Source organism: Chitinophaga sp. 9-1-y (assembly GCF_059511905.2).
This window is the reverse complement of record NZ_CM197955.1, coordinates 5,648,716-5,706,386: the sequence shown is the minus strand read 5'-3', so window position 1 is coordinate 5,706,386 and position 57,671 is coordinate 5,648,716. Positions and strand designations below refer to the sequence as shown.

Here is a 57,671-nt window from a genome sequence, read left to right as displayed (position 1 = left end):
TACTAATCTCCTGGGCGTGAAAGCGGTGATCGCCGAGAGCTATGAACGTATACACCGTAGTAACCTGGTGGGAATGGGCGTGTTGCCGTTACAGTATATGGAGGGTGAAAATGCCGCCACACTGCAACTGTCGGGTACGGAATCCTTTACTATTACCGGGGTATCTGCCGCACTTGTGCCGGGGAAAATATTAAACGTAACGGCGGTTCGCGCTTCTGGTGAAACGGTTACTTTCAGCGTAAAATGCAAATTGAATTCAGCGATAGAAATTGAATATTACCGGCATGGTGGTATTCTGCAATATGTGTTGAGAGCCTTCCTGGAAAAGGCTTAGCGATTTTTTGTCTGGTTCAGGATTAGACTGATTAAACTGATTTTGATTTTTTGATTTTGATGATTACCATGTTTGTTTTCATCTTACAAAATTGAAATCAAAAAATAAAAATCAGTTTAATCAGTCTAATCTTGTTCAAAGACAAAATTCGCTACGATTTACTCCTTGAAAATTCCAGTATTTTTTTGCGGTTGCCTACCAGCCAGACAACATCTTCCCATTCAAACACTGTTTCTGAAGCAGGGTTCAGTATTTTCTCTCCACCACGGGCAATTCCTACTACCAGGGCTTTTGTTTTTTCCCGGATACCGGAATCCCGGATGGACTGGCCTTTGAGGCCGTTGTGTTCATCTACCACCATGCTGGTTAAGCCGATGTTTTCATCTGCCACATCATCACTTCTTTCAATATTCAGGGTATTGATTACGCGGTTAAATTCTTCTAGTTGTGCTTCTGTGCCGATGGCGGTAAGAATATCATGCGGGAACAGTTTTTCATCGCGGGTAGGTGCGTAAATAGTGACATTTCCTCTTTTGATAGCACCGATATTGATACCATATTTTTCACGCAGTTGTAAATCTGCCAGTGGCGTATCTACCAGGCTTGACCAGGGATCTATTTCTATTTCAGATACTTGTGCATCCCATGGCAGGAGGTCGGCCGCAGCGGTTTTACGTGCCGCGGCATCTGCGGTTTCACGGGCATTCAGGTTGGCGAGGAAGCGGCGTTCAATACGGTTATAATATTTCTGTAATTGCGAACGAAGCATGAGCAACACACAGGCCATTACAATAGCAGTACCTGCCAATGCCTGCCAGAAGGGGAAGTATTGATTTACCAGGAATCCTACCAGCAGCACGGCTACCACGTTACGAACCACTTCCACCACTACCAGCGGACCATGGTTGTATTTGGAGTCGAGCCATAACGCTTTGTAAGAGTTACTGGAGATCTTTTGTATCATCAGCGCCCAGATAAATGGCGACATCATAGCAATACCAATCACCACACACAGCAATCGTACGCCGAAGGAATAGCCCAGGTATTTGACCACGAAAGGACCGATATAGTAGGTGTTCAGCAGGATAATAGCCAGTATGATCACCGTGTTCAAGATAATTACTTTTACATAACTGCGTAACACAATGCGCCAGTCGCTTTCCCCTTGCAACGTTTGTGAACTGGCACTATACCGGTTCAGGGCATTCAGCCAGCGTGCAGGAATGATTTTTTCCAGCCAGTTGTATAACGGCACAGAAAACTTAATCATGTAAGGCGTGGTAAACGTAGTAATGGCGGATACGCCCACGGCCACAGGGAATAAGAATTGGCTTGTTACACCCAGGGTAACCCCCAGGGTGGCAATGATGAAGGCAAACTCACCTACCTGCGCCATGCTCATACCCACTTGCACGGCCTGTTTCAGTGGTTGACCGGATAACAACGCGCCAATGGTGGTACTGAGGAATTTACCGCTTAATGTTAATAAGGTAATCCACAACACCGGCCATTTATATTCAATAATCATTTCCGGGTTAATGAGCATACCAACAGATACAAAGAAGATGGCGCCGAACAGGTCTTTTACCGGTTGTATCAGGTGTTCTACTTTTTCGGAAGAAGTGGTTTCCGCGATGATAGAACCCATAATGAACGCGCCCAACTCAGCAGAGAAACCTACTTTGGTAGCCAGGATCACCATCCCCAAACAGAGGGCTATACTTAGTATCAACAGGGTTTCACCATTCAGGTACTTTTCCATTTTGCGTAGAAAAGTAGGCAGCAGGAAGATGCCTGCCAGGAACCAGATAGCGAGAAAGAACATCAGTTTGGCGATGGTAAATAACATTTCGGTACCCTGAAACTGGCGGCTCACCGCCATCGTAGACAAGAGCACCATCATGAGGATCACTACAATATCTTCTATGACCAATACACCGAATACAATTTTGGTAAAGGGCTTTTTCTTGATGCCCAGTTCTTCAAAGGCACGTATGATGATAGTAGTAGAGGAGCTGGCGAGTAAACCGCCAAGGAAAAGGCTATCCATAAAACCCCAACCCATCAGTTGTCCCGTAAAATAACCGGCAATGGTAATACAGGCAATTTCCACAAATGCGGTGATGGTGGCGGTGCCTCCTACGCGCATCAGCTTTTTGAAACTGAATTCCAGTCCTAATGAAAATAAAAGAAATATCACGCCGATTTCGGACCATGTTTTTATGCCCGCTGCATCGGCGATGGTAGGAAATAAATTAAAGTTCGGGCCTACTAAAAAGCCCGCGATGATATACCCTAGCACCATCGGCTGTTTCAGCCGTCTGAATAATAAAGTAATAATGCCTGCCGCTCCTAGAATTAATGCCAGGTCAATGATCAATGATGGTAGATGCATACAGTAAAAATCGATTTAAGTTTCGCGTGTTGTACATTTATGGCGATGAGAAATCAGCGCACATATGTGTCAGATGCCAGTTTCCGGATCTTTGAATATCGCTAATATATCATTTTTCCTGCGGAGGAGCAAGATAAAGTTTGGGAGGAGAGGGGGAACAATAGTAGAAAAACACAAAGGGGTGATAGTGGAAAGTACAAGCTTTTAACAAACAACTTCCTGTTCCGGTGCAGGTTGTTCCTGGTTTTTTAGGACGGCATTGATCACCTCCGTTTCATCCGGCACGAATATTAAATTAATACCTAATGCTGCTTCCAGTTTGGTGATGGTTTGCAGGGTGAAGTTCACACCCCACACCCCCCCAATCAGTATTTGGGTAATCTCTTCAAGTGGTAGTCCTGACTTTTCTGCCAGCTGAGACTCTGTCATCTTGAGTTCATCCATAGCAGTAAGAGTAGCGCAAGTAATAGCGAGGGATTTATCTAACCACGCTTTGTTTGCTTGACGATAAGCTACCCGTGCACTGATTTCTTCAATTAGCGGCGTTTGCCCTTTGGTCATTTCAGCCAGTATTCTCCTGGCCTTTACATTGATAGTCTTCATAGTATTGAATTTAAATCTTCCGTGTCATAAACATCCTTTGATTGAAGAAATACCTTGGCTCGTTCGAGTTTTTGTAATTCTTCCTGTAAATGAATTGGCCGCATATCAGGAGTCAGTTTGATGCTTCCTCCGGTAACGATAAAACAATCGTTGTCCAGCCGCAAGGCATATAGTCTTAACCAGCTTCGCCTTATTTTTCCTTTGCTTTTTTGAAGAGGAGTGAGTTGGTACTCGCTATTGTACAAGGGTTGAAAGATAAATTGTAAATCACAACTGCTGTCATTACAACAGGTACTCAGTGTGTAATCAAACCTGTCAGCCTCCTCCATGGTGCTGGAAATAGCTTCCGTAATTTTAATGGCCCCCCAATAACCAGTCTTAAGATCCTCAATATTGTTACTGAAAAAAGTACGTAGTGCGGAAGAATTATGCCAGTAATCCTGGATACTCGCGTACTCCGTCATGTTGGTATGGCCATATTTCATAGAATATAAGCCATCCTGATTTGATTTGTTGCCAGAAACAAAGATAAGTTTTACCTCCATACAATCAACTTATAGGTTGTTTTTTAAAATGAAAATACCTATGTGTTGCGTTGATTCGGAAGAGAGTGTGAGATACAGCAATCTTTTTTTTGCTGCTGAATAAATGTAGAAAATATTTTCGGAATGAAAAAATAAAATCGCTATGATTCTTTATCCGACTGTATTTGCGCTACATACCGGGAAGGTAGTATACCAAACTGTTTTTGGAAATTCTTCCCAAAATTTGTCAGCGAAGCAAAGCCACTCAGCTCTGCTACTTCATTAATTTTATACGCACCGGTAGATAATAATGCGGCTGCTTTTTTGAGACGTGCAATATTAATCAGTTCATGAGGTGTTAAATCTGATATGGCTTTTATCTTCCTGTAAAAAGTAGGCCGGCTCATGTTCATGAAATCTGCCAGCTGTTCTACGTCGAGATCGATATTGGTGAGATGTTGATTGATCAGGTCGTGTAATTTTTCCAGGAACTGTGCATCAGCATTGGTGTTAGCCATGCTCCGCATATGTACAAGTGGTGTGCTGGCGTAATATGATTTTATTTTATGCCGGTTGCTCAGCAAACTGGCAATTTGTGCCTGCAGAAACTCCGGTGAAAAAGGTTTTTCTATATAAGCATCAGCACCCAGTTCCAGGCCTTCTATTTTTGATTGCAGGGTGTCGCGGGCAGTGAGCAGTATCACCGGAATATGACTGGATTCCACACCAGATTTAATAATGCGGCATAATTCAAAACCATCCATTACCGGCATCATCACATCACTGATCACCAGCTGTACCGGTTGCTCCTGCAGGATTTGCAGCGCGGCTACACCCTGCAGTGCGGTGCTTACCCTATATTTATCTTCCAGGTCATCTGCAATGAAAGAAAGTATTTCTTCATTATCATCTACTAACAGTATCAGTGGCTTATTTTCCATTTACTCAGATTGAATTCTATTTCCTGGTGAACAGGTAAGGTTAATGAAAATACATTCAGTCCTGCTTCCGGAGGCAGTAATTCCAGTGTACCTTTATGCAGTATCGTCAGTGACTTCGACAGCGATAAACCGATACCCGTGCCGGATTGTGCCGCCGTTGCCTTCGCCCGGAAAAAGGGTTCAAATATTTTGTCCTTCATCTCCGGAGGAATAATATACCCGTCATTTTTTACCAGTATGGTAAAGGTAGTATCTCCTTCTGATACGGGCAACAGGTGTATAGATGCTTTGGTAGTGGCATATTTGATAGCATTGTTCAACAGGTTGCCGAGTATTTTGTACAATGCTTCTGCATCTACATAAGCAAAGAAATGTAAACTTGATAATTCTATTTTGAATTTGATATTTTTCTGTTCTGCTGCTGGTGTAAAACGCAGATGGTTTTCTTTCAATAATTCCGGGATATCTGTGCGTACAAAATTAAGACTGAAACCATGGATCTCTGTTTTGCGGAAGTCGAGCAACTGGTTGGTCAAATCCAGCAAACGATCGGTATTGCGTTCCATGATCCGCAGGTTCTTTTGTATCTGGGGAACTTCCTCCGCGCTCCTGATCACCTTTTCCATTGGCCCTTTGATAAGCGTTAGTGGTGTGCGGATCTCATGCGCCAGGTGCGTGAAGAATTCTATTTTTGCCTGGTATACTTCCTTTTCTTTTTCATGCGCCAGCAACTCCAGCAATCGCGTTTGCTTTTGTAAAGCGCGTTGATGATACCAGCGAATAATGACATACACGATGCTGCACAGCAACAGCAGGTACACGGCATACGCCGGATAGCTGGCCCAGAACGGCGGCAATATTTTGATGAAAAGCACCCGTGGCGTTTCGCCCCAGTTACCGCCGCTGTTGGCGGCTTTCACCATAAAACGATAGGTGCCGGGAGATAATTTCGTGAAATAAACTTTACGGTTGGTTTCCAGGTAGGTCCAGTCTTTATCCAGTCCCTCCATCTTGTAAGCGTAGGCCGTCATTTCCGGCGACGTGTAGCTCAGCGCTGCAAAGTCAATACTGAAAGAGGATTGATCATGCGACAAAATGATGGTATCTGTATAAGAAATAGACTTTTGCAGGATATCGCCTACCTGCGCTTCTTTGTTAAACACCTGGAACCCGGTAATGTACACCGGTGGCAGGAAATGATTACGGAGGAAATGATCCGGGTTAAAACGAATCATGCCTTTCACGCTGCCAAAGTACATGTTGCCGCTGCTATCCTGGTATCCCGAATTATAGTTAAACTGATCATTTAATAAACCATTGGCTTTTGTATACACAACAGCCTTTTCCGTAACCGGAGAAAAGCAACTCAGTCCTTTGGAGGTAGAGACCCATAGCAGCCCGCGTTTATCTTCCAGGATACTGAAAATCATGTTGCTCAGAAAACCATGATGTGTACCATAGGTGGTAAAATTATTTTGCTCGGGATGAAATAAACAAAGACCATCATCGGTAGCCAGCCATAAACGATGGTGGCTGTCTTCGAAGATGCTGTTGGTACGATTGTTACCAACACTATGTGGATTAGCCGGATCATGCAGGTAGTAGCCCTTTTGGCCGGTATGCCGATTATAATAATAAAGGCCATCTCTGACAGTGCCCAGCCAGATAGTACCTTTACTATCTTCAAATACCGCTGTATAAAACATGTAGGGAGATACTTCCGGAACTTCTTCAAAGTCATCCCGCCCACGATTGTACTGGTATAATCCCCTGGTAGTGCAAACCAGGATATCACCATTTCGGGTGCGCAGCATGGAATAAATGAAATTGCTATGCAGCTGATGTGGAGAAGATCCTGCTTTATAATGCCGGATAAATTTGCCGGTAGGGATATCGAGTATGTCCAGTCCATGTTCGAAAGTACCTATCCACAGTGAGTCGCCGGTAACCATGAGTCCATGGATATTGGTATGCGATAGCCCTGTTTGCGGTGGCGGCAGCGGTTTAATATTGCTGAAAGCACCGTTCGCAACTGTGAATTTATTGAGGCCACCATCTTCTGTACCTATCCATAGATGCCCGTAACGATCCGGATGAATTTCTCGTACCGCATTTCCACTTAATGAAGGAATACCTGTTTGTGGAAAAAATTTTTCGAAAGCCGTATAAGGTTGCGGGAAGTAATTGATGCCGCCAAAGTAAGTGCCCGCCCATATGCCACCTTCCTTGTCTTTACAAAAGCTATATACCGCATTGTCAGAAAGTGAGTAAGGGTCGTTGTATTTTTTTTTCAGGTTGATGATCTCACCGCTTTGAAGACGATAAATATAAATGCCTGATTCCGATGCTACCCAGTATTCATCTGCATTTCGCCGGATGATATCGCGGGCATATATTTCCGAGTGGTCAGGAGCCGTAGGTAGGAAATCTTTATAGGTACGGGTACGCAGGTCAAATAATTTAACGCCCTGTGTGTTGGTACATACCCAGATGGAATCTTTGCCGGGGCAAACAATTTTTTGAATCCACTGTGTGCTGGTAGCCGGAGAGTGGTCAAAAAGCCCATAGCTGGTAAAAGTGTTGGTTTGCGGATGATATACGGCTATTTTTCCATCGGTGGAAGATACCCATAAGTGGCCATCACTTCCCATACAGAGAGACGTGGCATCAAATATGTGCGGAGCATCGTACAAACTGTCTGTTGCCGTATGATACCGGAATAAACTTCCGCCGGATATAAACCAGGTGTTCCCTGCATTGTCTTTTGTGATGGCACGTATATCTCCGTTCATCCTTTTATTGAAGGAGCGAAATTTTTCACTATGCGGATCATATACATATACGCCTTTGTCTGTTCCTACATATAGTAATCCATTGTCGTCCTGGAAAAGACTCAGGATAAAATTGCCGCCTAAGCTGCCTGGTGCATTGCTGCGGCGAAATACACGGAAGGTATTACCATCGAAGCGGTTTAAACCATAAATGGTCCCAAACCACATAAAGCCCTGCTGGTCTTGCAGTGTACATATCACCGCGCTATGCGACAGTCCATTCTCTACCTGGTAGTGAATGAAGTTGGCTTCCTGGCTATACGTTATTTTGCTCAGCAGCAGTAGAAAGAAAATATAGTATCTGGCATTTATCATGTGGTCCGGCCCGCATTGTACACACTAAAACTAACAGTTTTTTGAGTAAAAGCTAAAATGATACAAAAAAGAGAAAAATTGAGATAAATGGATACACAGGGAAGCAAAGGAATTCTTTTCTTTGAAGAAGTATTTTAAGCGTGATTTTTACGCTTAAATCGGACCAAAAGCTAAATCCATGTTATGAAAAGTAGTCCACTACTTTCCTTGCTATGCCTGCTACTGATAAACGTTATTTGTCGGGCCTCCGCACCGGATACAGCAGGTGTGTTCACCAACCCATTATTGGGTAGTGGTCCCGATCCCTGGGTGATCCGGGAAAACGGCATGTATTACTATTTAAACACCACCGGCCATAACCTGGTGATGCGTAAAACTGCGGCCATGTCGGCACTGGGGCAAACAAAAGAAGTAGTAATATGGACGCCGCCTGCCAAAGGACCTAATGCCAGGGATATATGGGCGCCGGAACTACATCGCCTGGATAATAAATGGTACCTGTATTACACCGCAGGCTCATCAGACAGTATACACCCGCAACACACTTTTGTACTGGAGAATACTGCAAAGGATCCAACTACCGGCACCTGGACAGATAAAGGGCAAATAAAAGATACCGCTGCCAATTATTTTGCCATCGATGGGACTATTTTTACTTATAAAGGCCGCTCCTATTTTATCTGGAGTGGCCATAATGGAAAGGATGCGATACAGCGACTCTACATTGCCCGCATGGCCAATCCCTGGACACTGCTATCTCCCAGGGTAGAAATAGCCGCACCGCAGTATAAATGGGAGCAGAATGGCGTCAATGAAGGACCGGAAATACTGAAGAACGCCAGGAACGATGTGTTCCTGGTTTTTTCCGCCAGCGGCTGTTGGACAGAAAACTATGCTTTGGGTATGATGCGGCTTAAACACGGAGCGGATCCATTGCAACCACAAAGCTGGACCAAGTTACCGGAGCCGGTGCTACAAAGTAAGCCAGAGAATGGTGCATATGCACCTGGCCACAATGGCTTCTTTAAATCGCCCGATGGCCGGGAAGACTGGATCATTTATCACGCCAACTCCAAAGCCGGAGAAGGTTGCGGACAGCGCAGGAATCCGCGTATTCAAAAAATCAACTGGAAAGCCGATGGCAGCCCGGACTTTGGCGAGCCGGTAAAAATAAATGCCCCGATTAAAAAACCTTCCGGAGAATAAAATCATTTTAAGCAGACATATGAAAAAGACGCACTTAATTATTGCATTGGCACTCGGACTAGGATGGAACACCGTAGAAGCTCAGCAGCAGTGGAAAATGGTAACAGGGAAAATTGCTACCACCTGGAGTGAACAGGTAACACCTACCGCTGTTTTGCCTGAATATCCACGCCCACAATTGGTTCGCGGCAACTGGAAAAATCTGAATGGACTGTGGAACTATGCCATCAAACCAAAAAATGACAATAAGCCCAGCAGCTGGGACGGACAAATCCTGGTACCATTTGCCGTAGAGTCTGCGCTTTCCGGTGTAGGAAAAAATGTGGGGAAAGACAATGAACTCTGGTATAATACTTCGTTAACCTTGCCTGCTGCTATGCAAGGAAAAAAAATACTGTTGCATTTTGGCGCGGTTGACTGGCGTACTACCGTATACGTAAATGGACAGGAAGCAGGCAGTCATGAAGGTGGCTTTGATCCCTTTACGCTCGATATTACGGCGCTTGTGAAGAAAGGTAAACAGGATATCGTGGTAAAAGTATGGGACCCTACCGATGAAGGCGTACAACCAAGAGGCAAGCAGGTAAAAAGACCGGAAGGCATCTGGTACACACCGGTAACCGGTATCTGGCAAACCGTATGGGTGGAGGCTGTAGCGGATACTTACATTGCAGGCACCAAACAAACACCAGATATTGATAACCAAAGTTTGACCATATCTGCCAATGTGCAAAATGCAAAGGACGGAGATGTGGTTACCGTAACGGCCTTTGACGGCGGCAACAAAGTAGCAGAAAGCACCTTGAACGGAGAAAGCACCGTACTGAAAATAGCCTCTCCGAAATTATGGTCGCCTGAATCCCCTTTCCTGTATGACCTAAAGTTAACGGTTACACGTAAAGGAAAAGTGATCGATGAAGTGAAAAGTTATTTTGCCATGCGCAAATCTTCTATTGGAAAAGATGCCAATGGCACAGAACGTATGCTGCTGAATAACCGCTTTGTATTTCAATTTGGTCCACTGGATCAGGGTTGGTGGCCTGACGGTTTGTACACTGCTCCTACCGATGAAGCGCTGAAGTTTGATATCGCGCAAACCAAAGCCATGGGCTTTAATATGATTCGCAAACATATCAAAGTAGAACCTGCCCGCTGGTACTACTACTGTGATCAGCTGGGCATCATGGTATGGCAGGATATGCCGAGTGGCGACCTGGGCAACGGCTGGGAACCCCGCCCTGGTGTAATTGACCGCGCTACCGATCAGCAACGCTCCGCTGAATCAGAAGGATACTACCGGAAAGAATGGAATGCCATTATCGATCATCTGTACAACTATCCTTCCATTGTAGTGTGGACGCCATTCAATGAAGCATGGGGACAATTTAAAACCATGGACATTGCGCAATGGACCATGCAGAAAGATCCTTCCCGCCTGGTGAATACTGCCAGTGGTGGTAACTTCTATCCAATAGGGCATATCATTGACTTACATAACTATCCGGAACCAGCCATGCCGGATCCGGCCGTATATGGCGATAAACGCGCTATTGTGCTGGGTGAATTCGGAGGCCTTGGTCTGCCGGTAAATGATCACGTATGGCAGCAAAAAGACAACTGGGGCTACCAGAGCTTCAAAAATGCTGATGACCTGTTTAAACGCTACAGTGGTTTTACCGACAGGCTGGAAATATTGATCAAACAAGGATTATCGGCTGCTGTATATACACAAACCACCGACGTGGAAGTAGAAATTAATGGATTAATGACCTATGATCGCAAAGTACAAAAGATGCCACTGGAGAAATTGAAGGCCATTCATCAGAAGTTATATAACCCGGCTTTGGTAACTATAAAACCATAACAATGAGAAAGCGAAAGACGTTTGGCTTATTTATGCTTTCTGCTTTTTTGGTAGGTGTTATTCCGGCGGATGCATCGCATCCGCCGGGTACCAGGGCTGATACGAATGCATATGCGTATGTAAAACCAATATACGAGCCATTGCCGTTGGGCGCTATCAGGCCACAGGGCTGGTTACGGCATCAGTTGCAAATCATGCGCGATGGCACTACCGGGCACCTGGATGAAGTATATAATAAAGTGAAAAACGACAATGGCTGGCTCGGTGGAAAAGGCGATGGCTGGGAGGAAACACCCTATTGGTTGGATGGTGCCGTGCCATTGGCTTACCTGCTGGATGACAAAGTATTGCAGGAAAAAGTATTGCGCTATATCAACTGGACTTTGCAGCAGCAACGCCCTTCCGGATACTTTGGTCCATTGACTGCCACCGAGCAAAAAAATAATACAGCCATTGGCGTTAGTAATGCTGCTGAAGGGGAAGACTGGTGGCCTAAGATGGTTATGTTGAAAGTACTACAACAATATTATACGGCCTCAAATGATGCCCGCGTTTTATCTTTTATGACGCGCTACTTTAACTACCAATTGCAGGCGTTGAAAACCTGTCCGCTGGGAAAATGGACAGCGTGGGCTACTTCCAGGGGCTCAGAGAATATCATGATTGCCCAGTGGCTGTATGGCATTACAAAAGATAAGAAGCTGCTGGAACTGGCGGCGTTGCTGGAGTCCCAGTCGTTTGCCTGGACCACCTGGCTGGGTAATCGTAGCTGGGTGATGGATGCGGCTGCACAGCAAAATGATCAGCACTGGATGCGGCGTCATGGCGTGAACGTAGGTATGGGGCTCAAAGCCCCTGCCCTGAACTATCAGCGTACCGGCAATAAGCAATACCTGCAATACCTGCATACCGGTTTCACAGACCTGATGAACCTGCATGGGTTGCCAATGGGCATCTTCTCGGCAGATGAAGACCTGCACGGCAACGCCCCTACACAGGGAACGGAGTTATGCGCCGTAGTGGAAGCAATGTTTTCACTGGAAGAAATTATCGGCATCTCCGGTGATCCTGCTTATGCGGAAGCACTGGAACGCATGACATTTAACGCCCTGCCCACTCAAACAACAGACGATTATAACGCCAAACAATATTTCCAGGTGGCTAACCAGGTAAATATTAAAAGAGGTGTGTTTAACTTCTCATTGCCCTTCGACCGGGAAATGAATAATGTATTGGGCATGCGCAGTGGTTACACCTGTTGCCTGGCTAATATGCACCAGGGCTGGACCAAATTCGCCACCCATCTCTGGTATAGTACCGCCGGCAAAGGATTGGCAGCCCTAACCTATAGCCCCAATGAGGTGACCACAAAATTGGGGAAAACCAATACCACCGTAACCATCAAAGAAGTAACCAGTTATCCTTTTGAAGAACAGGTACAGTTTAACCTCACCATGCCGCAGCCGGTGGCGTTTCCCCTGCAACTGCGTATTCCGGCCTGGTGCGTGGAAGCGGTAGTATTGTTGAATGGTCAGCCACTCCGTTCCGAAAAAGGAGGCCAGATCATTACCATACAACGTACCTGGAATAACAACGACCAGCTCACGTTACAACTCCCTATGCAGGTACGTACCTCTAATTGGGGTCGTAATTCAAGGGCGGTGGAACGTGGCCCCATCGTGTATGCGTTAAAGTTAAATGAGCAGTGGGAGAAAGGACATGACGAAGCCGAAGGCGATTATTTCAGCGTATATCCCACCAACGACTGGAACTATGGCTTACCGGAAAAAGTGATTCAGTCGCCGGACCAATACCTGAAAGTAAGTGCCGTGCAACCGGCTGGCGCCGACTTTGTCTGGAACCTGGCACATGCGCCGGTTACCCTCACCACTACCGGGAAAAAGATTCCTGAATGGAAGCTGGTAGATGATGTGGCGCCGCAACCCGTCACCGATAGAAATGGTGCTTATAAAGGCAAAGTAAACGATAAAGAAGAAGTGATTAACCTGGTGCCTTATGGCTGCACCAAAGTGAGAATAGTAGCATTCCCCGTAGTAAAATAAACCAATAGCATCATTAACCCGGGACAGTATGGAAGACTGATCATTTATAAGACCACACAAAACATAGTTATGAAAAAACGATTACCTATCCGGGATCAAATCCGGAAAGTAATACTGGCCGGCCCATGCCTGTACTTAACAGTATTACTACTCTTCGCTGTGCTTACCGCACACGCAGCTCCCACAGATATTAACATCACCGGTAAAGTGACTGACGAACAGGGCGCGGCATTGCCCGGTGTCACCATTAGCCTGAAAGGTACAGCCAAAGGGACTTCTACCAACGCTAATGGCACCTACAGTTTTTCTGTACCAGATAAAAATGCCGTACTGGTATTTTCTTTTGTAGGCTATATCAAGCAGGAAGTAACAGTAGGTGATAGAAAAGAGATTAACATACGATTGGTAACAGACAGCAAAGGACTCGGTGAAGTGATTGTAGTAGGATATGGAACCCAAAAGAAGGAATCCGTGACAGGCGCTATTTCCGGCGTTACCAGTAAAGAACTGGAACGGGTACACGCTTCCACTGTCAGCGCTACACTGGCTGGTAAAATACCCGGCGTGTCTTTCCGTATGCCCGATGGACGCCCTGGCGCCGGTGCCAATATACAGATCCGCAACTTCGGAAACGCCCTGTACGTGATTGATGGTATCCAGAAAGATGCCGTGCAGTTTAATAACATTTCTCCCAACGATATTGAAAGCATCACTGTGCTGAAAGACGCTTCTGCAGCGATTTATGGGGTAAGGGCTGCCAATGGGGTAGTAGTGGTAACAACCAAAAGAGGTAAGCCCGGCAGTAATACCATTAACGTAGACGCCTATACGGGGTGGCAAAACTGGTCACGGTTCCCTAAAACCGTGAATGCCTACGAATGGATGCTGGGCAAGGCAGATGCAGAAATGAATGCCGAAGATCCCAGAACGGATATTACCAAAGAAGAACTGGCTAAATGGAAAGCCGGTACGGAAAAAGGCTACCAGAGCTTCGACTGGTACGATTTTATTATTAAGAAAAATGCACCACAACACTCCATCAATGTAAACGCTACAGGGGGATCAGAAAATATCAATTACTATTTATCCGTAACCCGGCTGGATCAGAAGTCGGTATTGGGCCGCGAGTTTGATTTTAATCGCACCAATATCCAGAGCAACGTAGATGCTAAAATTGCCAAACGACTGAAAGTAGGTGTACAAATCAACGGCCGCATTGAAGAAAGAGACAATCCGGGTGTGCCAGGAGGCGACGACTACTGGGCGCCACGTTTTGCCCTGTTCCGTAACCGCCCTACCGAAAGACCCTACGCCAACGATAACCCGTTATATCCAAATGATATTGGCCATAATACCGAGAACTGGGCGGTACAAAGCAAAGCCATCTCCGGATACTGGACAGAAGACTGGCGGGTACTGCAAACTAACTTTAACGGTACTTACGAAACGCCGATCAAGGGACTCACGCTGAAAGGCATGTATTCTTACTACTACGCCGACAAGCTGATGAACGGTCACGAATATACGTACGACACCTACACCTACCGCGCAGAAACAGATACGTATGAACGTACCGGCGGGAGCTCCAATCCCTGGCGGGAACGCGGTACGCATAAAGTACTGGAAAATGTGTTGCAGGGGCAGGTGAACTATAACAATACCTTCGGCAGGCATACCATTGGCGGTACTTTTGTATCTGAAAGAATTAAACGTCGTGAGCTGGATGTATGGGTACATGCGGTGCCTAAAAGCAACCTGTTACCACTGATCCAGTTCTCCGATATGGATACCTATAATGATGCCGACTGGACCGAAGCCAGGATAGGCTATATTGGCCGTTTAAACTACAGCTTCGGCGACAAATACTTCCTGGAAGTAGCCGGCCGTTACGATGGCTCCTGGAAATTTGCGCCGGATAAAAGATGGGGCTTTTTCCCTTCTGTATCTGCCGGATGGCGCTTAACAGAAGAACCTTTTTTTAAAAAATGGTTAGGTAGTAATAGTATCCTTACAGAACTGAAGGTCCGTGGGTCTTACGGAGAATTGGGAGATGATGATATTGGCATCGGCGCTTACGATTATATGCGTGGCTATACCTATGCTACCTCCACTGTGATCCTGGACGGTACGGTGATCAAAGGCTCGCGCGACAAAGGGGTGCCAAATGACCGCCTTTCCTGGTTTGTGAGTAAAATCGCTGACGTAGGCGTGGATTACCAGCTGTGGAATGGTAAAGTATATGGCGCACTCGATTTCTTCAATCGTAAGCGTTCTGGTCTGCGCGGCCGCAAATACGATGTATTGGTGCCCAGTGAAATTGGATATGGTTTACCTGATGAAAACGTGAACAGCGACCAGCAAAAAGGAGGCGAGTTCTCCGCTGCTTATACCACGCATGTAGGTAAAGTAAATATTGTGGTAGGGGGTAACGTATCTTATTCAAGAAGTAAGTTCCTGCAATCTTACAAGCCGGTATGGGGTAATTCACTCGATCATTACCGCAACTCCATTGAAAACAGGTGGAATGGTATTTACTGGGGATATGAGGCCATCGGACAATTTCAATCACAGGAGGAAATTAACAAATACCCGGTTAACATAGATGGAAAAGGTAACAAAACGCTGTTGCCTGGCGATATCATCTATAAAGACCTGAATGGCGATAATGTGATAGATGGGAATGATGAAAGACCTATTGGATACCAGACTTCCGGCAACCCCACCGTAAACTTTGGTTTTAACCTGGGGGTAAGATGGAATGGATTTGATTTCGCGGCAGACTTCTCCGGCGGCTCCATGTATTCTTATAACCAGAACTGGGAAATGAGATGGCCATTTCAGAATGGCGGCAACTTATTGAAACAGTTTTACGATGACCGCTGGCACCGGGAAGATCCTTTCGATGTAAACAGTAAATGGATCCCCGGAAAAAATCCGCCATTGCGATTCAACAAAGGAGATCATAGCAACTATAACAAACCCTCCACTTTCTGGTTGCATAATGTGCATTACATCCGCCTTAGAACAATGGAACTGGGTTATTCCATTCCCCAGCAATTGCTGGACAGGGTTCGGTTTAAGAAAGCCAGGGTTTATATCAATACCTACAACCTGTTTTCAGTGGATAACGTAAAAAGCCTGGGGATAGAGCCGGAAATTGTAGATGAGAACGGGTTACAATATCCGCAGAATAAACTGGTGAATATTGGGTTGAACCTTACTTTCTAAGTACTAAACAGATTCGTTATGAAAAAAAGTTTGTTATATATATGCGTGGCTATACTCGCACTGAGTGCAGGGTGTAACGACAAAGATTTTCTCAACGTGGCCCCTTCCAATGTGTTGCAGGACGAGCAACTCTGGAATGATGAAGGGCTCATCCTCTCGGTGCTGGCTGATTTATACGACCGTTATCCGGATCGTCAAACAGATGTGAATAACAGCAATATTCCTTCTATGGTAGTGCAAACAATTGATAACTGGGGAGAATTTGCACGCCTGGATGAAGCATTTGCTTCGGAAAATGGCCAGTACTGGCGGCATAGCTTTACGGAATATCCTTACGTTTTTCCGGGTATGATGGTAAAGGATGTAGGAGAAGTAACCTATTGGGATTATGCTTATATCAGGGAGCTGAATATTTTTATTAATAAATGTGGTACTTCTACCAAATTAAAAACCGATGTAAAAAACCGGTTTATTGCAGAAGCCCGGTACCTGAGAGCAGTGGTGTATTTTGAAGAGGTGAAGCGGGTCGGTGGAGTGCCATTGATATTAACGCCACTGGAGTATAACTACCAGGGTGATCCTGCCTATTTGCAACATCCGCGGGCGAAGGAAGCGGAGATTTACGATTTCGTCATTAGTGAAATGGACACCGTGAAAAAGTACCTGCCTACTAGTCCTGTCAGTAAAACCCGCGCTACCGTGGGATTAGCACTGGCTACCAAAGTGCGCGCAGCGTTGTACGCCGGGTCTATCGCCAGGTATGGTGCTACTACGCCACAGGTATCATTGCCAGGTGAAGAAGTGGGTATTCCTGTTACCAAAGCCAATGCCTATTATACCACCGCGCTGCGGGCGGCACAGGAGTTGATCAATAGCGGAAACTATGCGTTGTATAAGAAAAACAGCGATAACCTTACGCAGAATTTCGTCAGCCTGTTTATCGATAAAGGCTCCAACCCGGAAGTTATTTTTGCCAAAGACTTTAAGCTGCAAAGCGGAAGGGTGCAGCCCTGGACGTTATGGAGCCAACCTCGTTCCAATGCAGAGGAACAACAGGGAGGGCGGTTGAATCCCTCTTTAAATCTCGTACAGTCGTTTGAGTTACTGGACAATACTTTTGCACCGTTGAATATCAATGCGGCAGGTGGTGGATACGTATACTACAATGATCCGCAGGATTTGTTCGCCAACAGGGATCCACGTTTAGCCGCTACTGTGATACTGCCCGGATCGGAGTTTAAAGATAAGAAAGTAGACATCTGGGCAGGATACCTGCTCAAAGACGGCAGGATCATCACGGGCGACAACTTCGGCGCCAAAGGGAAACTGGAGCCCAATGGTCCGGATGTACAGGTAGTGGGTTTTGATGGACCGGTGAATAACCTGGAATTCAGTGCCCAGTCTGGTTTTATTATCCGGAAGTACATGGATCCCACCGTAGGCTCCGGTCGTATTGGTACGCAGAGCGAAGTATGGTGGATCCGGTATCGTTATGCGGAAGTACTGCTGAATGCGGCGGAAGCAGCCTTTGAACTGGGGCAGCGGGATGTGGCAGCAGGGTATATGAACCAGGTGCGTGAGAGAGCAGGTTTCAAAATTCCGTTAACAGCCGCAGATATTACTTTCGACCGCATTGTACATGAAAGAAAAGTAGAGCTGGCATTTGAAGGCCACGAGTTCTGGGATATGAAACGCTGGCGTTTGGCACATAAAGTATGGAATGGGGTGAAAATGCCGTTGACCACACAGCCGGGAAAAAGCGATGAATCCAGTACCCGGGTGTTTGCGCTGTGGCCTTATAAAGTATACGATCCGGGGAGCCCTAATAACGGGAAGTACATCTTTAAGCAGGTATTGCCGGGCGCGGTTACTTCCGCACACCTGTTCCGGATGGGAAATTATTATGGATCTATTGGAGATGATATCAGGAATAACAATCCAAAAATTGTGAAAAATCCTAACCAGTAAAGCGATGTATTATGAGAACTAAGATGCAATATATGATCATCATGGTGGTAGGTATTTTTGCTGCCTCCTGTAAAAAAGATAATTATAAAGCGCCTTCCAGCACGTTCAGTGGACGGTTGGTATACCAGGGCGAGCCTGTAAATGTTAGTTACAATGATGTGTATTTTGAATTGTGGGAGCCGGGGTGGGGAAAAAGTATACCCATTAACGTGAGCATCAGCCAGGATGGCAAATTTTCTGCCCTCTTGTTTAATGCGGCGTATAAGCTGGTGATTCCTGCATCGCAGGGACCTTTCCGTTCGCTAAAGGATAAAACCACGAATTCAGATACGATTCCGTTGACTATTTCAGGCAATCTCACGCGGGATATTGAGGTGTTGCCCTACTATATGATTCGCTCACCGAAGTTGGTAGCTACCGGTAATAAGGTAACTGCCATGTTCGCAGCAGAGAAAATTATCAAAGATGTGAATGCACGGGATATAGAACGGGTATCATTGTATGTGTGTAAAACGCAGTTTGTAGATGGTCGTAACAGTGTGGCTACGAAAGACCTGAGTGGAGGCAATATTACAGATCCTGCCGCTATTAGTTTACAGGTAGATGTACCCGCATTGGTACCGGCGCAGAAAACGGTTTTTGCCCGGGTGGGTTTAAAAGTGGCGGGCATCGAGGATATGATTTACTCACCGGTACAGGAAATTTCCTTGTAAGGAGTTGATGAATAAAGACAACGCCCCCTGCGATCACGCGGGGGCTTTTCATTTAACGCCCTTTTTAGACTTTTTACGGATGTCATTCAGCTGGGTGGTAATGGTTTCATGCAGGATGTCGATCAGCCGCTGAATAGCCGGGGATGGCGTTTTTTGACGGGTAAGCATAAAGAGGGCTACTTCGGGTAAAGGGGGAAGGCCGCTGGAGGTGGGGAGTGCCTGGCAGGTAGCGGGCATACCTATTTCTGTGCGAATGGTGATGCCGAGTCCTGCCTGGGCGGCTGCCCACATCCCAGCTACGCTGCTACTGGTTAATGCGGGGCGCCATTTGCGCTTTACTTTTTCCAGTGCTGCCAGGCCGCTGCTGCGGAACAGGCAGGGAGCTTCAAACAGGAGCAGGGGAAGGGGGTGCAGCAAGGCTGCCGTATTATCTTTTCCGCCGATCCAACGGATAGGTAGCGTTCCAATAGGGATGGCATGTTTGGGGATGGTTTCTCCGAAAGACAGGACAATATCAAGTTTGCCGCTTTGCAGTTGCTGTGCAAGGATAAACTGCCGGTCGAGCGTTACTTCAATTTCCATTTGCGGATGAATGGCAGCAAAGCGGGCCAGTGCTATAGGAAGACCGCTTTCTGCAAAATCTGCCGGCAATCCCAGTTTTACTTTCCCTGCTATATGCGTGGCCGTGAGCGCGGTGATGGCTTGTTGGTTAATGTCCAGCATTTGCCGGGCATAACCCAGCAACATTTCTCCGCTGGCGGTTAAGCGCCAGCCACGACCCTGTTTCAGAAACAGCTGTTGCCCGGTGATTTCTTCGAGCCGCTGCATTTGCAGGCTCACCGCCGATTGGGAGCGGGCTACCTGGTCTGCCGCCCTGGCAAAGCTATCCAGGTCTACTGCCAGCACAAATGTTCGTAGCAGGTCAAGCTCCAGCAGATCCATATTCATAATTTAGTTTTATTAAAGTATTACATTAAATGTTTCAATATTATAAATGTATGGAAAGATACTAAGTTTGTGATGAAATCTTCTTCCAATGAAAAAACTACTGGTTATCATCGCTGTAGTATTAGCGGGCAGCGTTGAGGCACAAATACCGCTGGCACGTAAAACATTATTGCAGCAACCCTTGCCGGCAACAACAATTGAGCAGGTAAGAATGGATGAAATTACGCTCGGACCCGGAGAAGGTGCCCCGGTGCATCATCATCCGGGAGAAGTATACGGATATATTGTATCTGGGGAAGTAATTTATCAGCCTGCAGGAGAGCCGGCTGTAACGTTGCATACTGGTGATGCTTTCCGGGAAATGGCAGGTAAGGAAATCGCCCTTTTCAAAAATGCACAAACAGATAAACCCGCCACATTTGTAGCCGTCTACCTGTTGAAAAAAGATCAGCCACCTATTATCATTAAAAAATAAGTTATGCCTTTCGTACAAATCTATCTCGGTGCGCAGCTCACCGCCAGCCATAAAAAAGATATTTCCCTTGCCGTACATCATAGCCTGGAGGAACACTTCCATGTGCCTGCAGACGATTATTTCCAGGTCATTCATACGATGCAGCCCGGCGATATCCTCTATCCCTCCAGCTACTTTGATGTACCGCATACAGATAACCTGCTGTACATACGCATTACCGCAAAAGCCGGCAGAACGGTGGAACAAAAGCAGGCACTGTATAAAAGTATTGCTACCCGGATAGCAGCTGCCACGCCAGTCAGTATCAATGATGTGGTCATTATCCTGGTAGAAAATGATGTGGCCGGCTGGTCATTTGGCCAGGGAGTGGCGCAGATGGTGAAGTAAGCTTTTAGCTATTAGCTATTAGCTTTTAGCAAATGCAGCGGAGAATAACATGGAGCATGTTTTTCACTGCATTTGCTAAAAGCTAATGGCTAAAAGCTTACATAACGCAATTCCAACACCCCACTGGTGTAAGGCTTTGTATCTACCATCTGAAACACTTTCTCCATCAGAATGCCGCCAAACAATGGTAATCCATCTCCCAATACCACCGGTATTACGTGTAAAATCATCTCATCTACCAAATCGGCTTGTAGCAACGCACCATTTAGTTGTCCACCACCAGCCAGCCAGATATCTTTGCCCGCTGCGGCTTTCAGGTTACTTACAAACGCAGCTATATCGCTGTTGATGAATTTTACATACTCCGTATCTGTTTCATGGTTGCTGCGGGTAAAAACGTAATTGATTTTATTCGGATAAGGATAGCTTTCGCTCAGGGTTAATACATGCTTGTAAGTATTGTTACCCATGAGCGTTGTATCAATTTCTTTCAGGAACGCGGCATAGCCGTAATCTGTTCCTTCCGGGTTGGGAAAGCTCGTCAGCCAATCAATTTTTCCATCTTTGGTAGCAATGTATCCGTCGAGACTCACCGCGGTATAGATTTTCAGTTTTCTCATTTGCTTTTTATGCAAAGGTGAAGTATAAACGAATGTGAAAATTGTACAAAATTTCCTGTTGTTTTGATCGGTTGAAAGTCAGTATGATAAACAGTTTTGCGGGATAATAGTGCAATAAAAAATATCTGATATCATGTGCTTTTCCATGTTTTTTTTCCTGCTAAATTTGAAGAACCAAAATTTCTAAATAACATGGAAACACAAGACGTTTTGAAACTTTTCGGAAGATTGGAACAAGTGATTGTAGCAGGTTTTGATGCTGTAGATGAACGCTTTAACGCTGTAGACGAACGCTTTAACGCTGTAGACGAGCGCTTTAACGCTGTAAACGAACGCTTCAACGCTGTAGACGAACGCTTTAACGCTGTAGACGAGCGCTTCGATGCAATGGATCGTCGCTTCGATGGAATGGATCTTCGGATGGATGCTATGGACAAGCGCTTCGACGCCGTGGAGGAAAGAATCGATGTACTGGAAGAAAAAATGGAGCACCGGTTTGATGTGCTGGAGCTGAGAGTAGCATCTATTGAAGTAAGCATCGACAAAATTGCAGAATGGGTGCCTTTCAGAACGCCTCCTTTCGGCGGATATTAAAACCAACTATTATACTACCTATTGTTACTCCCCCTCAAGTGATTAATAGCCTTACTATTTTGTAGTAGGGCTTTTTTATTGCAGGAAGATAGTATTCGGAAAAGTAGCCGGTACCCGTTCTGCCCGCACTGCCAACCTGTAAGCGGATGGCGTAATCCCGGCAAAAGCTTTAAATATGCGTATGAAATGTGCCTGGTCATAGAAACCATTATCATAAGCCACTGATGTTAATGGTATTTCCGGGTGCTCCGCAATTTGTTTAAGCGCTGCATTCACCAATAACAGGTGGGTATATTTTTTAGGGGTTAAGCCCAGCACCGTACTGCTGGTGTTGATAAATTTTTTGGAAGAAATCAGTGTATCAGAAATCTGCGATTTAATATGTCCTTTGTGTAAAACCGGTCCTACCTGTAACGTCTGTATTTCTTCCGGTATGATTTGCGGCTGTGCCATGCGTAGCAGGAATGCTTCCAGTGCTTTGATTTTTTGCTGCGGAGCGGAAATGTTTTCCAACTCCGTCAATAATGGATATGCCGCTTCTCCCCAGATGACTGGAAGTGTCAATGGTTGTCCACACAATTTTGCTGCTGAAATACCAAACAGGCGATACAATCCAAAAGGCTTTAACATAATTCCCAGTGCGGCATAATGTCCTTGCACCCTGGTAATGGTGGGTTGTACATGTACACCCGTAACACCGCCAGTGCGTGGATAACCAAATCGCAGCTGTTGACGGGTAATAGAAAAATGTTCGCCTAAATTAATAATCAGTTCCTGGTGAAGGAATGGAATATTATAAGCTTTTAATTTTACCGTTGCGGCCTCATGGTACCACATATAGTCGATGGCTTCTGCCAGTTCATTCTTGGGTATGTAGATATGCGCGTCCATGCTACATAAAGTTAGTCATTTCGATGCGGATACCCTTACTAAAGGAAATTAATCAGTAAATTGGGCCCGAATAGGGCAGGCATGGAAACCATTACAACAGAGAAAATAATACCCCGTTGGCAGTTATTTCTGCTTTCGTTTAAAGATGCATATAAAGTATTACAGGCGAACGACCCGTTGCGTATGGCTGGTGCCACGGCCTTTTTTACTACGTTTGCCCTGCCAGCTATTCTCATTATCCTGATACAATTACTACGTATTATTTTTCGGATACATCATGCCGGCAGACGCTTACAGGCCCAGCTGGAAGGGATGTTCGGTACGGAAACAGCGGAGGCTATTCTGCAAACACTCCGGGCATTCCGCAGTATGGCACAGAGCTGGATCATTGCTATTGCCGGTTTCATTTTTTTGTTGTTTGTGGCCACCACATTGTTTAAAATCATCAAAGGCTCCCTGAATGAGTTGTGGAAAATAAAAGCCACACATAAAGCAAACTTCGCACAAATCATGCTATCCCGGTTAAAAGGGGTGTTGATCATTATTTTCGCCGGGCTCTTGTTTATCATCGACCTGGTAGCAGATGCGGCCCGTACCTTCCTGGGCAAGTATATCAATGCATATCTGCCGGCGGTGGGTATCTATTACGACAGCGCACTTAACTATGTGATCTCCGTGATTATTGTGATGATCTGGTTCTTCCTGGTTTTTCATTTCTTACCAGATGGCCGCCCCCGCTGGAAAGTAGGGCTTACCGGTGCATTGGTGACCAGCGTACTGTTTAATATCGGTAAAGCCATCCTAAAGGTGATGCTTAACTACAGCAGTATTAACAGTATTTATGGTGCATCGGCATCTACTGTGTTATTATTGCTTTTTATGTTTTATTCTTCCCTGATCTTTTACTACGGCGCCTGTTTTACAGATGCCTGGGGAATCCGCACACAGCGTCCGGTACACCCGCTGCACAATGCCAGTCGTTATGAAATAAAAGTAGCAGAAGCATAATCCCCCAATGGATAACAAAGCATCCTGAATAGATAAACAGTATTACAAAAAATGCCTGCGACCGGGATAGCGCTATTCCCGGTCAAATACAAAATTCACATTTGCTAATGGGTAATTCGCAATTGTCGCCCGGGGCTTTCACTGCAGCAGGATTTTATATATCTTGATGCACATGAACTGCAAGCTATATTCCACATTACAAACTGTATGTTTATTAGGCGCACTGACCTTGTCGGCGCAATCAGATGTAACGGTTCGTTTCAGCGAACCGGCGGCCCATTTTACTGCATCCGCTCCATTGGGCAATGGCCGCTTAGGGGCCATGGTTTTCGGGAATACTAACCGGGAACGGATTGTATTGAATGAAATTTCTATGTGGAGCGGTGGTGTCCAGGATGCGGATAGTAAAGCCGCAGCGCCCTATCTCCCTAAAATCCAGCAACTACTGCTACAAGGTAAAAATATTGAAGCGCAGCAAATGCTGCAGCAATATTTTATTTGCCAGGGCCCCGGCTCCGGCAGCGGTAATGGCGCCAATGTGAAGTTCGGCTGTTACCAGACACTCGGTGATCTTTTCATCCAGTGGAAAGATACGGTGTCGGCTGTACGTAATTATCAGCGTCAGCTGAAACTGGATAGTGCCATCAGTACTGTTAGCTGGGAGAAAAATGGGGTTGCCTACAAAGAAGAAGTGTTGGTGTCTGCACCGCAACAGGTAACTGTAGTACGTTTGGTGGCCAGCAAGCCGGGTGGCTTGTCCTTTACTACAGGGCTGTATCGCCGGGAGAGGGCCAATATGAGTATTGCCAATGGCGATGTAATCATGCGCGGTGCTTTGAACGGTGGCAATGACGATGAGGGAGTAAAGTATGCCGCTGTACTGAAAGTATTACCTAAAGGAGGCACTAAAACCATCCATAACAATCAGATCACGATTAACGGCGCAGACGAATGCCTGCTGTTGATAGGAGCCCATACAGATTTAAACTGGCCCCATGTAGAAAAAAGAGGTGCGGATCCGCTGCAAAAAACGGTGGCCGACATCACGAAAGCAGCTACTGTGCCATGGCCTGCCATGGTAAAAGCGCATGTAAAGGATTACGCGGCACTCTTCAACCGCTGCCAGCTGTCTTTTACCGATAACAGCAATGAGGCAGTGAAAAGCCTGGCTACTATTGATCGCTTACAGCGTTTGCAGCAGGGGGAAAAAGATGCTTCATTGGTATCACTTTATTTTAATTTTGGTCGCTACCTGCTGATCAGCTCTTCCCGCAAAGGGGGCATGCCGGCTAACTTGCAGGGGTTATGGGCAGAAGAATACCAGACTCCCTGGAACGGCGATTATCACCTCGATATTAATGTGGAAATGAATTACTGGCCGGCAGAAGTGACGAATTTATCCGACTGCCACCAGCCGATGTTTGCATTGGCCCAACAGATGGCAAAATTTGGTCAGCACACTGCACGTACCTATTACAACGCAGATGGCTGGATGGCCCATGTGATCTATAATCCATGGGGATTTACTTCTCCGGGCGAAGGAGCCGACTGGGGATCAGCATTAACAGGCGGCGCCTGGGTAGCTTCCCATCTCTGGAAACATTACCAGTATACCAACGATAAACAGTTTTTGAAAGAAGTATACCCGGTATTAAAAGGGGCTGCTGCGTTCTTTAAGGAGATCCTGATTACTGAGCCTTCTCATCAATGGCTGGTCACCGCGCCTTCCAACTCACCGGAAAATTCTTACATATTGCCTAACGGCCAGACAGGATCAACCTGTATGGGGCCTACCATGGATATGCAGATTTGCCGGGACCTGCTGGGGGCTAACCTGGAAGCAGCGCGTATCCTGCAAACGGATAAAGCCTGGGCGGATAGCCTGAAGGTAGTGTTGTCGAAACTGGCGCCTAATCAAATCAGTCCCTCTACCGGTGGGGTGCAGGAATGGCTGGTAGATTATAAAGAAGCAGACCCACATCACCGCCATGTGTCTCCGTTATATGGCCTGTATCCTTACGATGAAATTACGCCCTGGGATACCCCGGAAATGGCAACGGCTGCACAAACAACCCTCAACAGACGGGGTGACGGTGGTACCGGCTGGTCGCGCGCCTGGAAAGTGGCGTTCTGGGCCCGCCTGGGAGATGGCAACCATGCCTATAAGATGCTGAAAGAATTATGGGTGCCTGCCGCCGCAGGTAGCGATATCCAGATGAATTCCGGCGCTGGTACTTATGCAAATCTTTTCTGTGCACATCCGCCGTTTCAGATAGATGGCAACCTTGGTGCTACTGCCGGTATCGCCGAAATGTTGCTACAAAGCCATGGCAGGGAAAATATCATTCGTTTATTGCCTGCACTGCCAGATGGGGAACAGTTTGCAGCCGGTCGTATCAAAGGACTGAAGGCTGTCAACGATTTCGCCGTGGATTTCAGCTGGAAGAATAAAGCGGTGCAGGAAGTATCTATCCTGTCTGGTAGTGGACAGCCCTGCCGGTTAGTACTGCCGGAAACAGCGCGGGTAAAGGATGCTGCTGGCGCGGTGGTGTCTCATCAGTATAAAAATGGCGTGCTAAGCTTTAACACGAAAAAAGGGATGCGCTATAAGATAGCGGTTTAACGCGATTTTTTGTCTTATTCAGGATTAGACTGATTAGACTGATTTTTTATTTTTTGATTTTAAAAGATTCGGGGAGATTTAAGCAAAATTATTTGCTCAAATCTCCCCGAATCTTCTAAAATCTTCTTACTCAAAAAAAATCAGTCTAATCAGTCTAATCCTGAACAAGACAAAAAAAGCTGATCTTTACCATTCAATATTCTGGATATGGAAGATCTGAAGCAAGTGGCTGCAAAGGCGGCATTAGACTTTATAAAACCCGCTCAGTTAATAGGCATAGGTGCGGGTAGTACCATTGCGCACCTGGTCAATTTTTTAAAAGAAGAGGTCGCCCTGGCGAAAAGTATCACGTTGGTTACTTCTTCTTTTAGTACCCGGCAGCTCCTGTTGGAACACGATTTCCAGGTAAAAGAGATCAATGCCGTATCCAGGCTGGATATTTACTTTGATGGCTGCGATCAGTTCGATCACCAGCTGAATGCCCTGAAAAGTGGTGGTGGTATCCACACCCGTGAAAAGCTGCTGGCCGCCATGGCAGATAAGTTTATCCTGCTGGGAGATGGATCTAAATATGTAGCGCAGCTATATACCACGTTCCCGGTAGTGATTGAAGTCATCCCCGATGCCGTACCCTTTGTATTACAACAACTGAAGCACCTGTTCTCCCTCGCCAACCCCGTGATCCGGATGGGCAGTAAAAAAGACGGCGCCGTTATTACAGAAAATGGGAACTTACTCATCGATGTCTGGTTCCGTTCTTTCCCGCCGTTAGATAGCCTCAATCAACGTTTAAAGGAAATTCCTGGTATCCTGGAAACCTCTCTTTTCTATAATATGGCGCATGCAGCTATCATAGCCGGGAAGAAGGGGGTAGAAATCATCCGGAAAGATCCTGCTTATCAAATTTGAAAAAATAAAAAAAAAGATAGATCGATCTGTCTATTTTTATATATCTTTGTGTCATGAAAAAGAAGATAAGCGATCCGAAGCAGCGTTTATTGGATACGGCCACACAGTTGTTTTATCAGCAGGGCTACCATGCTACGGGCATCAACCAGGTGCTGGCGGAAGCGGGTGTGGCGCGGGCCAGCCTGTACCTGCACTACGAATCCAAGGAGTCGCTGTTACTGGCATTTCTGCACCAACGCCATACCGACTGGATGGGCGGTTTAAAAACGTTTACTGATAAAGGTAGCAAGCCGAAGGAGAAAATCCAGGCGGCCTTCGATTTCCTGGCCAGTAACAATGAAAAAGAACATTTCCGGGGCTGTGCATTTCTGAATGTACTGTCAGAAACCACGGAGAAAGATACAGCGGTGCTGGCCGTGATCCAGGATCATAAAAAAGACCTGCGGGCTTTCCTCGGCGATATTCTCCATAAAGAGAAACAAGGAGTGAAGGATCATGTGTACCTGCTGTTTGAATCTGCCATCGTGGAAAGCCAGCTATATCGGCACCAGTGGCCGGTACAGGAAGCAAAAGCCATGGCACTGGCTTTAATATAAGATGCAGGCGCATCTTTTTTTTACCCATATAAATAGACAGAACGATCTATCTGATTTTTAATTATCTAAATTTTATACTCATGGAACAGAAATTTCCCCTCCCGCCATTTACGCGCGAAACCGCCCTGCAAAAAGTACAATTGGCTGAAGATGCCTGGAACAGTAAAGATCCGCAGAAAGTATCGCTGGTATACACGAAAGACACCGCATGGCGCAACCGCGATCAGTTCATTAACGGCCGTGAAGAAGTAGTGGCCTTTCTTACCAAAAAATGGGAAAAAGAACTGGACTACCGTTTGAAAAAAGAACTCTGGAGCTTTAATGATAACCACATTGCCGTATGTTTTGAATACGAATGGCATGACCACGCCGGTAACTGGTTCCGCTCTTATGGCAACGAGCTATGGGATTTTAATGCCGACGGACTCATGCAACGCCGCCTGGCCGCCATTAACGACGTACCTATTAAAAGCAGCGAACGTAAATTCCGCGATCCTGAAGAACTGGTGCTGGCCTGCTGATGAGCAGAAAGCAGAAAGCAGAAAGCAAAAAGCAGAAAGCTATGATGTTATATGAAGGGCCTGGAAGAAAACCGCATTGAATTTTGTAACTTCGGTAGATGTTAAAGACAGAAACATTACAGGCATTTTACCAGAAAAAGTTCAATGCGGTTCCTGAAAAACTGGACCAGGACCTCGGACACTTTAATGTGTTTCGTATGGGGGACTGTATTTACGACGAAAGCGGAAAGATGGTAGTGAAGTATAGCCGTCGTGACTTTTATAAGGTAAGTTTGGTGAGAGGACATAATCTTTTTCACTATGCAGATAAAACACTGGAACTCAAAGGAACTACGCTGTTTTTCTCCAATCCGCAGGTACCGTATGCCTGGGAGCCTTTGTCGGGCCAGACTCCTGGCTATTTCTGCATCTTCCGCGAATCCTTCTTTACGCACGCCAGCCGGGATCACCTCCACAACCTGCCCATGATGGCGCCCGGAGGAATCCCATCTTACCCGCTGACGGAAGAACAGGACCAGGAAGTATCACGGCTTTATGAGAAAATGCTGACAGAAATCAATTCCGACTATGTATATAAATACGACTTACTGCGGAATTACCTGACAGAAATAATTCACTATGCCCTCAAAATGCAGCCCTCAGAAGTGCTTTACCAGCACGCTGATGCGAAGTCCCGTATCACGGCCGTTTTTACTGATTTACTGGAAAGACAGTTTCCCATTGAATCGCCTTCTCAGCGATTTACCTTCAGATCTGCCAGCGATTTTGCACAGCAATTGTCTGTACACGTGAACCACCTGAACCGTGCCATCCGTGATACTACGGGTAAAACCACTACTGCCCATATTGCAGAACGTATGACCAGTGAAGCCAAAGCCTTGCTGAAACATACCAATTGGAATATTTCTGAGATCAGCTATGCCCTGGGCTTTGAAGAACCGGCGCATTTCAATAATTTTTTCAAAAAGCAAACCAGCATTACACCGGGCGCTTTCAGGATTGTTTGAATTTTGCAATCATTGGTTTGATTCGCGTAAGAACCGGTACTAATTCCTGATCTACTTTTGTGTCAACAAATTAAAACACAAAAGATCATGGACAACAAGATATGGTTTGTAACGGGCGCTTCGAAAGGATTAGGACGCTCACTCGTTTTACAATTATTGCAACAGGGACACAAAGTAGCGGCTACTTCCCGCAGCCTGGATGACCTTCGCAAAGTAGCCAATCATGCTAATTTTCTGCCACTGTCAGTAAACCTGACAGATGAAAACAGCGTGAAAGCAGCGGTATCTGCTACCATCAGCCAGTTTGGAGGCATCGATGTGTTGGTAAATAATGCCGGCTACGGTCAGGTAGGCGCCCTGGAAGAAACTTCCGATGCGGAAGTACGCGCCAGCTTCGATGTGAATGTATTTGGCCTGCTCAATGTTACCCGTGCAGTATTGCCACAGATGCGGAAACAACAATCCGGACACATCTTCAATATTTCCTCTATTGCGGGCTTTACCGGTATGTTCCCCGGTTTCGGTATCTATTGCGCTACCAAATTTGCGGTAGATGGATTATCAGAATCTTTATCTGAGGAAGTAAAGCCATTCGGTATTAAGGTAACCATTGTATCACCAGGTTATTTCAGAACAGAGTTCTTGTCTGCCGGCTCGCTGGCCATACCAGCACAGCCTATTGATGCTTATCTGTCTGTACGCGAAGTGCAAAATGCACATCAGCACCAGATTCATGGCAACCAGGCCGGTGATCCCGAAAAAGCAATTGCTGCATTGATTGACGTAGCAGGAGTGGAAAATGCACCGCTGCATTTATTCCTGGGAGAAGATGCCTACAATATGGCTTACCAGAAAATGGAGATGCTAAAAGAACAATTGGAAACGTGGAAAGAAGTGACGGTGAATACCGCTATTGAAGCGTAACGACCTGTGGATTTGTCTTTCCCAGGATTATACTGATTATACTGATTTTGTATTAAAAGGTTAAAGAAGATAATTATTGTTATCTCCCATAAATCAAAAAATAAAATCAGTAAAATCAGTATAATCCTGAAAAAGACAAAAATCCTACTCTATTCCCACATTAAAATCTGGCCCCAACACCAGCTTCCCTTCTTTTTCTTCGTTGCTGCCGGGAACTTTAAGCCCTTTTATTTTGCCGGTTTTACCTTTGGTAATCAGATCGGCTACTTGTTTCTCATTGAGTTTCTTGCCCAGCAGTTCAAAAGGAAGCTTGAATCCACATTCCGAAAAGTTCGCGCAGCCGTAGGCGGTATTACCTTTTTTGAGCAAATGTGTTTTGCATTTCGGGCATTGCATTTCTGCTATTACCACTGCTTTTTTCGGTTTGGGTGCTTTCGGTTTCTTTTCCTTTTCCGGTGGTACTGGTGGCGGATCGGGCGCCACGGTGATAAACTTATAGTTGGATGTTTTTACTTCTTTGGTCAGGTCTACCACCATTTGGATTAGTTCATCCTTGAAGGTGTCCATGGCATATTCGCCTTTTTCAATGAGGCGAAGTTTACGTTCCCATTGCCCCGTTAGCTCCGGGCTTTTGAGCAATTCTGTTTGTATGGTATCAATGAGGTCTATACCTGTTTGGGTGGCATAGATATTCTTCTTTTTCTTTTCTATATATTTTCTGCGGAACAGTGTTTCAATAATGTTGGCGCGGGTAGAGGGGCGGCCAATACCGTTGTCTTTCAGCAGCTCCCGCATTTCCTCATCATCTACCTGTTTACCGGCGGTTTCCATAGCTCTCAGCAAACTGGCTTCTGTGAAGGCTTTGGGCGGAGTGGTTTTCCCCTGGTGGATGCGGGGTGTATGTGGCCCGGTTTCGCCAGGTTCGAAGTGCGGGAGTATTTTTTCTTCGTCTTCTTCCCCTTCTTTTTTCTCTTTTACATCATTCGCATACACTTCTTTCCAGCCGGGTTCCAATATTTGTTTACCTGTTACTTTAAATGGTACTTGTCCTACTTTACCGAGCACGGTGGTATTGGAGATTTTACATTCCGGGTAGAAGGCGGCGATAAAGCGGCGGGCTACCAGGTCGTAGATCCGTTTTTCTTCCAGTGGCAGGCCACCGGGGTGCATACCGGTAGGGATGATGGCATGGTGATCCGTTACCTTTTTATCATCGAACACGGTTTTCAGCTTAGGGATAGGATTAGCCAGTATGGGCGCAATCAGTGCGGCGTAGGGCGTCATATCCGTTAAGATGCCGGCAATTTTCGGGTGCAGGTCTTCCGACAGGTAAGTGGTATCTACCCTGGGATAGGTCGTCAGCTTTTTCTCGTAAAGGTTTTGGATGTATTTGAGTGTATCATCAGCCGAGAATCCAAATTTTTTGTTCGCTTCCACCTGCAGGGCCGTGAGGTCAAACAGGCGTGGATTGCCTTCTTTTCCATCTTTTTTTTCGAAAGAAGTGATCTCAAAGGGATGTTCTTTCAGGTAGGTCAGTCCTTTTGTTGCCTTATCGAGGCTTTTGAGCCGGTCGATGCTGGCGGTGAATTCAGTATCCCGGTATATGGTTTTCAGCTCCCAGTAGTCTTCCGATACAAAGGCGTTGATTTCTTTTTGCCGTTGCACCAGCATGGCCAGGGTGGGCGTTTGTACGCGACCGATAGATAATACCACTTTTCCCTGTGCAAATTTTTTAGTGAACAGGCGGGTGGCATTCATGCCCAGTAGCCAGTCGCCGATGGCGCGGGCGCTACCGGCAGCATACAGGTTATTATATTGTTCGGATGCTTTTAGCTGCAGAAAGCCATTGCGGATAGCTTCTGTCGTCAGCGAAGATATCCAGAGTCTTTTAATGGGCGCGGTGCATTTGGCTTTCAACAGTACCCAGCGTTGTATGAGTTCTCCTTCCTGGCCGGCATCCCCGCAGTTAATCACTTCTTCACATTGTTGTACCAGGGTTTCTATAATCTTAAATTGCTTTTGTACGCCGGAGTTTTCGATCAGCTTAATACCGAAGCTTTGTGGTATCATGGGCAGATCTTCCAGTCGCCAGAACTTCCATCCCTCGTAATAGTCATGTGGCTCTTTCAGGGTACAGAAATGTCCGAAAGTCCAGGTTACCTGGTAGCCATTGCCCTCATAGTAGCCATCTTTGCGTTGTTTCGCGCCGATCACTTCTGCAATATCCCTTGCCACACTTGGTTTTTCAGCAATGCAAACTTTCATAATCGATTAAAATTGGGTAACAAATGTCGGATAAATAGTTTAAAAGAATGAATGTGTTGAAGATAGCATTTTACCCGCGGTTACACAATAATTCCCTGCCAGTTGGCGTGTTTTTTTCGGGAGACAGGTACTGCCGTATTGCTGCTGGTGTAGCAGGTGGTGGCCCGGTTAGCGTTTAGGCAGGGCGTATTTTTTTGCCACCTTCCGGTATCGCTTCAGGTACTTGCGGTCTTTCTTCACACCTACAGCCGTCACCATACCCGAGGCTTCAGCTTTTACCCAATAGTTGAAGATGAATTTTTCCCGGTCGCGGATAAAAAACATTTTGGTGGGCCGCTGGTTGCTGTTTCTGAGGATGATATTCGCCAGCCAGGTTTTCAGGTTGGCCATAAAGCCTTGCCGCGTGCTGTCTTTTTTATTGAGGACCTGTATATTCAGTTGCCGGTAATAAAAATTCATGTCGCCAAGGGTGGCGTATTTATTTCCCGACCAGTTGGAGTAGATGGTATCGGCATAGCCTCTCCTTACTTTCACGGCTGCCATGGGAACGGCTATTTCGTTGAATCGCTTCAGGTCCATCGGCGCGAGATAGCTCTGGGCCCTGAATCCTGATAACGAATCGCCATACGATTCGTTATACGAAAAGTAACGAATAGGACTGCCCAGCAGGTGGCCGCTGGCTTGAACGCGCAGGCTATCGTTATGTGGGTGTACATTACCAAAGCCGGTGATAAGCGCGTTGATATCAGTAATGGGAACGGCCGCCCATTTATTGGTAGATTTGGAAGATTCATTTACTGTAACGGCGCTGTGTTGCAAAGCAATAGAATCCACCTGTAGCCCGATGGGCAAGGTGTTGATGAGTTTGGTGGGCATGAATTTTTCGATGCCATGTTCAAAAGGAATTCGTTTATCCCTGGCCGTAGTAAGCAAAGTATTTGACACCGTAATTTTCCGCACATACAGTGTGGTATCACCGGGAAGTTGCCGGTTGGTGATACCGGCCAGCTGGAGGGAGTCGCCTTTTACCGTGATGTAATCCCGCTGCCAGCGAGCGATCCTGAAGGTTTCTTCTGCAGAGAGATTGGGCGCCAGGCTAAAGTCGTTCAGCTGCAGGGTTTGCGTGGCGGTATCCAGCTGCACGTGGCCTACGCTGGCATGTAGCTGTTTATTCTTGTAAAATAAGCCACCCTGGCTGATACTTGTATGAGCCAGGAAGGATTCCCAGGGGAGCTTTTGTGGTTGCCGGAACTGGAATGCGGCGTCTTTGAACATACCAGATAATTTATTGACCAGTAGCTCCAGTGTATCGCCCCTATGCAGCCCGAGCTGTGCCTCGTCCCATTGTACCGCTACGCCGGAATGTAATTGCAGCGGGCCTTTATGGAGGCGTCCGTGATGCAGTTGCAGTGATAGTTGCGGAATGGAAAGGTCGATGCTGTTGGTGTGGTATTGTAAGGGTACGGCAGCCATTCTGATGTGATCGTATTGCAATAACTGCTCACTGCCGGTATGCAGCGCCAGTTTATTGGCAGAGAGTTGTACACGGGTGTGCAGCTGACTGCTGTCCTGCCCATTGATGGTGATATAATGCAGGGTGGCATCGCGGATGTTTAGTTGTCCGATGCTTGCCTGCAAAGGTTTTCCCTGCCTGGCTTTTTTTGCCGTTTTCCCTTTGCTCCGGATATCGATGGTAGCCTGACCAGCCGTAACAGACGCTATATTCAGGTGACTGAAGTCAGTGCTGTGGATGCCTGTTTGCAGTTGTAGCACCGGCAAAGATATTTTAGTATAACCGTTTCCGTTATTAATGGTGGCGTTGGCATTCGTGGCAGTAGTGGTACCGTTGCTGTTAAGCGAAACCGCCGCTATTTCCAGGTCCATTTGTGGGCTGTGGTGTTGTACCTGCCGGAGCTGTGCTGATGCGGTACTCCACGTAAAAAATTGTTGCAGGGTACGCAGGTTGCGCAATGAAATTTTGTCGGCAGTAAAACTACTTTGCTGTGAAGCACTGTTGCTGCTGAATTGTGTGGGACCAACGTCCAGTTTAGCGATGCGGATTACCGGTAATGCCCCGGGGGCTTCGTGTTTTTGAGCAACGGGATTTTGTAATTGTATTTGCAGGGCGCCCAGGCGGATCACATCTACCTGGATATCCTTTGATTGCTGAAATACATCCCAGTCAAATACTTCCCAGTATAATGACGTACCAGTAATGCGGGTGCCATTGGCGAGTGATACCAACAACTTATCAGCTTTGTTATGCCGGTGGGTGCCATCAAAAGCATAATTGCTGACGGTGATATTGACTGGTGTAGTAGCCACGCTCATTTCCCGTATATGCAGGTTGGGCATGGCGTGCTTTATATCTACCAAAGAATCACTCAAAAAGAAATTGTGTAAAAGGATATCGGTATTTACATTTTTTAGTTGCAGGGTAACAGGTGTTTTTCCGGTAGATATTAAATTCACGTTTCCATCCGTGATACGGAAATTGTTCACCATGATCAGCACACTGAGGCCATGTAATGTTTGGTAGAAGGCGGGCATCTTGATAGCGAGACTATCCACTGCGGGTTTACCTTTCGCTTTCTTTTTTGACTTAGTCAGCAGGGAGATACGGGGCGAAAACAGTTCTGCACTGGTGGCTTTCAGGTGCTTTCTCAGCAGGTCTTCCAGGCTTACATTATTCAGTCGCAGCGAAGGAGCGGTGAAGGTGAGTCCTTTGCCGGAATGGTTTTGCGGTGTAGGGCCATACTCTACATTGTTGAAAATAACATCGTTGCGTTGCAGTATAAATTCGTCTACGCTGAGCTGGAACATGCTATCCAGTGAATAGAACTTTATTTTATTGAGGTTGAGGGCGATGCTATCGGTGGTAATACCGGGTGTGGTATCGTGGGCAATGGTCAGGTTATAGATGCGCAGATTAGTTTTTTGCGTGGTGCCGGTAGACACATGCCCTTTGAGCGCCAGGGCCCCATCTTTCACAGCGATGTATTTGAAATTTATTTTTCTGAAGAGGGTATTGGGGAGGCTGTCCAGCGCCTGTCTTTTTTCTTTTTCGCTGGCCGTGTGGCCGGGAAGATGTAATACGGGGCGTATACATACCAGTGTATCTATCAGTAATTCCTGGCGCATATAAATAGCCGGCAGGTGGCGGGCGTTGAAGTAAAATTTATCTGCCTGCAGGAACATTTCTCCTTTGCTGGCGTCTGGTGCGCTGGTAAGGATACACGAATCCAGTTCGAATACCTGTTTTTTACCAGAGAAGTGCAGCCGTTTGAAACTAATGGTATTCCTGCCATCCGGCAAGATCCAGTGCTGGTTATCGAAAGAAAAGTCTACATCCTCGGAGCCTAAAATATGATTATCGGAACTGGTGACTTTAGAGAAGTTGAGAATAGAAAAATTGAAATGATCCATGCGCAGGGGGGGCGGGCCATTCACTTTGCTATACACCAGTGATCCGTCCTGCAGGTGTATAATGCGGGCATTTACATATTGCAGGGCCTGTTCCAGGTGATCTACGATGGAAGAAAGCTGGAAGCTGCTCTCCGGACGTGGACCATGCGGTGTGTGTTCATGAATGAGCAGGGAAGGACTGATCACAGAAAGACTATCTACCAGCAGTTTCTTATCCAGGATTAGGGCGCGCCAGGACTGTATGGATAAGTAAATCCGGGGTATCTTAACGTCGTAATGCGCGTTGACATTCACGGTATCTTTACCTGTGAGCCGGGCGTCATGCACTATGATATTCCTGTTCCACAGCGAAAAGTCTATTTTATTGGCATCAAACTGGTAGTTGCCGCCGGATTCTTTGTTAACAATGTATTGTACTATCCGTACAAACTTATGTTGCACCAGGAAGTAAAGCAAAATACTGAACACGATCCTCGCCGCGAGGAGAATGAACACTATTTTGAACCACTTTTTATACCGGGGTGCTATTTTCATATGTTGGTAGACGGTAGTTTATGTTGCTAACATTTCTCCGGCGTTTATGTTTAAAATCAGGCCACTAATTTGGCGATGCCGAAAGCAGCAGCAGCAGCCAATACGCCAATCATGGTCACCTTCAGGGCGCCTTGTACGGGCGGCTGACCAGTTACTTTACTTTTGAAATAACCAAATACAAATAAGCAGATGATGGTAAGGATGGTGGAACCGATCAATCCGCGTTGAGGCGTATCCGTGAGCAGGTAAGCCGATAGCGGGAGTAGTCCGCCTACAAAGTAAGAGGCGCCGATGGTGAGCGCACTGTTTTTAGCCCGGTTGGGATTAGGCGCTTCCAGGCCCAGTTCAAACTTCATCATGAAGTGCACCCACTTGTCTTTGTCCCTGGAAAGCTCTGTGGCAATGAGGTCTTGTGCGGCTTTACTCAATCCATATTCTGCAAATACTTCTTTTACTTCTTCCATCTCTTTTTCCGGCACTGTTTCCACTTCCGCATATTCTCTTTTTAGCTCGCTTTCATAATGTTCCAGTTCCGTTTTTCCGGCCAGGTAGCCGCCCAGTCCCATGGCTATGCAGCCGGCTACTATTTCGGCGATACCTGCGGTCAGGATGATGTTATTGCTGCTCACAGCCCCGCTCAATCCTGCTGCGAGGGCAAAAGGCACAGTGAGGCCATCGCTCATGCCGATGACCATGTCTGTAATAAAATCGGAGCTTTTTAAATGTTCTTCCTGGTGCATTTTTTCGGATTTATACGGGATATTCGTGATATAAATATAATGGCTTTATCGTACTTTGTACGGATCGTAAAGGTAAGTGCCGCGAGGGATCATTGCTAATCAAAGTTGGAAAAATTATGGCAAAAGAAATAGTATGTTTTGGAGAGATGTTGTGGGATATCCTGCCGGACAAAGAATTACCTGGTGGCGCCGTGATGAATGTGGCTTATCACCTGCAAAAGTTAGGGGAAAAGGTGTCCCTGGTATCCCGCATCGGAAAGGATACGCGTGGGCAGGGACTATTGGATATGCTATATGGGTTTCACCTGGATACTGCTTTTGTACAGGTAGATGAACAACAGGAAACGGGTAAGGTATATGCAGATATGACCAATCCTACTGATGTGCACTATGATATCGTGTATCCGGCGGCGTGGGATTTCATTCAATGGGAGCCCGCACTGGCGCGGTTGTTGAAAAGTGCGGGTACGCGTTACCTGGTGTTTGGGAGTCTTTGTTCCCGTGATGCAGTGACGCGTCATACGCTGCAACAGGCGTTGCAGGAAAACCTGTTTAAGGTGCTGGATATCAACCTGCGGGAGCCACATTATACCCGTGATCATGTGGAATGGCTGTTACAGCATTGCAATTTGCTGAAGTTGAATATAGCAGAACTGGAGCTGATCAGCGGCTGGTATCATCCGTTTGAAGATAAGGAGTGGGCGGTGCGGGAACTGTCTGCCCGTTTCAATATTCCCGTGATCGTTGTTACCATGGGAGCGGAAGGGGCGTTGTTATTGATGAACGATACCTGCTATGTAGAACCTGGTATTCCTGTGAAAGTGGTGGATACAATTGGGAGTGGGGATGCTTTTTTAGCAGGATTCCTGCATAGTTTTATCCATGAGCAGCCGGCCAGGGAGTGCCTGCGTTTTGCAAATGCGCTAGGCGCACTGGTGGCGTCGTATGCGGGCGGGTGCCCGGATTATAAGCCGGAACAAATTGTTCTGGGATAGAAGCGGATATTGTCTTTTTCAGGATTATACGGATTAAACTGATTTTTATTTTCTGATATAGAAAGATATAGGGAGAAGAAGGTTGATATGTCTACCTTCTTCTCCCTATTTTTTTTAATCTTACAAGATCCCAAAAACGAAATCAGTTTAATCCGTATAATCCTGAAAAAGACAATATCCGCTGCATTATTTCCCAGTTAGTACTTCCGGTATTGCAACACCCAATATCTTCTCCAGCGCTTGTTCCAGTGAATAGGTAGGATCTGCTGAGTGCCAGGCAACAAATCCATCCGGACGAATCAGCAATGCTTCCCCTGCAGCGAGATTAGCGGCTGTTTTCCATTCAGTGTCTGTAATCACCTTAACGGTAATGGGCAAACGAAAGTTATCTGCGATAGCGGAAACGGCCGTATGCCAGGCGAAGCCGTTTTCATCTGTGACCAATGTGAAGTGGGTGACTGCCAGGTCGAGCGTGGAGAGGCGGGTATCATTTTCGTGTAGCCAGTGATGTGGTACGCGTGTGCCGGGGTGTCCGCCTGCTTTTATGATGTTGGTATCGGCGACAGGTGCGTTGCCGGCAATAGCGCTGGAAGTATAACGGTAATCAGGCACGCCCAGCATGGCGAGGAGCCAGGACATAGCTTGTTCCTTATCGGCATCCCGGAATCTGGTCAGCGCATCGGCTTTGAGTAATCCTTTTTCGTCGGCCATGTCGCCGGAGATGAGCGCATTTTTCAAACCTACCGGTTGCCTTTCGGGGGAGTAGGTATCCAGCAAGGCGGGGTGTGCCTGGTGTTTCAGTACCAGCGCCATTTTCCAGGCCAGGTTGTGTACGTCTTGAACACCGGAGGCAGCGCCTTTTCCGCCATAGGGTGTCATTTGGTGGGCGGCATCGCCGGCCAGGAAGAGGCGGCCGTATTGCATGTTATTGACCACCTTTACGGTTGGTTGCCAGGGGAGCATACTGATGATGCGTACCGGTATCTCCGGTAAGGCGATGATTTCACGGAGGATGCTTTCCAGTCGCGCTGTAGTGAAGGCTGCTGGCTGTTCCTTTTGTGCATCATAGTGCAGGTGAAGCACCCATTTATCGTTGTTGTTGATGGCTGTAAACATTCCTTGGATACCGGGGCGGTCAATCAGGCCGATGCTGAATTCCCGGCCTTTTACATAATCGCCCAGCGGGGCTTCGAAGTAAATATTCAGGAGGTTGCCCAGTGCGCCGCTGCCGGTAGTTTCAGCCGCGAGGTGACGGCGAACAGGGCTGTTGCCACCATCTGCGGCTATCAGATATTGACAATGAACGGTGGTGGTATCGCCGGTATTACGGTGACGGATATACGCTGTTACGCCCTCCGTGTCTTGTGTGAAAGACACTAACTCGGTATCGAAATGGATATCTGCACCCCGGTCGAGAGCAGCCTGTAGTAAAATGGGTTCGCTCAGGTCCTGGGTACAACGCGCGCCGGACACCGGGCTGAGGGCAGCAATTTTTTCCAGCCCGGGTATTTCTACAGGATGCTTTATTTTAGCCCGGTCAGTAGGCACCTGGTCCACAATTGCCGGCAAATCGGCGCCCGTATAAATGCCCCAGGCAGCAGAGAGGGATTGGCCCGCTTCACGAATAGCCTGGTCCAGCTGTAGTTCCCGGAATAGCTCCATGGTACGCACATCAAAGCCACGGGCGCGGGGATGTATAGAGGTGCCGCTGCGGCGCTCTATTAATACGGGGTGTATGCCTTGTTGCAGCAGGAACAGGGCTGCCGATAATCCGGTTAATCCGCCGCCTGCAATGAGTACGGGTATTTGTTCGTTATTCTCTTTAATTTTGTTGGACATAGCCATCTGTTTTATGCGGATAAAATTGGCGTTTTGTTCACGTGACCGATGGCATAAAACGGATAAATTTGTACCATCTCTGAAAATTTAAATATACCGGCATGGATAAGTTTGCGTTACCCTCCACTGCGGCCGACTATCATAAAATCTTTTCTCCCGGCAACGGCATTGTACAGGAGCGGGCATTGCCTTTTGAAGATAAACCGGGTACGCTCACAGTAGCCCTGCTAAAGGATATGGGGCTGGTGGACAGCCGCTTTCATACCCACCAGGCTACTTCCGCGTGGGAGCATGTAAATAATACTTTTGTGGAGATGAACTTCATCCTGGAAGGAGATTTTTATCAAACACAGGAGGGATTTCCGGGCAGGCAGCTATGTGTTAAGGGCTCGCATAACATCTTGTTTAATCCCCTTGCCCTGGAAACCAACCAGGTACTCGGACAAGGTAGCTATCGTTCTTTTGGGGTGCATATGCGGCCGGAGAAAATGGCGGAGTTGTTTATTGCCTATGTACCGGCACTGGAGCGGTTTTCGGAGCAATTATATGTAGGTAAGCCGTTTATGCTGGAGGCACCCCGTCAGCGGGTGACGGCAAAAATGAAGTATATCTTTGATACTATCTGGCAGGGCCCTCTGCCGGATGGATTAAAGCAATTATATCTCGAATCCAAAATACTGGACCTGTTTGCCCTGCAATGCGAAGCGCTGTTGGAAGCACCCGCTAAAAAAACGGCCTTATCGCGGGCCGATGTTGATAAGCTATATGCCGCCCGGTTGCTACTGGAGCAACAACTGGAACAACCGCCTTCCCTGGCAGCACTGGCAAAGTTATGCCAGCTGAATGAGTTCCGCCTGAAGAGTGGATTCCGCGAATTATTTGGTACCACCGTTCACGGTTTCATACAGGAAAACCGGCTTATCCGCGCGGAGCAGATGATTCGTGACCGGCGGTGGAATATCTCTGAAATAGCTTACCAATTGGGATATAGCCATCCACAACATTTTCAACGTGCCTTCAAAAAACAGTTTGGTGTTACACCGGGAAGTTTGTTGCAGTAAGCAGAAAGCATAAAGCGGAAAGTAAAAAGCAATTGTAGCGGATGAATAAAGGGTATTAGCATCCCCAATGGTTATCCGCTACAATTGCTTTTTGCTTTCCGCTTTATGCTTTCTGCTACTACATTATTTCCGCGTCAGCGCAATTTCCATCTCCTTGCGTTCTTTACCGTCCTGGGTACGATACATTTCCATGAGTTGGTGATCTTTGTCTTTCCAGGTGGTCACCTGTCGCATCCAGCAGTCTTTTCCTGTAATAGGGTCCTGTACTTTGCCTTTTAATTCCAGGGAGTGCGTGGCATCATCCCAGTTACCTTCCAGGATGGTGATACCGGTACCCATATTATCTATCCAGGTATCAATAAATACTTTTCGCTGGTTGTCATACGCCATGGTGCCTATGCCTTCAAATGCCATACCCATCATATTGGCGGTGTAGCGGCTTTCGCAGTAGCGGCCGCCGAGGATCATTTTGTTTACGCAGGCGCCGGTAGTTTTACTGGGAGGGCCATCTGGCTTATCCCACATGGTCATGTCAGCGGTCCATTCGCCATCGGCGATCGCCATTTTCTGGTGTATAGGTCCCGGTGTCATATATTCCATCCAGGCTTTCATCATAGCGGCAGAATCCTGCTGTGCGTAAGTGTTGGAGGTAATTAACAAGCATAATGCAGCCGTTAATAAGTAGATCGTTTTCATGATGTGTAGTTGTTTAGATATTGTTATTACAGGGGTGTAAAGCAAAAAGCAAAAGGCGGAAAGCAAAAAGTTATTGTAGCAAATGGACCTACGCGGATAGGAAATACGCACTAATCGGTCGCTACAATAGCTTTTTGCTTTCCGCTTTTTGCTTTCTGCTCTAACAAGGTAAGTTATTTCCATAAGCGGGCCATGGTATGCGTGTTACACCTTCCAAATTTCCTACCTTTGATAACGAAAGAATAATCCCAGTCATTATGCGAGCAACCATATTGGATGTGTCGGCAGAAAAAGGATCGCCGCCGGCTATTGATGCCGCTATTTCGTTTGAACCATTTATGTCCTGGCTGAAAAAGCGGATCAGTGAAGAGCATACCGTGAAGGGGCGCATTTATTCAGAAACGCTGAGTCGCTTTGAAGCATCAGATATCAGCCACCGGGACATGAGCCTCGCCGATACACAGCAGTATACCGAACTCCTGGAATACGTATATGCCTGCCTGTCGCCTTCCATGAAGGCAGAAGATGAAATTGCCTGGGGCCTCAGCTTCCCTTTTTCCCCGGGTACGTTTTATGGTACGGAACCGCTGTATGAATTGCTGGAAGTACGGTTGGAATATAGTAAGTATGAGGTAACACGTAGTGCAGCAGATTATCGCCGCGACTGGCTACAGCTGTTTTATTCTTTCATATTGCAACGGTTGTATAATTTTTTTGTACCGGTAACCAGGGAACAATATCACACCGGCACCAATAAAGCCACAGGACTGTTGCAGCACTATGCCGTTAATATTAACACCGACTTTATAGACGTTGCCGCCAAAGGCCCTTTGCCGGAACTGGATGCGGTACTGTTATATGCCCACCTGAGTGAAGGCGGCGGCTTTGAAATACTGGAAGAATTGCTGCCGCTGGAACTGTTCCGTTGTCGCGGTTTTTGCGTGGTCACCGTCACGGATGTTACTGCAGAGAGAGCCATAGAAAATATAGAGAAGGTAAGGCTCTCCCGCACATCGTTGGTAGCGGAAGAGAGTTTCCACGAAGTGATACAGGCGCTTAAATCGTTGGCGCGTAACAGTAAGATTGAATTCGACTTGTTCCCGTTTTTGCGGGTGAATGGCGTGCCGGTATACAGCCTGCAGAAAGGAGGTACTGGTATTTTGTTTGAGGTATGGGGAGAAGACCGGCTTTCGCAGGAGGAATTTGCCCGTCAGGCGAAAGCCTTTGCCTATAAACCCATCTTCTTTTTCTCTTCTGATATTTTCCGCGAAACCCGCAAGGAATACGCTTTCCTGGAGTACTTCCGCGTACAGGGGGTGAAGTCGCTGGGCTTGTTGCCAGTATTTCACCTGCATGAACTGGTAGGCATTGTAGCGGTGCACACCTGGGGCGAAGATACATTTGATGATAAAACGCTGGCGCTGCTGGAGCCGGCCAGGGGAGCTATTGCACAACTATTCCAGATTTATATAGAAGAATTTAACCTGGAGATAGAATCGGTGATCAAAGAAAAATTCACGTCTATACAGCCTGCTGTACAGTGGAAGTTTAATGAAGCCGCCTGGCAATACCTGTATCATACCAAGAAACACCTGCCGGCTACTATTCAAAATATTCTCTTTGAACAGGTATATCCTTTATATGGCGCCATCGATATCCGTAATTCTACAATAGAAAGAAATAAAGCGATTATAGCAGACCTGGTTAGTCAGCTGGCCGTGCTGGCTGCTACGTTAGACAGCCTGCATGCCTACCAGCAAAACGATCTGCTGAAACAAATGATCTATCATTGCCAGCAATGGCAGCAGGCGCTGGTGGAAGAGCAGTTGAGTCCTTCGCAGGAAAATGAACTGAATCGTTTTTTGAATGAGGAAGCGGTGCAATATTTACAACATGTGGCGGTGCAGTTTCCTAAAACAAGGGAAACCATTGACGCTTGCCTGGAAAGCCTTACCAGCGATACCAATAAAGCGGCGCTGGAAGCATCTATGCAGCTGATCAATTTAACCGTCAACCAGTTTTTTGAATCAGAGAAAAATAAATTACAGGAATCTTATCCCTGCTATTTTGAGAAATTCAGAACAGATGGGGTTGAGTATGATATCTACATCGGGCAGTCTATTGCCCCCAATAAACCTTTTGATCATTTCCATCTGAAGAATCTTCGTTTATGGCAGTTGTCGTCTATGGTCACTATTGCGGGGCTTACGCATGGGCTGTTAGCACAGATGGCGGCGAAATTGCAAACCACCCAACTCATCTTCGTACATAATCACCCGATAGATATCAGCTTCCGGGCGGATGAACGCAAATTTGATGTGGAAGGCGCATATAATATCCGTTACCAGATGATTAAAAAACGGATTGATAAAGTGCATATCCGGGATACAGAAGAGCGGTTAACCCAGCCGGATAAGATAGCATTGATTTACTCGGATCGCAAAGATGTGGAAGATTATCTGCCTTTTATCCGTTATTTACAGGATACGGGTGTGCTGCTGCCGGAGATGGAAGAGCTGGAGCTGGAAGACTTGCAGGGATTAAGTGGCTTACAGGCCATCCGTGTGGGGGTGGTGTTGCCGGAATAATTTAAAAAATAGCTTGCATTCCCGTTAAGAGTATATTTTATTTGCAGACGCAGGAGCCGAACGCCAACAGCTGTAACGGAAGCCCATGGAAAAGAGAGATTTCGATGTTATCATAGTAGGATCGGGGCCTAATGGCCTGGCTGCAGGTATCCGCCTGCAGCAGGCAGGTGTATCGGTATTGCTGCTGGAAGCAAAAGATACCATTGGCGGCGGTATGCGTACGCAGGAGCTGACGTTGCCGGGCTTTTTTCATGATGTATGTTCCGCCGTACATCCGATGGCGATGGGTTCTCCTTTTTTCTCACAATTGCCGCTGGCGGATTATGGGCTGGAATTTATTCAACCATCGCTGGCAGCCGCACATCCTTTTGATGATGGTACCGCCGCTTTCCTGGCCCGGTCGCTGGATGAAACAGCTGCAGCGCTGGGTGCAGATGAGCAGGCTTATCGCCGGCTTATTCAACCAGTAGCCGATCATTGGGGATTGGTAGCGGAAGATAGCCTGGGCCCTTTTGCCATTCCGCGTCATCCGTTGATCATGGCAAAGTTTGGATGGAATGCTTTGCGCTCCGCCGAAGCAGTGTCCAAAAGATTTACTACAAAGGCAGCCAAAGGGTTATGGGCGGGCATGTGTGCTCACTCCATACAACCGTTGACCAATATCGCCTCTGCTGCTATTGGCATGGTACTGTGCGCCGTAGGCCACCAGCATGGCTGGCCTATACCCAAAGGAGGATCACAGGCTATTGGTCATGCGCTGGCACAATATTTTGTTTCGATGGGTGGAAAAATTCAAACAGGCGTGCACGTTAGCTCGCTGTCGCAGTTGCCTTCGCATCATGCGCTGATGTTTGACCTCACCCCGAAGCAATTGCTCACTATTGCGGGAGAGCGGTTTACAGCTGGTTATAAGCGGCAACTGACGCGGTATCGTTATGGACCGGGGGTATTTAAAATGGATTGGGCGCTGAGTGGTCCTATTCCTTTTAAAGCGGAAGCCTGCCGCCGCGCGGGCACTGTGCACCTGGGTGGTACTTTCGGAGAAATAGCGTTGTCGGAGCAACGTGCGTACGACGGCCGGCTGAATGAAGCCCCCTATGTACTGTTAACTCAACAAAGCCTCTTCGATGAAAGAGCGCCGGCGGGTAAGCATACAGCCTGGGCCTATTGCCATGTACCGAATGGCAGCGCGGTGGATATGACCCACCTTATAGAAAAACAAATAGAACGGTTTGCACCGGGCTTTCGTGACCTGATCCTGGCTAAGCATACCATGAATACACAGCAGATGGAAGCCTATAACCCGAACTATGTAGGAGGCGATATTAACGGCGGTATACTGGATATTCGTCAATTATATACCCGTCCTGCTTTGCGGCTGAACCCTTACCGGACTTCCGCCAAAGGGATCTATATCTGTTCGTCTGCCACGCCACCGGGAGGCGGTGTGCATGGCATGTGTGGATATCATGCGGCCAATACGGTACTGAAAGATCTGTTTTAAAGTGTCACTATCTTAATGAATCTATATGCCTGTAGCAAAATCTTATTTGCAGGAAGACTGGGCCATTGTAGTGCTCGGCTTTCTGATCATTCTTCTTTCCATGGCCGGTGTAGCCGTAGCCATACCCGAGTATAAGTGGACCAATATGGCCGATTTAACCGGCAAAGTATTGACCGGCGCCAACTTCCTTAAAATAGGTGCTCAGTTTATTTATGTGATCCTGGTGGCCTTGCTGGGATCTTTCTTAACCGGGAAGTCATTGAAAAATACCCTGCTGGTTTTTCCTGTTGTGTTTGTATTGACTACGCTGGCATTGATAGTAGCAGGCAATGCTACCTTAAACGGGTATGGGCTGGAAGCGGTGATATTCAGTCTTATTATCGGTTTGCTGATAGGGAATCTCTTTACGTTGCCCACCTGGTTCCGGGAGTCATTGACTTCTGAGTTTTTTGTGAAGATAGGATTGGTGCTACTGGGTACTACCATTATTTTTTCAGATGTGATGAAAGCGGGTGCGCTGGGACTTATCCAGGCATTGGTAGTGGTATTGTCAGTATGGTACTTCTCCTATTGGGTGTGTAAATGGTTGAAGATAGATAATGAGTTAACGATGATGTTGTCCAGCGCCGTATCTATTTGCGGGGTATCAGCCGCCATTGCTACTTCTGGTGCCATTAAGGGAGATGCAAAAAAGCTGTCGCTGGTCATTTCCCTGGTATTGATTACGGCTATCCCTATGATGGTATTTATGCCGATGATTGCCAACTATTACAACTTCCCGGAAGCAGTAACGGGGGCGTGGCTGGGCGGTAGTATTGATACTACCGGTGCAGTGGTAGCTTCCGGATCACTGGTAGGCGAAACGGCCCTGAAAGTGAGTACCATTGTTAAGTTTTCCCAGAATGTATTGTTGGGGATTGCGGCTTTTGCCATTTCGGTGTACTGGACTTACACCAAACATCCTAACGCAGGAGATACCAATACCAAGCCTACGTTGAAAGTGATCTGGGAGCGGTTTCCTAAGTTCGTGATCGGGTTTATCCTGGCCTCGCTGGTGTTTTCTTTTTTCGTTTCTCCCCCAACAGTAACCGCCTTAAAAGGACCCTTGAAAAGTTTACAGGGACTCTGGTTTGCGCTGGCATTTACCAGCATCGGGTTGGAAACCAACTTTAAAGACCTGATTGGTACGGAAAGCCGAAAGCCCGTATATGCGTTCCTGATAGCGCAGTCGTTTAACGTGGTGGTCACCCTGGTGCTGGCTTACCTCTTATTTTCATAAGGCAAATTTTTAGTATTTTGCTGGTGTATGAAATACCGTAATCCCGTTGCCGTTTTGGAAGAAATGAATGGTGCTGCCGTAGATGTAGCAGATGCCGCCGCGGTATCCCTTCTCCGGAAAAAAATGATGGCGGAACTGGAAATAACAACTGACAAGTTGTTACAAATCAAAGGCGAATGGTGGAGTAAAAATGACCTCCTGGTTTTTTTTGATCAGCTGAAAGACGAGACCACCTTACATTTTCACCAGGAAATAAATAAAGACCCGGTATTATGCCGTTTCCTGAGAACAGGTAGTATCTCCGGACTATTTATAGAAACGGCGCTATATAAAGACAAAGCATTTTTGTCTTTTATATCGCCATTTTATGAACCCTTGTTTACCAGTGAGGTTCTTAGCAGTTTGCAGCAGCAACGGATAAAGCCACTGCAATACCTTTTTACCAATCCCGTTTTACTAGATGGAGAAAGCATGAAGCGGAGTTATGATAAAATATTCCGTTTCTTAAAACAGCAATACCGCCTGATAGAAGCGCATAAAGATGGGGTGAAGATTCACGGGAGGGATAAACCGGGTGGAGTGGAAAATTGGCTCACCATTACACAGGTAGAATTATGGAATATGCTGCCGGAAGCTTTTCATATGGAGAGAAGTGAATACGGTATTCTGCTGATCAACCTGGCACTGGTGCTATATGAACAGAGAGATGCAAGAAAAGCGTTAACCCTGTTAGCCAATGTGCAACAACTGAAGACGGTGGCGTATGTGCAGGAAAACGCCATTAAATATACCCGGTATATAAAAGAAGGCGGGTTTCAGGGAACGCCTCCGGAGTTCCGGCCGAAACCTACTACCGCATTCGATAAGCTACTCGCTAAATGGTGGCTTACCAGGGAGCGGCTGATACAAATTAGCGTGATGATATTCACGGTACTGGTGATCATGATAGGATCACAGTTTGAAAAAAGAGAAACGCCCCGGGAATTATTTGCGCCGGCAGAAGGGAGCAAGTTTTCCGGTTCCCGTACTTACTGGACCATGGAATACCTGTTTTCACAGTTGATAACAGCCCCCTATGTGCATCTGGCGGAGATGGGGAAACTCCCCGCCCCAACACCATTGTCTACCGGCGATGATGTATATGGACCGGCGTTTATGGAAGCACTCCGCAAACAAGGTGGTGTGGGCGAATTTTTTGTGCAACCCTTATACTATCATCCGCAACCACTGGTGCCGGAGGATAGCGCCTGGCGCGATGTACAGCACCGGCAAAGCCTGTGTGTATTTAATCATCAGCGGAACGGCTTGATTGTATTGGTACAAACGCCGGATTCGTTTTATTCCCGTTTTGTGAGCCCTGAGGATAGTGCATTTATGCCATTGCCTTTATTGCTCAGCAAAACGTATTTCTACATGGGGAATCAATGGAACCCCGACTGGGAGGGTGATAAACACATGGATTATGTACCGTCCTACACAGTAAAAGGAGCGTTTATGCAACCAGTCCCGTATCATCAGGCCTGGTTGCGTAATTCTACCCTGGAGTTTGTACTGGACAGTGCTTACTGGAAAACATCCGACAGATATATTCCGGTAGAAATAACCCTTTCTGCTGAAGAACGGCCCCTGTTAAAGCTATTGTCGGATAATACCAATGGTATACAGCTCAAGGTAGGAGAATAGTGTTGCGGTTTTTTCTTATTTTGCTGTCAGATGAAATACCTTAACCCACTGGATTTTCTGATAACACTACATGGTGGACCCGTAGATTTGCGGGACAATAGTGCGTTATCCCTTCTCCGGAAAAAGTCATTAGCAGAACTGGAATTATCAGACGATAAAATGTTGCGGGTCAACGGGCAGTTGCTCAGTAAAAACGACTTGCTATTGTTTTTTGACCGGCTACAATCTTCGCAGGAGCTACAATATCACGAACAAATAGCGGCAGACCCCGAACTTTTATATTTCCTGCAAACCGGTGAAATAAAGGGACGGATAGCAGATCATCCCCTGTACCGGGATCGGGAATTCCTGTCTTTTATAGCGCCTTATTATGAGCCGCTGTTTACTACAGGTGTGGTGAACAGTTTGAAAACGCAGGATGTAGCTACCCTGCAACACCTTTTTGGTGGTCCCTTGCTGCTGGATGGTCCACATATTACCACCAGTTACCGCCACGTATTGCGTTACCTGAAAGTATTGGATAATGAATTGAAAGCAGCCATTGAGGTATTTCATAACGGCGGCGGCTATGCGTGGAAACGCTTTGCCCGCTTTGCAAATGCTGCATTGATCACCCAACTGAATATATTACCGCCGGAGTTTGAGAAGTGGAGAAGTGACTACGGAATAAGCCTGATTAACCTGGCTCTCGCTATTTATAGGGTAGAGTTCAGGCGTGGGCACCAGGTGTTGAAGCTGGTGGAACAGCTACATACCACCGACTTTGTACAGGAACGGCTGCAGGTACGGAAAAAAGAGTTGCGGGCATACAGGATAAAAAACCGGCCCCTGGTAGATCTGTTGGGATCGCTAACAGATCGTATAAGACCAGATGGCCTGACAGAAAGAGTGGCGGGAGTGCTGATGCTGGGAGTGATAATAGGGATTGTGGTGGCCATCAATTTCCGCTGGTTAACCCATTACACGCCTTCTCCCGGACCCAGAGTGCCTCGTAAAGAAACAGACTTTTTTGTGGGCGCGCGTACCGGTCCCCGGATGAAATACCTGCTGGCACAATTAACGCATGTACAGGGGGCAAGAGTAGTCGCAGATACCAGTGGACCTGTTTATCATACCGGTGATGATGTGTATGGGGCGGACTTCATGGCAGCATTGAAAGGCGTGGCCTATACGCCAGCTTCCGCGTTAGCAGTAGCAATTGGCGCACCCATCGCGGATACGCCTTCAGACAATGATGATTTTGTTGATGCATCACATCGGCAAAGCTTGCATGTTTTTAACCGGTTGGAGGTGCCGATGGTCGTATTGGTGCAAACACCGGATTCTTTTTACTCCTGTTTTATAACGCCGAAAGACAGCACCTTCCTGCCATTGCAAACAACGGCCAATCGTATTTGTTTTTATATGGGACAATACTGGACTGCCGGAGACAAAGACCTGAAAGGATATTTTGCGGCCAGTTATAAAAATGCACAAACTTTTCTGCAGGAAGGGATGTTGACGTTTGTGTTGGATCCGGTGTACTGGCGCCGCTCCAACAGGTATATCCCATTGGAGATCGGCGCTGATGAAAATATATATACGAATTTGCTGGATAATAATGCTGCGGGTGTATACCTGTATTTAGGCAATTAGCGTTTAGCCGATACCGGTACCTTTCAGTGGCTGGTTGTTTTTCTGATCATCCGGCATCAGGTTATGCAGTTGATACACGGCGGCTTTCAGCTCTTCATAATTTTGTCTTGCCAGTGCTTTTTCTCCAATTTCCATGAAGCGGGCAGCCATTTGTGGATTGGTATAGTCGTTTGGCGGAATGTTGGCGTAATAATGATAATTATTGATCCAGGTGGATGGTTTATTACGAACAATTTCCCAGCCGAGGTTATTTAACTCATCTGTTTTGGCTTTGATGGTATAATAACTCTGGGAGGAAAGAAACGTACTTTCTTCTTTGGTAATTTGTTCAAACCGGGCCAGCCTGGCTTCATCTTTTTCTTCCTGGATATGCCACAGGCAATAGTTTTTCTGCTTAAAATATTGCTCTGTCACTTCTACTACCTGCTGGTCTTTCCCGGTATTATCCAGTTGTTGCGCCAGTTTACGTTTTCTTTCTTCCAGCTGGTATTTTTCGTCAGTTACATCGTCTATGCTGAGCATTTCCAGCCGTTCGCTCACGGTGTCCAGGTCGGATTGAATTTCCTGTACAGCTGCTGCCAGTTCGTATTGCTGGCTGGTTTTAAACCGTTTCATTTTATCGGCAGCCTGTATTTTGAGTTGGTGTATATCATCCTGTAATTTACCGATGTTGATTTGTCGTACCATGGGATTGAATATCTCAGAAAACTCCTGCTCATTCATGAGTAGCACGGCTTTTACAGAGAGGTCCCTGCTTTCGCTGATCTGTAAAGTGATTTCTACATCGGAGCCTTTCACGAGGTCGGTGATGAGGTCCGCACTTTTGATTTCAATCATGCCGAGTGGTACGCAACTGCCGGGAATAGCGTAGCGACTTCCTTCTACCACATTGATCAACAGGCTATCCTTTCCACTGCGCAGAATGGTTTTCATTACCTCTTTGATAATGGTTTTGCGCAAAGGAAGAATGGCATTTTTTTCAAAGATGAGTTCCAGCTTGGTGCTATTATTTTCCAGGTCATCTATTTCTATGCAGATGTCGTTGGGCAGTGGCTGTCCATGGATATTGAATTTCCCCTGCGTGATGGAAATAGCGGGGGCATCTACGGATAATTCGTTGTGGGCAGCATCAAATACCAGGATGTTGAAAACGTTATTGCTGTTTTCTGCCAGCAACAACATTTCAGAAATGCGTTCCTGCAGTGGCTTAATACCGCTGTCGTAGCCTCCGTCGGTGCGTACAATGCGATAGCTCAAACCGGAAACGGGACCGGTAACAATGGCGGTAAAGTATTCTTCTTTATCGGCTGTATTTTTCTGATAGGCTGTTTTGAAATGAATGTCCGGGGCGTGGCCGGTGGTTGGCTTGTTTTCCCGTGTTGCCGGCGCTGATATGGAGCGGGTGCCCGCATACCATGCTGCGCCTACCGCCACGGCAGTAGTAGGGTCTACGCTGCAATTCACAGCGATGCCCAGTTGTGCGGCCACCAATGTTTTTACGAGTGGTATATACGTGCTGCCTCCAATCATCACTACTTCCATGATATCGGTAGCGGTGAGCTGGTTGCGGGTCAGTATCTTTTTAACGAGATCTACAGAGTACTGGATACTGTCGTAGATCACGGTTTCGAATTCTTCGCGGGTAATGGTGAGGTAAATGTCTTGCTCATCAATTTCGAATTCTATTTCAGCGGCGGGGCTGTTGGTGAGTTGTACTTTTACCTCTTCTGCTTTTTTCAGGAGAATATGATACAGGGTATTGTATTTTCCGCGGGCGCTGCGCAACTGGTTGAGCAGGTCAGGATAATTCCCCTGTTGTTGTAACCGGGGTACCACCAGTTTTTCGATGATAGCAATATCGAAATCCACGCCGCCGAGGTAGTTATCACCTTCATGGTCTACCACCCGCATTTCTCCGTCTATGATTTTTACCAATGCCACATCAAAGGTACCACCGCCGAGGTCATATACGAGCCATTGGCCCTGTAAGCTGGCGGTATTGCTTTGTTTGTTGGCGAAGGCCAGGCTGGCGGCAATAGGTTCCTGTAACAGCTGCACCTCCCGGAATCCGGCATCATTGCCGGCTTTTTTGGTAGCGTTGGATTGTATCGTATCAAAAGAGGCCGGGATGGTGATGACTACGGCTTCCGGTTTTTCGCCGGTATAAATAAAGTTTTTCAGTTCCCTGAGCACCATGGCAGATAATTCTACCGGTGTTTTGAAGTCGCTGGTATTGGGTACAAAGAACGATTCCGAGGTACCCATTTTTCTTTTGAAAGAAGAGAACACATTTTCCGGATCTTTTTCTATCAGCTCACGGGCTTTGTCGCCTACAATCACCCGGTCTTTCCGGAAAGCCACCACGGAGGGCAGTGTTTCTTTCTGGCCAAAGGGATTCTTGAATATTTCAACGTTGCCGTTCTGGAATTTGCCAATCAGGGAGTTAGTGGTACCCAGGTCAATCCCGAAATTAATTTGCTGGCTCATAGGCTTATTTTGCTGCGGCGATTACCACTCCTTTTTGTAAAATGGATTTTTGTCCGCCGGTGGTATAGTATACAACAGGTTTGATGACGTTCACAATTTCCATTTCCGGGGCCATATCACCGGTAATGCTTGCTTCGTAATCTATTCTTGTTTCGTGATAAGTTTCTCCCAATGGGTTCAGAATGGTATAACCCGCTTCTTCGAAATGTTGCTTGATCCGGTCCACGTTGCGCTGCAGGGATTGCAGCTCCGGCCTGGCCGCTGTTTTCTTATCCAGTTCAAATACCTGGTTGATGATCCTGATATGAAGGGTTAATAGTGGGTCCATTCGGTGAATTATGTTGTTCACAAATATATTGTTTCGGAAGCAGAAAGCGATTTTTTGTCTTGAGCAGGATTATACTGATTATACTGATTTTGTTTTAGAAGATTAAAGAAGATTATTATCTCTCTATTCCTCAAATCTTATAAAATCAAAAAAATAAAATCAGTATAATCAGTATAATCCTGAACAAGACAAATTTCCTATTTTGTTTTTCCGGAATTACATATTATCTTAAAGCTGTTCCAATTCCACATCAAATTACCCAGAGGTTATGAAAACATGGTTGTTACTCATCTTTTCCGTATTCTTATCCCCGTTTTTGCAATCGAATGCACAAACGCCTTTGCCAGCCATTGGCATCTGTGCTTCTTTTTCGAATGATAGCCTGGCAGCGGGCAGCGGATTTACATTCCTGGAAGAAACCGTGCGTAAGGTATTATCGCCTTCCCTGAGTGAAGTACAGTTCCGGGAACAGCTGCATGCGCTGCGTAGCGGTCGCTGTAAGGTGCAGAGCTGCAACGTATTTATCCCGGGATATATAAAACTGACTGGCAACGAAGTGAATGAAGCCAGGGTACTGGGGTATGTGGACTCGGTGATGCAACGCGCTAAAATAGCAGGGGTGACGCTCATTGTACTGGGAAGCGGAGAGGCCCGCAAGATGCCGGAAGGTGCGGACCGTAAGCAGGTAACGCAGCAGTTCATATTGCTGTGCCGCAAAATGGCCACCGTCGCCGCAAAGTATGATTGTGTAATTGCCATGGAAAACCTGAATAAATCAGAAACCAATTTTGTAAATACGCTGGAAGAAGGGTATGAAATAGCCACCGCTGTTCACCATCCTAATTTCCGGCTTACAGCAGACATTTATCACATGCTGCGGGAAAATGAATCGCCTGCCAGCATTGAAAAGGCGGGGAGTTTATTGGTACACTGCCATATTGCAGAAAGAGAAAACCGCGCTGCTCCGGGTGTAGCCAGGCAGGATTTTAAGCCCTATTTCGCGGCCCTGCATAAGATAGGCTTCAAGGGGCATATCATGATGGAATGCAGATGGGATGACCCTTCCAAACAATATAAACCAGCATTCGATTACCTGCAACAGCAACTCAAAGAAGCCTGGGGCATTCAATAAACAACAACAGAAAAAACGCTTTATATGTCAGCATCCAAAAAAACAAGGCGGGAATTCCTGCAACAATCCTTACTGGCCGGCGCCGGTATTACCATCAGCGCCATGGGCATGCCTGCCAGCAGCTATGCCCGCATCATGGGCGCCAATGATCGCATCAATGTGGGCCTGGTAGGGTTTTCCGACCGCGCCCGGCAAGCGCTGATGCCCTCCTTTTTTAATAACAACAAAGCGCTGAATTTCGACCTCATTGCCGTTTCCGATATCTGGAACCGTCGCCGCGAAGAAGGAAAGGCTTTCCTGGAACAAAAAACCGGGCATAACGTACAGGCCTGTATGAATAATGATGAACTGTATAATGTGAAGGGACTGGATGCGGTATTTATTGCTTCGCCCGACTTCGCACATGCCTATCATACCATAGAAGCCGTAAAAAATAAATGTGATGTATACAGCGAAAAGCCTTTCGCTGAAACCATGGAGGATGCCCGCAATGCACTGAAAGCGGTAAAGGATTCCGGCCGCATTATGCAGGTAGGTACCCAACGCCGTAGTGGCCCCAGCTACCACGCTGCCGCTAACTTCATCAAAGAAGGCAAATTTGGCCCTATCACTATGGTGGAAATGACCTGGAACGTGAACCAGCCCGGTCGCTGGCGTCGCCCGGACCTGGTAAAATCCATCCGCGAATCTGATACCGACTGGAAACGTTTCCTGGCAGGCCGCCCGAACGATAGCTGGGATCCACGCAAATACCTGGAGTATCGCCTGTTCTGGCCGTATTCATCCGGTATTTTTGGTCAATGGATGACCCACCAGATTGATACGGTACACTGGTTCAGCGGCCTGAAACATCCTCGTACCGCCGTAGCTAACGGTGGCATCTATATGTGGAAAGATGGCCGTAAAAACCCGGATACCCTGACCGCCGTATTTGACTATGGTCCTGAAAATGATCCCAGCAGCGGATTCCAGGTAATGTATAGCAGCCGCTTTCATAACTCTGCCGGTGGTACCAAAGAAATTTATTATTCCAACGGCGGTACCATTGATATGTCTACCAACCAGATTTCTGCTACCGGTGGTCTCACAGAAAGAGAAGCACAGGAAATGGGTATGCACGCCAACCTGCTGCAGCCACAAACCCTCAGCAATGAAGATGCGGCAGCCACCAGCGCCAACACCGGCGGCGACCCGCTCACCAATGCACACGTGCGTAACTGGATGTCGTGTGTACGTGAACGTAAGCAACCGAATGCGCCTATTGAAGCGGCGTATTCCCATTCTATCGCACTGATCATGGGCAATGCCGCTTATCGTACCGGCATGAAAGCCACTTTCGATGAAGCTACCCAGGAAGTAATGGTAGGTGGAAAAGTGTTTAAAATGTAGCAGACGCACAGCGAACAATATCTCCCGATGGCAGTAACAACAATACCTTTGTTGTTACTGCCTTTTTTGTTCCGGCAAAAAACGACGTGCTTCACTGGTTATTTTTTTGCCATATCTATATCCACACGCGTTTCGTATAAAAAAATATCGGCGTTGCTATAAAAAGGCCCGTCATGTGCAGCGCGTTCCGTAATTTTAAGATAAATAGCTATACAGTAATGGTGGAACCCCCCAATATGCTGAACGATATTTATAAGAATCCATTTCTGAAATTTTTGCTAACCCGGCAAATGAAGGTTTACCGCCATTTAACCTTCATTTGTTTGCTATTGGTAGTAGTCATGACCGGTAACTCTGACCTGAAGCAGGGGATGGAAACCTACCTGAAAATCACCGTGTTTATACTGTTGATGTTACCTCCCTATATCAACCTGTACGTACTGGTACCCCGGTTTTTGTTTACCCGGAAATACCTGCAATACGTGGGAGCCGTGGTATTGATCATTGTTTCTTTTTATTGCCTGATTGCATTTGTGCTGCGCCCTTATTTCGAACAATTTTCACGCGTACCCAAAGAAGATCAATCCACACCTATGGATATTATTTCTTTCGGAATCGTTTTCAGTATCTTCATTGCAGCCACCACCGCTATCAAGCTGTTTCAACGATGGATCATCGACAGCCAGCGCATTCACCAGCTGGAGAATATCCGGCTGAATACCGAATTGCAGGAACTGAAAAGCCAGATCAATCCGCATTTCCTGTTCAATATGCTCAACAATGCGCATGTACTCACCCAGCGGGATCCAGTGAAGGCTTCGCAGATATTACTGCGCTTGTCGAACCTGCTGCGTTACCAGCTATACGACAGCAATCGCGCACAAGTACTGTTAAGCGCAGACATTCGTTTTTTACGTGATTTCCTGGATCTCGAAAAGATCCGTCGTGATTTTTTTGAATTCACCATCACCGATGACACGGGCACTGACCCGGTACTGATACCGCCTTTCCTGTTCATCCCCTTTGTGGAAAACGCCGTGAAACATAGTGTAGATCCTCTTAAAAAGTCGTACGTTCATTTGACCTTTAACCGGCAGCCAGATAAGCTTATCTTTGCCTGTATTAATTCAAAGCCGGCGGTGATGCCGCCGGCGGGGGAACATGGCCGCCTGGGACTAACCAATGTGAAACGCCGCCTGGAACTGCAATACCCGGATACACACCGGTTAGGGATGGAAGACGGCACCACAGAATATCATATCACCTTAACCATACCGATATGAATTGCATTATTGTCGATGATGAGCCGCTGGCAAGAGAAGGGCTGGAAGTGCTGATAGCAGCGGATCAGCGATTACACCTGAAAGGTTGCTTTAACAATGCCGGCTCTGCAGCCGAATTCCTGGCACTCAATAAAGTTGATCTTGTATTCCTGGATATACAAATGCCCGGTATGAACGGATTGGATTTCGCCAAAGCCATTTCCCCGGAAACACTGGTTATATTTACCACCGCCTACGCTGAATATGCACTGAACAGCTATGAAGTGGATGCGGTAGACTACCTGGTAAAACCACTTCACCTGGAACGCTTCGTGAAAGC

The 57,671-nt window shown here is 46.7% G+C and carries 43 protein-coding genes (2 of these 43 only partly in view); 28 read left to right on the top strand and 15 right to left on the bottom strand.

All coding sequences use genetic code 11. The annotated features are described in order from the left end of the window. Window positions 1-334 carry the 3' end of an aconitate hydratase AcnA gene (acnA, locus tag AC5ZC7_RS22390; RefSeq protein WP_496158814.1) on the top strand. 2,393 nt of this gene lie to the left of the window's left edge, so the window shows 334 of its 2,727 coding nt (coding positions 2,394-2,727); its start codon lies off the left edge, out of view; its stop codon occupies window positions 332-334. Between the two features lie 151 nt (window positions 335-485). Here acnA and AC5ZC7_RS22385 read toward each other — a convergent pair whose 3' ends face one another. The 5 genes from AC5ZC7_RS22385 to AC5ZC7_RS22365 form a co-directional block, all read right to left on the bottom strand. Beyond that, window positions 486-2,729 carry a cation:proton antiporter domain-containing protein gene (locus tag AC5ZC7_RS22385; RefSeq protein WP_496158816.1) on the bottom strand — a complete coding sequence of 748 codons (2,244 nt, stop codon included), beginning with the start codon at window positions 2,727-2,729 and terminating at the stop codon, window positions 486-488. Window positions 2,730-2,933: 204 nt separating this feature from the next. Further along, window positions 2,934-3,332 carry a helix-turn-helix domain-containing protein gene (locus AC5ZC7_RS22380; RefSeq protein WP_496158817.1) on the bottom strand — a complete coding sequence of 133 codons (399 nt, stop codon included), beginning with the start codon at window positions 3,330-3,332 and terminating at the stop codon, window positions 2,934-2,936. Then, on the bottom strand, window positions 3,329-3,877 hold the full coding sequence (locus AC5ZC7_RS22375) for a hypothetical protein (RefSeq protein WP_496158818.1): 549 nt from the start codon (window positions 3,875-3,877) through the stop codon (window positions 3,329-3,331). Before AC5ZC7_RS22375 ends, AC5ZC7_RS22380 begins: the two co-directional genes overlap by 4 nt. A 140-nt stretch (window positions 3,878-4,017) precedes the next feature. Further along, complete coding sequence (locus AC5ZC7_RS22370) at window positions 4,018-4,797, bottom strand: response regulator (protein WP_496158819.1); 780 nt, start codon at window positions 4,795-4,797, stop codon at window positions 4,018-4,020. Continuing rightward, complete coding sequence (locus AC5ZC7_RS22365) at window positions 4,779-7,943, bottom strand: two-component regulator propeller domain-containing protein (RefSeq protein ID WP_496158820.1); 3,165 nt, start codon at window positions 7,941-7,943, stop codon at window positions 4,779-4,781. Before AC5ZC7_RS22365 ends, AC5ZC7_RS22370 begins: the two co-directional genes overlap by 19 nt. Before the next feature lie 183 nt (window positions 7,944-8,126). Between AC5ZC7_RS22365 and AC5ZC7_RS22360 the strand changes: the two genes are divergently transcribed. The 6 genes from AC5ZC7_RS22360 (at window position 8,127) to AC5ZC7_RS22335 (ending at window position 18,985) form a co-directional block, all read left to right on the top strand. Continuing rightward, a complete protein-coding gene (locus AC5ZC7_RS22360) occupies window positions 8,127-9,149 on the top strand; it encodes a family 43 glycosylhydrolase (RefSeq protein ID WP_496158821.1) in 1,023 nt (340 codons plus the stop codon). A 19-nt stretch (window positions 9,150-9,168) separates the two neighbouring features. Then, window positions 9,169-11,013 carry a sugar-binding domain-containing protein gene (locus AC5ZC7_RS22355; protein ID WP_496158822.1) on the top strand — a complete coding sequence of 615 codons (1,845 nt, stop codon included), beginning with the start codon at window positions 9,169-9,171 and terminating at the stop codon, window positions 11,011-11,013. A gap of 2 nt (window positions 11,014-11,015) precedes the next feature. Continuing rightward, window positions 11,016-13,076: a beta-L-arabinofuranosidase domain-containing protein gene (locus AC5ZC7_RS22350; protein WP_496158823.1), complete on the top strand. Its 2,061-nt coding sequence runs from the start codon at window positions 11,016-11,018 to the stop codon at window positions 13,074-13,076. 69 nt (window positions 13,077-13,145) lie between these two features. Continuing rightward, a complete protein-coding gene (locus AC5ZC7_RS22345) occupies window positions 13,146-16,304 on the top strand; it encodes a SusC/RagA family TonB-linked outer membrane protein (protein WP_496158824.1) in 3,159 nt (1,052 codons plus the stop codon). An 18-nt stretch (window positions 16,305-16,322) separates the two neighbouring features. Next, window positions 16,323-18,272, top strand: coding sequence for a RagB/SusD family nutrient uptake outer membrane protein (locus tag AC5ZC7_RS22340; RefSeq protein WP_496158825.1), 1,950 nt, complete (start codon window positions 16,323-16,325; stop codon window positions 18,270-18,272). An 11-nt stretch (window positions 18,273-18,283) separates the two neighbouring features. Continuing rightward, window positions 18,284-18,985, top strand: a complete 702-nt coding sequence (locus AC5ZC7_RS22335; RefSeq protein ID WP_496158826.1) for a DUF3823 domain-containing protein — start codon at window positions 18,284-18,286, stop codon at window positions 18,983-18,985. 48 nt (window positions 18,986-19,033) lie between these two features. Here AC5ZC7_RS22335 and AC5ZC7_RS22330 read toward each other — a convergent pair whose 3' ends face one another. Further along, complete coding sequence (locus AC5ZC7_RS22330; protein ID WP_496158827.1) at window positions 19,034-19,933, bottom strand: LysR substrate-binding domain-containing protein; 900 nt, start codon at window positions 19,931-19,933, stop codon at window positions 19,034-19,036. An 88-nt stretch (window positions 19,934-20,021) separates the two neighbouring features. Here AC5ZC7_RS22330 and AC5ZC7_RS22325 point away from each other — a divergent pair, with 88 nt between their 5' ends. Both AC5ZC7_RS22325 and AC5ZC7_RS22320 read left to right on the top strand, forming a co-directional pair. Next, window positions 20,022-20,408 (top strand): cupin domain-containing protein, encoded by a 387-nt coding sequence (locus tag AC5ZC7_RS22325; protein WP_496158828.1) that lies wholly within the window; start codon window positions 20,022-20,024, stop codon window positions 20,406-20,408. A gap of 3 nt (window positions 20,409-20,411) precedes the next feature. Continuing rightward, window positions 20,412-20,795 carry a tautomerase family protein gene (locus AC5ZC7_RS22320; protein ID WP_496158829.1) on the top strand — a complete coding sequence of 128 codons (384 nt, stop codon included), beginning with the start codon at window positions 20,412-20,414 and terminating at the stop codon, window positions 20,793-20,795. 89 nt (window positions 20,796-20,884) lie between these two features. Here AC5ZC7_RS22320 and AC5ZC7_RS22315 read toward each other — a convergent pair whose 3' ends face one another. Continuing rightward, entirely contained in the window at window positions 20,885-21,415 is a 531-nt protein-coding gene (locus tag AC5ZC7_RS22315) for a dihydrofolate reductase family protein (protein ID WP_496158830.1), read from the bottom strand. 192 nt (window positions 21,416-21,607) lie between these two features. Here AC5ZC7_RS22315 and AC5ZC7_RS22310 point away from each other — a divergent pair, with 192 nt between their 5' ends. Continuing rightward, window positions 21,608-22,009, top strand: a complete 402-nt coding sequence (locus AC5ZC7_RS22310; protein WP_496158831.1) for a hypothetical protein — start codon at window positions 21,608-21,610, stop codon at window positions 22,007-22,009. A 75-nt stretch (window positions 22,010-22,084) separates the two neighbouring features. On the opposite strand, the gene AC5ZC7_RS22305 is transcribed toward AC5ZC7_RS22310, so the two are convergent. Further along, complete coding sequence (locus AC5ZC7_RS22305; protein WP_496158832.1) at window positions 22,085-22,900, bottom strand: helix-turn-helix domain-containing protein; 816 nt, start codon at window positions 22,898-22,900, stop codon at window positions 22,085-22,087. An 81-nt stretch (window positions 22,901-22,981) separates the two neighbouring features. Between AC5ZC7_RS22305 and AC5ZC7_RS22300 the strand changes: the two genes are divergently transcribed. From AC5ZC7_RS22300 to AC5ZC7_RS22270, 7 genes are all read left to right on the top strand, one after another. Next, window positions 22,982-23,908, top strand: a complete 927-nt coding sequence (locus AC5ZC7_RS22300; protein ID WP_496158833.1) for a YhjD/YihY/BrkB family envelope integrity protein — start codon at window positions 22,982-22,984, stop codon at window positions 23,906-23,908. Window positions 23,909-24,080: 172 nt separating this feature from the next. Beyond that, window positions 24,081-26,531, top strand: coding sequence for a glycosyl hydrolase family 95 catalytic domain-containing protein (locus AC5ZC7_RS22295; RefSeq protein WP_496158834.1), 2,451 nt, complete (start codon window positions 24,081-24,083; stop codon window positions 26,529-26,531). A gap of 207 nt (window positions 26,532-26,738) precedes the next feature. Beyond that, complete coding sequence (gene rpiA / locus AC5ZC7_RS22290; protein WP_496158835.1) at window positions 26,739-27,440, top strand: ribose-5-phosphate isomerase RpiA; 702 nt, start codon at window positions 26,739-26,741, stop codon at window positions 27,438-27,440. Between the two features lie 53 nt (window positions 27,441-27,493). Further along, window positions 27,494-28,036, top strand: a complete 543-nt coding sequence (locus tag AC5ZC7_RS22285; protein WP_496158836.1) for a TetR family transcriptional regulator — start codon at window positions 27,494-27,496, stop codon at window positions 28,034-28,036. Window positions 28,037-28,116: 80 nt separating this feature from the next. Next, window positions 28,117-28,557 (top strand): DUF1348 family protein, encoded by a 441-nt coding sequence (locus AC5ZC7_RS22280; protein ID WP_496158837.1) that lies wholly within the window; start codon window positions 28,117-28,119, stop codon window positions 28,555-28,557. A 98-nt stretch (window positions 28,558-28,655) separates the two neighbouring features. After that, on the top strand, window positions 28,656-29,564 hold the full coding sequence (locus AC5ZC7_RS22275; RefSeq protein ID WP_496158838.1) for a helix-turn-helix domain-containing protein: 909 nt from the start codon (window positions 28,656-28,658) through the stop codon (window positions 29,562-29,564). Between the two features lie 87 nt (window positions 29,565-29,651). After that, a complete protein-coding gene (locus tag AC5ZC7_RS22270) occupies window positions 29,652-30,488 on the top strand; it encodes an oxidoreductase (RefSeq protein ID WP_496158839.1) in 837 nt (278 codons plus the stop codon). Between the two features lie 144 nt (window positions 30,489-30,632). Here AC5ZC7_RS22270 and AC5ZC7_RS22265 read toward each other — a convergent pair whose 3' ends face one another. The 3 genes from AC5ZC7_RS22265 to AC5ZC7_RS22255 all read right to left on the bottom strand — a co-directional run bounded on the left by AC5ZC7_RS22265 (window position 30,633) and on the right by AC5ZC7_RS22255 (window position 37,453). Then, a complete protein-coding gene (locus AC5ZC7_RS22265) occupies window positions 30,633-32,753 on the bottom strand; it encodes a DNA topoisomerase 3 (RefSeq protein ID WP_496158840.1) in 2,121 nt (706 codons plus the stop codon). 168 nt (window positions 32,754-32,921) lie between these two features. Further along, window positions 32,922-36,713: a hypothetical protein gene (locus AC5ZC7_RS22260; protein WP_496158841.1), complete on the bottom strand. Its 3,792-nt coding sequence runs from the start codon at window positions 36,711-36,713 to the stop codon at window positions 32,922-32,924. 56 nt (window positions 36,714-36,769) lie between these two features. Then, window positions 36,770-37,453, bottom strand: a complete 684-nt coding sequence (locus tag AC5ZC7_RS22255) for a VIT1/CCC1 transporter family protein (RefSeq protein ID WP_496158842.1) — start codon at window positions 37,451-37,453, stop codon at window positions 36,770-36,772. Window positions 37,454-37,569: 116 nt separating this feature from the next. Here AC5ZC7_RS22255 and AC5ZC7_RS22250 point away from each other — a divergent pair, with 116 nt between their 5' ends. Next, complete coding sequence (locus AC5ZC7_RS22250; protein WP_496158843.1) at window positions 37,570-38,448, top strand: PfkB family carbohydrate kinase; 879 nt, start codon at window positions 37,570-37,572, stop codon at window positions 38,446-38,448. Between the two features lie 186 nt (window positions 38,449-38,634). On the opposite strand, the gene AC5ZC7_RS22245 is transcribed toward AC5ZC7_RS22250, so the two are convergent. Beyond that, window positions 38,635-40,287 (bottom strand): FAD-dependent monooxygenase, encoded by a 1,653-nt coding sequence (locus AC5ZC7_RS22245; protein WP_496158844.1) that lies wholly within the window; start codon window positions 40,285-40,287, stop codon window positions 38,635-38,637. A gap of 101 nt (window positions 40,288-40,388) precedes the next feature. Between AC5ZC7_RS22245 and AC5ZC7_RS22240 the strand changes: the two genes are divergently transcribed. Further along, the gene (locus tag AC5ZC7_RS22240) at window positions 40,389-41,348 is read left to right on the top strand and encodes a helix-turn-helix domain-containing protein (RefSeq protein ID WP_496158845.1); all 960 of its coding nucleotides are present in this window, start codon (window positions 40,389-40,391) and stop codon (window positions 41,346-41,348) included. 123 nt (window positions 41,349-41,471) lie between these two features. Here AC5ZC7_RS22240 and AC5ZC7_RS22235 read toward each other — a convergent pair whose 3' ends face one another. Then, on the bottom strand, window positions 41,472-42,044 hold the full coding sequence (locus tag AC5ZC7_RS22235; protein ID WP_496158846.1) for a DUF1579 family protein: 573 nt from the start codon (window positions 42,042-42,044) through the stop codon (window positions 41,472-41,474). Between the two features lie 257 nt (window positions 42,045-42,301). Here AC5ZC7_RS22235 and AC5ZC7_RS22230 point away from each other — a divergent pair, with 257 nt between their 5' ends. From AC5ZC7_RS22230 to AC5ZC7_RS22210, 5 genes are all read left to right on the top strand, one after another. Continuing rightward, a complete protein-coding gene (locus AC5ZC7_RS22230; protein ID WP_496158847.1) occupies window positions 42,302-44,632 on the top strand; it encodes a GAF domain-containing protein in 2,331 nt (776 codons plus the stop codon). Between the two features lie 85 nt (window positions 44,633-44,717). Then, the gene (locus AC5ZC7_RS22225; protein ID WP_496158848.1) at window positions 44,718-46,136 is read left to right on the top strand and encodes an NAD(P)-binding protein; all 1,419 of its coding nucleotides are present in this window, start codon (window positions 44,718-44,720) and stop codon (window positions 46,134-46,136) included. Between the two features lie 25 nt (window positions 46,137-46,161). Next, a complete protein-coding gene (locus AC5ZC7_RS22220; protein ID WP_496158849.1) occupies window positions 46,162-47,415 on the top strand; it encodes a putative sulfate exporter family transporter in 1,254 nt (417 codons plus the stop codon). Between the two features lie 27 nt (window positions 47,416-47,442). Further along, a complete protein-coding gene (locus AC5ZC7_RS22215) occupies window positions 47,443-49,098 on the top strand; it encodes a hypothetical protein (protein ID WP_496158850.1) in 1,656 nt (551 codons plus the stop codon). Between the two features lie 30 nt (window positions 49,099-49,128). Next, the gene (locus AC5ZC7_RS22210) at window positions 49,129-50,733 is read left to right on the top strand and encodes a hypothetical protein (protein WP_496158851.1); all 1,605 of its coding nucleotides are present in this window, start codon (window positions 49,129-49,131) and stop codon (window positions 50,731-50,733) included. A 3-nt stretch (window positions 50,734-50,736) separates the two neighbouring features. On the opposite strand, the gene AC5ZC7_RS22205 is transcribed toward AC5ZC7_RS22210, so the two are convergent. Beyond that, entirely contained in the window at window positions 50,737-53,220 is a 2,484-nt protein-coding gene (locus AC5ZC7_RS22205) for an Hsp70 family protein (protein ID WP_496158852.1), read from the bottom strand. Window positions 53,221-53,224: 4 nt separating this feature from the next. Further along, entirely contained in the window at window positions 53,225-53,548 is a 324-nt protein-coding gene (locus AC5ZC7_RS22200; RefSeq protein WP_496158853.1) for a hypothetical protein, read from the bottom strand. A 268-nt stretch (window positions 53,549-53,816) separates the two neighbouring features. Between AC5ZC7_RS22200 and AC5ZC7_RS22195 the strand changes: the two genes are divergently transcribed. From AC5ZC7_RS22195 to AC5ZC7_RS22180, 4 genes are all read left to right on the top strand, one after another. Next, entirely contained in the window at window positions 53,817-54,680 is an 864-nt protein-coding gene (locus AC5ZC7_RS22195; protein ID WP_496158854.1) for a TIM barrel protein, read from the top strand. A 24-nt stretch (window positions 54,681-54,704) separates the two neighbouring features. Next, window positions 54,705-56,069 carry a Gfo/Idh/MocA family oxidoreductase gene (locus tag AC5ZC7_RS22190; protein WP_496158855.1) on the top strand — a complete coding sequence of 455 codons (1,365 nt, stop codon included), beginning with the start codon at window positions 54,705-54,707 and terminating at the stop codon, window positions 56,067-56,069. Window positions 56,070-56,359: 290 nt separating this feature from the next. Continuing rightward, window positions 56,360-57,352 (top strand): histidine kinase, encoded by a 993-nt coding sequence (locus AC5ZC7_RS22185; protein WP_496158856.1) that lies wholly within the window; start codon window positions 56,360-56,362, stop codon window positions 57,350-57,352. Continuing rightward, window positions 57,349-57,671 carry the 5' end (the start) of a response regulator gene (locus tag AC5ZC7_RS22180; protein WP_496158857.1) on the top strand. It continues 400 nt past the right edge of the window, so only the first 323 of its 723 coding nucleotides appear in the window; the start codon lies at window positions 57,349-57,351; its stop codon lies off the right edge, out of view. Before AC5ZC7_RS22185 ends, AC5ZC7_RS22180 begins: the two co-directional genes overlap by 4 nt.

What these genes read in the sequence shown, in the direction of transcription:
- AC5ZC7_RS22385 (WP_496158816.1), bottom strand. Translation starts at nt 2,729, where the DNA reads ATGCATCTACCATCATTGATCATTGACCTGGCATTAATTCTAGGAGCG.
- AC5ZC7_RS22380 (WP_496158817.1), bottom strand. Translation starts at nt 3,332, where the DNA reads ATGAAGACTATCAATGTAAAGGCCAGGAGAATACTGGCTGAAATGACC.
- AC5ZC7_RS22375 (WP_496158818.1), bottom strand. Translation starts at nt 3,877, where the DNA reads ATGGAGGTAAAACTTATCTTTGTTTCTGGCAACAAATCAAATCAGGAT.
- AC5ZC7_RS22370 (WP_496158819.1), bottom strand. Translation starts at nt 4,797, where the DNA reads ATGGAAAATAAGCCACTGATACTGTTAGTAGATGATAATGAAGAAATA.
- AC5ZC7_RS22365 (WP_496158820.1), bottom strand. Translation starts at nt 7,943, where the DNA reads ATGATAAATGCCAGATACTATATTTTCTTTCTACTGCTGCTGAGCAAA.
- AC5ZC7_RS22360 (WP_496158821.1), top strand. Translation starts at nt 8,127, where the DNA reads ATGAAAAGTAGTCCACTACTTTCCTTGCTATGCCTGCTACTGATAAAC.
- AC5ZC7_RS22355 (WP_496158822.1), top strand. Translation starts at nt 9,169, where the DNA reads ATGAAAAAGACGCACTTAATTATTGCATTGGCACTCGGACTAGGATGG.
- AC5ZC7_RS22350 (WP_496158823.1), top strand. Translation starts at nt 11,016, where the DNA reads ATGAGAAAGCGAAAGACGTTTGGCTTATTTATGCTTTCTGCTTTTTTG.
- AC5ZC7_RS22345 (WP_496158824.1), top strand. Translation starts at nt 13,146, where the DNA reads ATGAAAAAACGATTACCTATCCGGGATCAAATCCGGAAAGTAATACTG.
- AC5ZC7_RS22340 (WP_496158825.1), top strand. Translation starts at nt 16,323, where the DNA reads ATGAAAAAAAGTTTGTTATATATATGCGTGGCTATACTCGCACTGAGT.
- AC5ZC7_RS22335 (WP_496158826.1), top strand. Translation starts at nt 18,284, where the DNA reads ATGAGAACTAAGATGCAATATATGATCATCATGGTGGTAGGTATTTTT.
- AC5ZC7_RS22330 (WP_496158827.1), bottom strand. Translation starts at nt 19,933, where the DNA reads ATGAATATGGATCTGCTGGAGCTTGACCTGCTACGAACATTTGTGCTG.
- AC5ZC7_RS22325 (WP_496158828.1), top strand. Translation starts at nt 20,022, where the DNA reads ATGAAAAAACTACTGGTTATCATCGCTGTAGTATTAGCGGGCAGCGTT.
- AC5ZC7_RS22320 (WP_496158829.1), top strand. Translation starts at nt 20,412, where the DNA reads ATGCCTTTCGTACAAATCTATCTCGGTGCGCAGCTCACCGCCAGCCAT.
- AC5ZC7_RS22315 (WP_496158830.1), bottom strand. Translation starts at nt 21,415, where the DNA reads ATGAGAAAACTGAAAATCTATACCGCGGTGAGTCTCGACGGATACATT.
- AC5ZC7_RS22310 (WP_496158831.1), top strand. Translation starts at nt 21,608, where the DNA reads ATGGAAACACAAGACGTTTTGAAACTTTTCGGAAGATTGGAACAAGTG.
- AC5ZC7_RS22305 (WP_496158832.1), bottom strand. Translation starts at nt 22,900, where the DNA reads ATGGACGCGCATATCTACATACCCAAGAATGAACTGGCAGAAGCCATC.
- AC5ZC7_RS22300 (WP_496158833.1), top strand. Translation starts at nt 22,982, where the DNA reads ATGGAAACCATTACAACAGAGAAAATAATACCCCGTTGGCAGTTATTT.
- AC5ZC7_RS22295 (WP_496158834.1), top strand. Translation starts at nt 24,081, where the DNA reads ATGAACTGCAAGCTATATTCCACATTACAAACTGTATGTTTATTAGGC.
- rpiA (WP_496158835.1), top strand. Translation starts at nt 26,739, where the DNA reads ATGGAAGATCTGAAGCAAGTGGCTGCAAAGGCGGCATTAGACTTTATA.
- AC5ZC7_RS22285 (WP_496158836.1), top strand. Translation starts at nt 27,494, where the DNA reads ATGAAAAAGAAGATAAGCGATCCGAAGCAGCGTTTATTGGATACGGCC.
- AC5ZC7_RS22280 (WP_496158837.1), top strand. Translation starts at nt 28,117, where the DNA reads ATGGAACAGAAATTTCCCCTCCCGCCATTTACGCGCGAAACCGCCCTG.
- AC5ZC7_RS22275 (WP_496158838.1), top strand. Translation starts at nt 28,656, where the DNA reads ATGTTAAAGACAGAAACATTACAGGCATTTTACCAGAAAAAGTTCAAT.
- AC5ZC7_RS22270 (WP_496158839.1), top strand. Translation starts at nt 29,652, where the DNA reads ATGGACAACAAGATATGGTTTGTAACGGGCGCTTCGAAAGGATTAGGA.
- AC5ZC7_RS22265 (WP_496158840.1), bottom strand. Translation starts at nt 32,753, where the DNA reads ATGAAAGTTTGCATTGCTGAAAAACCAAGTGTGGCAAGGGATATTGCA.
- AC5ZC7_RS22260 (WP_496158841.1), bottom strand. Translation starts at nt 36,713, where the DNA reads ATGAAAATAGCACCCCGGTATAAAAAGTGGTTCAAAATAGTGTTCATT.
- AC5ZC7_RS22255 (WP_496158842.1), bottom strand. Translation starts at nt 37,453, where the DNA reads ATGCACCAGGAAGAACATTTAAAAAGCTCCGATTTTATTACAGACATG.
- AC5ZC7_RS22250 (WP_496158843.1), top strand. Translation starts at nt 37,570, where the DNA reads ATGGCAAAAGAAATAGTATGTTTTGGAGAGATGTTGTGGGATATCCTG.
- AC5ZC7_RS22245 (WP_496158844.1), bottom strand. Translation starts at nt 40,287, where the DNA reads ATGTCCAACAAAATTAAAGAGAATAACGAACAAATACCCGTACTCATT.
- AC5ZC7_RS22240 (WP_496158845.1), top strand. Translation starts at nt 40,389, where the DNA reads ATGGATAAGTTTGCGTTACCCTCCACTGCGGCCGACTATCATAAAATC.
- AC5ZC7_RS22235 (WP_496158846.1), bottom strand. Translation starts at nt 42,044, where the DNA reads ATGAAAACGATCTACTTATTAACGGCTGCATTATGCTTGTTAATTACC.
- AC5ZC7_RS22230 (WP_496158847.1), top strand. Translation starts at nt 42,302, where the DNA reads ATGCGAGCAACCATATTGGATGTGTCGGCAGAAAAAGGATCGCCGCCG.
- AC5ZC7_RS22225 (WP_496158848.1), top strand. Translation starts at nt 44,718, where the DNA reads ATGGAAAAGAGAGATTTCGATGTTATCATAGTAGGATCGGGGCCTAAT.
- AC5ZC7_RS22220 (WP_496158849.1), top strand. Translation starts at nt 46,162, where the DNA reads ATGCCTGTAGCAAAATCTTATTTGCAGGAAGACTGGGCCATTGTAGTG.
- AC5ZC7_RS22215 (WP_496158850.1), top strand. Translation starts at nt 47,443, where the DNA reads ATGAAATACCGTAATCCCGTTGCCGTTTTGGAAGAAATGAATGGTGCT.
- AC5ZC7_RS22210 (WP_496158851.1), top strand. Translation starts at nt 49,129, where the DNA reads ATGAAATACCTTAACCCACTGGATTTTCTGATAACACTACATGGTGGA.
- AC5ZC7_RS22205 (WP_496158852.1), bottom strand. Translation starts at nt 53,220, where the DNA reads ATGAGCCAGCAAATTAATTTCGGGATTGACCTGGGTACCACTAACTCC.
- AC5ZC7_RS22200 (WP_496158853.1), bottom strand. Translation starts at nt 53,548, where the DNA reads ATGGACCCACTATTAACCCTTCATATCAGGATCATCAACCAGGTATTT.
- AC5ZC7_RS22195 (WP_496158854.1), top strand. Translation starts at nt 53,817, where the DNA reads ATGAAAACATGGTTGTTACTCATCTTTTCCGTATTCTTATCCCCGTTT.
- AC5ZC7_RS22190 (WP_496158855.1), top strand. Translation starts at nt 54,705, where the DNA reads ATGTCAGCATCCAAAAAAACAAGGCGGGAATTCCTGCAACAATCCTTA.
- AC5ZC7_RS22185 (WP_496158856.1), top strand. Translation starts at nt 56,360, where the DNA reads ATGAAGGTTTACCGCCATTTAACCTTCATTTGTTTGCTATTGGTAGTA.